This is a genomic window from Pseudoalteromonas sp. ND6B (assembly GCF_000764215.1).
GTDB classification, from domain to species: Bacteria; Pseudomonadota; Gammaproteobacteria; order Enterobacterales; family Alteromonadaceae; genus Pseudoalteromonas; species Pseudoalteromonas tetraodonis.
Map to the genome: position 1 here is coordinate 1 of NZ_JQFL01000038.1, position 57671 is coordinate 57671.

Annotated in this window: 44 protein-coding genes and 4 tRNA genes; 26 read left to right on the plus strand and 22 right to left on the minus strand. The window is 41.0% G+C overall.

What is annotated here, in order from left to right:
* Window positions 1-119: 119 nt before the first annotated feature.
* The 8 genes from tuf to murB form a co-directional block, all read right to left on the minus strand.
* Window positions 120-1304 carry an elongation factor Tu gene (gene tuf / locus ND6B_RS09355; RefSeq protein WP_013463851.1) on the minus strand — a complete coding sequence of 395 codons (1185 nt, stop codon included), beginning with the start codon at window positions 1302-1304 and terminating at the stop codon, window positions 120-122.
* Between the two features lie 135 nt (window positions 1305-1439).
* A tRNA-Thr gene (locus ND6B_RS09350) sits at window positions 1440-1515 on the minus strand.
* A gap of 10 nt (window positions 1516-1525) precedes the next feature.
* Window positions 1526-1600, minus strand: a tRNA-Gly gene (locus tag ND6B_RS09345).
* A 46-nt stretch (window positions 1601-1646) separates the two neighbouring features.
* Window positions 1647-1731, minus strand: a tRNA-Tyr gene (locus tag ND6B_RS09340).
* A 39-nt stretch (window positions 1732-1770) separates the two neighbouring features.
* Window positions 1771-1846, minus strand: a tRNA-Thr gene (locus ND6B_RS09335).
* A 126-nt stretch (window positions 1847-1972) separates the two neighbouring features.
* Window positions 1973-2671 (minus strand): type III pantothenate kinase, encoded by a 699-nt coding sequence (locus ND6B_RS09330; RefSeq protein WP_013466180.1) that lies wholly within the window; start codon window positions 2669-2671, stop codon window positions 1973-1975.
* Window positions 2668-3660: a bifunctional biotin--[acetyl-CoA-carboxylase] ligase/biotin operon repressor BirA gene (gene birA, locus ND6B_RS09325; RefSeq protein WP_033103519.1), complete on the minus strand. Its 993-nt coding sequence runs from the start codon at window positions 3658-3660 to the stop codon at window positions 2668-2670. Before birA ends, ND6B_RS09330 begins: the two co-directional genes overlap by 4 nt.
* Window positions 3657-4667 (minus strand): UDP-N-acetylmuramate dehydrogenase, encoded by a 1011-nt coding sequence (gene murB / locus ND6B_RS09320; RefSeq protein ID WP_033103520.1) that lies wholly within the window; start codon window positions 4665-4667, stop codon window positions 3657-3659. Before murB ends, birA begins: the two co-directional genes overlap by 4 nt.
* Window positions 4668-4809: 142 nt before the next feature.
* Between murB and ND6B_RS09315 the strand changes: the two genes are divergently transcribed.
* A complete protein-coding gene (locus ND6B_RS09315) occupies window positions 4810-6651 on the plus strand; it encodes a M1 family metallopeptidase (RefSeq protein WP_033103521.1) in 1842 nt (613 codons plus the stop codon).
* A 57-nt stretch (window positions 6652-6708) separates the two neighbouring features.
* On the opposite strand, the gene ND6B_RS09310 is transcribed toward ND6B_RS09315, so the two are convergent.
* The gene (locus ND6B_RS09310; RefSeq protein ID WP_013466184.1) at window positions 6709-7311 is read right to left on the minus strand and encodes a DUF2057 domain-containing protein; all 603 of its coding nucleotides are present in this window, start codon (window positions 7309-7311) and stop codon (window positions 6709-6711) included.
* A 92-nt stretch (window positions 7312-7403) separates the two neighbouring features.
* Here ND6B_RS09310 and ND6B_RS09305 point away from each other — a divergent pair, with 92 nt between their 5' ends.
* From ND6B_RS09305 to ND6B_RS09295, 3 genes are all read left to right on the plus strand, one after another.
* Complete coding sequence (locus ND6B_RS09305) at window positions 7404-7775, plus strand: histidine triad nucleotide-binding protein (protein WP_013466185.1); 372 nt, start codon at window positions 7404-7406, stop codon at window positions 7773-7775.
* A gap of 213 nt (window positions 7776-7988) precedes the next feature.
* Window positions 7989-8645, plus strand: a complete 657-nt coding sequence (locus ND6B_RS09300; RefSeq protein WP_008108518.1) for a helix-turn-helix transcriptional regulator — start codon at window positions 7989-7991, stop codon at window positions 8643-8645.
* 80 nt (window positions 8646-8725) lie between these two features.
* Window positions 8726-10882, plus strand: a complete 2157-nt coding sequence (locus tag ND6B_RS09295) for a response regulator (RefSeq protein ID WP_033103589.1) — start codon at window positions 8726-8728, stop codon at window positions 10880-10882.
* Window positions 10883-10957: 75 nt separating this feature from the next.
* On the opposite strand, the gene ND6B_RS09290 is transcribed toward ND6B_RS09295, so the two are convergent.
* From ND6B_RS09290 to ND6B_RS09280, 3 genes are read right to left on the minus strand one after another with little or no spacing between them, the layout of a single operon-like run.
* A complete protein-coding gene (locus ND6B_RS09290; RefSeq protein WP_033103522.1) occupies window positions 10958-12382 on the minus strand; it encodes a mannose-1-phosphate guanylyltransferase/mannose-6-phosphate isomerase in 1425 nt (474 codons plus the stop codon).
* Window positions 12383-12440: 58 nt separating this feature from the next.
* A complete protein-coding gene (locus tag ND6B_RS09285) occupies window positions 12441-13214 on the minus strand; it encodes an amidohydrolase (protein ID WP_013466188.1) in 774 nt (257 codons plus the stop codon).
* Window positions 13202-14344: a methionine aminotransferase gene (locus tag ND6B_RS09280; RefSeq protein ID WP_033103523.1), complete on the minus strand. Its 1143-nt coding sequence runs from the start codon at window positions 14342-14344 to the stop codon at window positions 13202-13204. The genes ND6B_RS09285 and ND6B_RS09280 overlap by 13 nt, the downstream gene beginning before the upstream one ends.
* Before the next feature lie 107 nt (window positions 14345-14451).
* Here ND6B_RS09280 and ND6B_RS09275 point away from each other — a divergent pair, with 107 nt between their 5' ends.
* Genes ND6B_RS09275 through ND6B_RS09265 form a run of 3 tightly spaced genes read left to right on the plus strand, consistent with a single transcriptional unit; the run spans window position 14452 to window position 16291 of the window.
* On the plus strand, window positions 14452-15069 hold the full coding sequence (locus tag ND6B_RS09275; RefSeq protein WP_033103524.1) for a methylthioribulose 1-phosphate dehydratase: 618 nt from the start codon (window positions 14452-14454) through the stop codon (window positions 15067-15069).
* Complete coding sequence (gene mtnC, locus ND6B_RS09270; protein ID WP_033103525.1) at window positions 15066-15752, plus strand: acireductone synthase; 687 nt, start codon at window positions 15066-15068, stop codon at window positions 15750-15752. Before ND6B_RS09275 ends, mtnC begins: the two co-directional genes overlap by 4 nt.
* Window positions 15749-16291, plus strand: a complete 543-nt coding sequence (locus tag ND6B_RS09265; protein ID WP_033103526.1) for a 1,2-dihydroxy-3-keto-5-methylthiopentene dioxygenase — start codon at window positions 15749-15751, stop codon at window positions 16289-16291. Before mtnC ends, ND6B_RS09265 begins: the two co-directional genes overlap by 4 nt.
* A gap of 64 nt (window positions 16292-16355) precedes the next feature.
* Here ND6B_RS09265 and mtnA read toward each other — a convergent pair whose 3' ends face one another.
* Complete coding sequence (gene mtnA / locus ND6B_RS09260; protein WP_033103527.1) at window positions 16356-17381, minus strand: S-methyl-5-thioribose-1-phosphate isomerase; 1026 nt, start codon at window positions 17379-17381, stop codon at window positions 16356-16358.
* A gap of 130 nt (window positions 17382-17511) precedes the next feature.
* On the opposite strand from mtnA, the gene mtnK reads away from it, so the two are divergent.
* On the plus strand, window positions 17512-18729 hold the full coding sequence (gene mtnK / locus ND6B_RS09255; protein ID WP_033103590.1) for an S-methyl-5-thioribose kinase: 1218 nt from the start codon (window positions 17512-17514) through the stop codon (window positions 18727-18729).
* A 70-nt stretch (window positions 18730-18799) separates the two neighbouring features.
* Here mtnK and ND6B_RS09250 read toward each other — a convergent pair whose 3' ends face one another.
* Both ND6B_RS09250 and ND6B_RS09245 read right to left on the minus strand, forming a co-directional pair.
* Window positions 18800-20281, minus strand: coding sequence for an FMN-binding glutamate synthase family protein (locus ND6B_RS09250; RefSeq protein ID WP_033103528.1), 1482 nt, complete (start codon window positions 20279-20281; stop codon window positions 18800-18802).
* A gap of 77 nt (window positions 20282-20358) precedes the next feature.
* The gene (locus ND6B_RS09245; protein ID WP_033103529.1) at window positions 20359-22137 is read right to left on the minus strand and encodes a DUF885 domain-containing protein; all 1779 of its coding nucleotides are present in this window, start codon (window positions 22135-22137) and stop codon (window positions 20359-20361) included.
* 342 nt (window positions 22138-22479) lie between these two features.
* On the opposite strand from ND6B_RS09245, the gene ND6B_RS09240 reads away from it, so the two are divergent.
* The 14 genes from ND6B_RS09240 to mdoH all read left to right on the plus strand — a co-directional run bounded on the left by ND6B_RS09240 (window position 22480) and on the right by mdoH (window position 39054).
* Window positions 22480-23439 (plus strand): GGDEF domain-containing protein, encoded by a 960-nt coding sequence (locus ND6B_RS09240; protein ID WP_033103530.1) that lies wholly within the window; start codon window positions 22480-22482, stop codon window positions 23437-23439.
* Between the two features lie 108 nt (window positions 23440-23547).
* A complete protein-coding gene (ubiE, locus tag ND6B_RS09235) occupies window positions 23548-24303 on the plus strand; it encodes a bifunctional demethylmenaquinone methyltransferase/2-methoxy-6-polyprenyl-1,4-benzoquinol methylase UbiE (protein WP_008108541.1) in 756 nt (251 codons plus the stop codon).
* 12 nt (window positions 24304-24315) lie between these two features.
* The gene (locus ND6B_RS09230) at window positions 24316-24975 is read left to right on the plus strand and encodes a ubiquinone biosynthesis accessory factor UbiJ (RefSeq protein WP_033103531.1); all 660 of its coding nucleotides are present in this window, start codon (window positions 24316-24318) and stop codon (window positions 24973-24975) included.
* A 17-nt stretch (window positions 24976-24992) separates the two neighbouring features.
* The gene (gene ubiB / locus ND6B_RS09225; RefSeq protein ID WP_033103532.1) at window positions 24993-26594 is read left to right on the plus strand and encodes a ubiquinone biosynthesis regulatory protein kinase UbiB; all 1602 of its coding nucleotides are present in this window, start codon (window positions 24993-24995) and stop codon (window positions 26592-26594) included.
* Between the two features lie 79 nt (window positions 26595-26673).
* Window positions 26674-26934, plus strand: a complete 261-nt coding sequence (gene tatA / locus ND6B_RS09220) for a Sec-independent protein translocase subunit TatA (protein ID WP_033103533.1) — start codon at window positions 26674-26676, stop codon at window positions 26932-26934.
* Between the two features lie 5 nt (window positions 26935-26939).
* Window positions 26940-27272 (plus strand): Sec-independent protein translocase protein TatB, encoded by a 333-nt coding sequence (gene tatB, locus ND6B_RS09215; protein ID WP_013466201.1) that lies wholly within the window; start codon window positions 26940-26942, stop codon window positions 27270-27272.
* Window positions 27273-27321: 49 nt separating this feature from the next.
* Window positions 27322-28062 (plus strand): twin-arginine translocase subunit TatC, encoded by a 741-nt coding sequence (gene tatC / locus ND6B_RS09210; protein ID WP_033103534.1) that lies wholly within the window; start codon window positions 27322-27324, stop codon window positions 28060-28062.
* 1 nt (window position 28063) lies between these two features.
* On the plus strand, window positions 28064-28573 hold the full coding sequence (locus ND6B_RS09205; protein WP_033103535.1) for a hypothetical protein: 510 nt from the start codon (window positions 28064-28066) through the stop codon (window positions 28571-28573).
* On the plus strand, window positions 28573-29358 hold the full coding sequence (locus ND6B_RS09200) for a TatD family hydrolase (RefSeq protein WP_033103536.1): 786 nt from the start codon (window positions 28573-28575) through the stop codon (window positions 29356-29358). Before ND6B_RS09205 ends, ND6B_RS09200 begins: the two co-directional genes overlap by 1 nt.
* Window positions 29358-31217 (plus strand): sensor domain-containing diguanylate cyclase, encoded by a 1860-nt coding sequence (locus ND6B_RS09195; protein ID WP_033103537.1) that lies wholly within the window; start codon window positions 29358-29360, stop codon window positions 31215-31217. Before ND6B_RS09200 ends, ND6B_RS09195 begins: the two co-directional genes overlap by 1 nt.
* 13 nt (window positions 31218-31230) lie before the next feature.
* Entirely contained in the window at window positions 31231-32238 is a 1008-nt protein-coding gene (hemB, locus tag ND6B_RS09190; RefSeq protein ID WP_008108557.1) for a porphobilinogen synthase, read from the plus strand.
* A 273-nt stretch (window positions 32239-32511) separates the two neighbouring features.
* A complete protein-coding gene (locus tag ND6B_RS09185) occupies window positions 32512-35175 on the plus strand; it encodes an ExeM/NucH family extracellular endonuclease (RefSeq protein ID WP_033103538.1) in 2664 nt (887 codons plus the stop codon).
* A gap of 323 nt (window positions 35176-35498) precedes the next feature.
* On the plus strand, window positions 35499-37118 hold the full coding sequence (locus ND6B_RS09180) for a glucan biosynthesis protein G (RefSeq protein WP_028834694.1): 1620 nt from the start codon (window positions 35499-35501) through the stop codon (window positions 37116-37118).
* Window positions 37090-39054, plus strand: coding sequence for a glucans biosynthesis glucosyltransferase MdoH (gene mdoH, locus ND6B_RS09175; RefSeq protein ID WP_033103539.1), 1965 nt, complete (start codon window positions 37090-37092; stop codon window positions 39052-39054). Before ND6B_RS09180 ends, mdoH begins: the two co-directional genes overlap by 29 nt.
* Window positions 39055-39237: 183 nt before the next feature.
* On the opposite strand, the gene fusA is transcribed toward mdoH, so the two are convergent.
* The 6 genes from fusA to ND6B_RS09145 all read right to left on the minus strand — a co-directional run bounded on the left by fusA (window position 39238) and on the right by ND6B_RS09145 (window position 46247).
* Window positions 39238-41322, minus strand: coding sequence for an elongation factor G (gene fusA, locus ND6B_RS09170; RefSeq protein ID WP_013466210.1), 2085 nt, complete (start codon window positions 41320-41322; stop codon window positions 39238-39240).
* A 278-nt stretch (window positions 41323-41600) separates the two neighbouring features.
* Window positions 41601-42260: a 3-oxoacid CoA-transferase subunit B gene (locus ND6B_RS09165; protein ID WP_033103540.1), complete on the minus strand. Its 660-nt coding sequence runs from the start codon at window positions 42258-42260 to the stop codon at window positions 41601-41603.
* 10 nt (window positions 42261-42270) lie between these two features.
* Window positions 42271-42978, minus strand: a complete 708-nt coding sequence (locus ND6B_RS09160) for a CoA transferase subunit A (protein ID WP_033103541.1) — start codon at window positions 42976-42978, stop codon at window positions 42271-42273.
* Between the two features lie 10 nt (window positions 42979-42988).
* Window positions 42989-43750 carry a 3-hydroxybutyrate dehydrogenase gene (locus tag ND6B_RS09155; RefSeq protein ID WP_033103542.1) on the minus strand — a complete coding sequence of 254 codons (762 nt, stop codon included), beginning with the start codon at window positions 43748-43750 and terminating at the stop codon, window positions 42989-42991.
* Between the two features lie 4 nt (window positions 43751-43754).
* A complete protein-coding gene (locus tag ND6B_RS09150; protein ID WP_033103543.1) occupies window positions 43755-44936 on the minus strand; it encodes an E22 family MetX-like putative esterase in 1182 nt (393 codons plus the stop codon).
* A gap of 9 nt (window positions 44937-44945) precedes the next feature.
* Window positions 44946-46247 (minus strand): GntP family permease, encoded by a 1302-nt coding sequence (locus ND6B_RS09145; RefSeq protein WP_024602249.1) that lies wholly within the window; start codon window positions 46245-46247, stop codon window positions 44946-44948.
* 256 nt (window positions 46248-46503) lie between these two features.
* On the opposite strand from ND6B_RS09145, the gene ND6B_RS09140 reads away from it, so the two are divergent.
* From ND6B_RS09140 to ND6B_RS09125, 4 genes are all read left to right on the plus strand, one after another.
* Window positions 46504-48792: a TonB-dependent receptor gene (locus ND6B_RS09140; RefSeq protein WP_033103544.1), complete on the plus strand. Its 2289-nt coding sequence runs from the start codon at window positions 46504-46506 to the stop codon at window positions 48790-48792.
* Between the two features lie 102 nt (window positions 48793-48894).
* Complete coding sequence (locus tag ND6B_RS09135; protein ID WP_010392247.1) at window positions 48895-49557, plus strand: response regulator transcription factor; 663 nt, start codon at window positions 48895-48897, stop codon at window positions 49555-49557.
* A gap of 370 nt (window positions 49558-49927) precedes the next feature.
* A complete protein-coding gene (locus ND6B_RS09130) occupies window positions 49928-52324 on the plus strand; it encodes a TonB-dependent receptor (RefSeq protein WP_033103545.1) in 2397 nt (798 codons plus the stop codon).
* Window positions 52325-52395: 71 nt separating this feature from the next.
* Window positions 52396-53940, plus strand: coding sequence for a tetratricopeptide repeat-containing sulfotransferase family protein (locus ND6B_RS09125; RefSeq protein WP_033103546.1), 1545 nt, complete (start codon window positions 52396-52398; stop codon window positions 53938-53940).
* 104 nt (window positions 53941-54044) lie between these two features.
* Here the strand turns inward: ND6B_RS09125 and ND6B_RS09120 are convergent, their stop codons facing one another.
* A complete protein-coding gene (locus ND6B_RS09120; RefSeq protein ID WP_033103547.1) occupies window positions 54045-57500 on the minus strand; it encodes a PAS domain-containing hybrid sensor histidine kinase/response regulator in 3456 nt (1151 codons plus the stop codon).
* Between the last annotated feature and the right edge of the window lie 171 nt (window positions 57501-57671).

Here is a 57671-nt window from a genome sequence, read left to right on the forward strand (position 1 = left end):
GTTGCTACAAAGCACCTACGCCTAAGGTAACTGCGCCACCTTCACATGATGTAAATCGCAGCCATTAAAAAAGGCCACCTAAGTGACCTTTTTCTAACAATTAACTTAAACGTTAATTATTACTCTACGATAGTTGCTACAACACCAGCACCTACAGTACGGCCACCTTCACGGATAGCGAAACGAAGACCTTCGTCCATCGCGATTGGCGCGATTAGCGTTACAGTCATCTTAACGTTATCACCAGGCATTACCATTTCTACGCCTTCTGGTAACTGTACGTCACCTGTTACGTCAGTTGTACGGAAGTAGAACTGTGGACGGTAACCTTTGAAGAATGGAGTATGACGACCACCTTCATCTTTCGAAAGTACGTATACTTCTGAAGTGAATGTAGTGTGTGGCTTGATTGAACCAGGCTTAGCTAGTACTTGACCACGTTCAACGTCTTCACGCTTAGTACCACGTAAAAGTGCACCAATGTTCTCACCAGCACGACCTTCGTCAAGAAGCTTACGGAACATCTCAACACCAGTACAAGTAGACTTAGTCGTCTCTTTGATACCAACGATTTCAACTTCGTCGTTCACGTTGATGATACCAGCTTCAACACGGCCAGTTACAACAGTACCACGACCTTGGATTGAGAAAACGTCTTCGATAGGCATGATGAATGGCTTATCGATGTCACGCTCTGGCTCTGGAATGTAAGTATCTAGTGCTTCTGCAAGCTCTACGATTTTAGCTTCCCATTGCTCTTCGCCTTCAAGTGCTTTAAGTGCAGAACCTTGAATTAGTGGTAAGTCATCACCTGGGAAGTCGTATTCAGAAAGAAGTTCACGAACTTCCATTTCTACTAGCTCAAGTAGCTCTTCATCATCAACCATGTCACATTTGTTCATGAATACAACGATGTAAGGAACGCCAACTTGGCGAGAAAGTAGGATGTGCTCACGAGTTTGTGGCATAGGACCGTCAGTCGCAGCAACTACTAAGATAGCGCCGTCCATTTGAGCAGCACCAGTGATCATGTTTTTAACATAATCGGCGTGACCAGGACAATCTACGTGTGCGTAGTGACGAGTAGGAGTATCGTACTCAACGTGTGAAGTTGAGATTGTGATACCACGCTCGCGCTCTTCTGGAGCGTTATCGATTGATGCGAAATCTTTAGCAACACCGCCGTATACTTTTGCAAGTACGTTAGTGATTGCTGCAGTTAGTGTAGTTTTACCGTGGTCAACGTGGCCGATTGTACCAACGTTTACGTGCGGTTTTACGCGTTCAAACTTTTCTTTTGCCATGACGGAACCTATCAGTTTTGTGTATCTAGATTACATATGAAAATAATCCACCATAGGTAGATTAAGTTAATTTTTTCAAATTTCAAATAGTTTTTTCTGACAGATAAAGGAAGTGTTTAAGGCGATTCGATTGACTGGTGCTGATAGGCAGATTTGAACTGCCGACCTCACCCTTACCAAGGGTGCGCTCTACCAACTGAGCTATATCAGCATCATCAAATTGGAGCGGGCAGCGGGAATCGAACCCGCATCATCAGCTTGGAAGGCTGAGGTAATAGCCATTATACGATGCCCGCTTTAAGGAACCTGTTCTTAAACTACCTCTAACCGTCTAGAATAAAGTGGTGGAGGGAGCTGGATTCGAACCAGCGAAGGCTGAGCCGTCAGATTTACAGTCTGATCCCTTTGGCCGCTCGGGAACCCCTCCACGATAATTCTTTACTAAGCACTTCCGGTAAAAGGAAAGTGGTGCCGACTAACCGAGTCGAACGGTTGACCTACTGATTACAAGTCAGTTGCTCTACCAGCTGAGCTAAGTCGGCACTGCTTTAGTACGGGGCGAGATTCTAGAGTAAGGTTTATTGGGATGCAACCAAAAAATTAAAAAAAATGTGATTTAATGCTTCAAATGCTCACTATTCGCGCAAAAAGCTGTTTTTTTGTTGTTTTTAACTCTTTTTAGCTAACTCATACCAGTAATTTAAGCCTTTCATTACTAGCATTGGGTCGAAAATACTCTGTGAAAAATGCCCTTGTAACAGCTGACCATAACCACCCGCAAAAATTAAGAGGCTATTTTTTGTCTTTAAATGCAACCTTGCTTGCTCAATGGCACCCATAGTTGCCACTAAGGCTCCGTTTTTTAACCCATTAGGGGTGTTTTTTCCAAGCTCATTAGCAAATGGCGTGTTTGCATCATCAAATACCCGCTGAGTATTTTGAGTGAGTGATGAGGTCATTAAATCAAGCCCAGGTAATATCCAGCCTCCTAGATGCTGCCCATCATTATTGAGAACGTCTATGGTGGTAGCCGTGCCAGCATCAACAACAATAGCAGCCATATTAGGGTAAAGCGTATAACCGCTAATAAGCGCCAACCATCTATCTATACCCAAATTACCTACTTGCTGATACGCGCAGCGTAACCCACCGAGCTCACTACTAACCGTAGCCTCAAAACAATCAATATTATGCGTTTTGGCTTGCGCTAATAATTGTTTAAGTAACTCGCTACGACCAACACAAGCGTAAATAACAACCGTAATTTGCTGCCATGAAATATTATTAATATCACATGGCTGTATTTGCCCGTTTTCCCACAATACGGCTTTGAGTGAAGTATTACCTACATCAATTAACAATCTCATGCTTGCGCCTTTCTTAATGAAATCTCGCCGCCATAATAACTTTTTACTTCGCCGTCTTGGCGAATACGTACACCACCGTGCGCATCTATACCTTCACAAATGCCACGCCAACTACGATGCCCGGTATTAAGCTCTACCTGCTCGCCTGCAAACGCATTTAATGCATTCCATTGTTGATACATAGTTTGTAAGCCGTTCTCGCGATATTGCGCTAAGCGCTGCTCTAACCAATAAGTTAATGAAGCTACTAATTGATTTTTATCTAGCTGCTGGGTGTGCTGACTTAAATCTGTCCATGCTTGGTCAATGTGCTGACTGGCACTTTGTGGCATATTTAAATTAATACCAATTCCTATCACCAACTGACACGGCCCTTGTGGTTGCCCGTCTAATTCAACTAATACGCCAGCGAGCTTTTGTTTGTTTATGTAAATGTCGTTTGGCCACTTTAACTCTACATCAATACCATAAAGTGCTTTTATCGCATCATACACCGCTAAACCAACAGCAATCGATACACCCATAGCGGCTTGTAAACCATCATCTAATCGCCAAAAATAGCTGTAGTATAAGTTGGCACCAAATGGCGATTGCCATACACGCCCTCGACGCCCCCGACCTGCTTGCTGCATTTCGGCAACGATTACCGTGCCCGACTGAAGTGGTGTTTTAGCCTGAATGCGGCGCATTAGTTCGCTGTTGGTTGAATCAATGAGCGGCTGCACTTCAATATTAGCGATATTTTGCCCTAACTCAGCATAAAGCTGTTGTATTTTTTCCTGATTAAGTAACCCTACTTGGTTATTTAAGCAATAGCCTTTACCTGTAACTTTAAATACATCTAAGCCCATAGCTTGTAGGCTTTGAATGTGTTTACTAACAGCGGCACGACTAATTCCTAATTCCTCTCCTAAAGCTTGCCCAGAGACAAACCCGCCTTTATTAAGCGCATTTAAAATAGCCAGCTTGTTTCCATCAGGTGCTTTCATGCTGATTGCTCCAAAGAGATATGGCATTCATTGTGTTGATCAATTAACCGCACTTCGTGTTCTAAGCTTATGTTATAGCGCGCTAAAACAGTGTTTTGAATATGGGTGATCATGCTGATCAAATCATCCCCTGTACTGTGACCATGGTTAACGAGCACCAAAGCTTGCTGCTGATGCACTTCAATACCGGCAATCTTATATCCCTTTAACCCCGCTTGTTCTATTAACCACCCCGCTGCGACTTTATGATGACCGGCTCCGTGTGGGTAATGAGGTAACTCAGGAAACTGCGCAAGTAACGGCACTAACGCAGCATTCGTAATAATTGGGTTTTTAAAAAAACTCCCAGCATTAGCTAGTTTATAAGGGTCTGGGAGTTTGCTATTGCGTGTTTGTATCACCTGCTCACATACTTGCTGTGGCGACGGATTTTTTAGTTGTTGAAGCGGCCCATAACTGAGTACTGGTTGCCATATTTTTGGCAGTTTAAAGTGCACTTGGGTGATCACCGCTTTATTTTTTAACGCGTGTTTAAAAACCGATTCACGATAAGCAAAGTGGCATTGCTGATTAGTTAAAGATTTGAAGCAGTTGCTATTAATATCAAAATAGTCAACAGCTTCTATAAATTGTGCTATTTCTACACCGTAGGCACCAATATTTTGCACTGGCGCAGCACCGACTGTGCCAGGTATGAGTGCTAAATTTTCAAACCCTGCTATGCTTTGCTCAAGCAAGTAAGTCACTAATTGATGCCAATTTTCACCGGCAGCCGCACTGACTAAAAAATCATTTTCCCGTTCAGCAATATTAATTCCTTGGGTCGCCATTTTAATAACCGTGCCAGCATAATCATTTAAAAAAATGGTATTACTGCCCTCCCCTAACAGACAAAAAGGCGCGTTAAAGCTCTGAGTTTGAAGCTGCGCTGAGTCGGTGATCTCAATAAAATTTTGGCATTGGCTACTTAATGCAAATGTATGTAGGGGTTGTAATGAGTGCGCCACAAGGGTCCTAAAGGTACCAGTAATTAATCGCTCTAGTTTAACTCATCGTCGCAAATTGCGCATCAGCTTGTAAAAATTGTTCAACCCACTGTGGCAATCATGTTATAAAACGGGTACTTTTTTATTTGTACTCAAGGTAATTATGAAAATCAAACCTCTTTTTTTAAGCCTCGCTATGGCCGGTATGTGCTCGCAAGCAATGGCTAGCGCTATTGATCAAAATTCCTACGCCAACCTTGATGATGTTATCACCACGCATTTAAACCTTGATTTAGACATCGACTTTGCCGACAAGCAATTAGAAGGTTTTGTTGAGCATACGCTACAATGGCAAAACGCGAAAAGCACAAAGCTAGTACTTGATACCCGCGATCTTGATATTGATAAAGTGATGTATCAAACAGCCAATGGCAATTGGCATAAAGCCAGTTTTAACCTTGCTAATCGCGACGATGTTAAAGGCTCAAAACTAACCATTACATTTAAAAGCCAAGCTGAAAAAGTTCGTATTTACTACAACAGTCGCCCAGAAGCGTCGGGCTTACAGTGGTTAACGCCAGAGCAAACAGCCAGTAAAACGCACCCGTTTATGTATAGTCAATCGCAAGCGATACATGCACGTAGTTGGATCCCTGTGCAAGATACACCGGCAATGCGTGTGACTTATTCTGCACGTATTCATACCCCTGAAGATGTGCGTGCGGTAATGAGTGCCGATAATAAAGATGCCCTTTATAAAGACGGTGATTACCACTTCAATATGCCACAAGCAATTTCGCCTTACTTAATTGCGATTGGTGCTGGTAACTTAGAATTTAAAGCGATGTCTAAACAAACCGGTATTTTTGCTGAACCGACTATTTTGGATGCCTCAGTTGCTGAATTTAATGACACCCAAGCGATGATCGACAAAACCAATGCGATGTATGGTGAATATGCTTGGGGTCGCTATGACTTACTTATGCTACCGCCTAGCTTCCCATTTGGTGGCATGGAAAACCCGCGTCTATCATTTATTACCCCAACCGTTGTTGCTGGCGATAAAAGCCTCGTTAACCTGATTGCACATGAGCTTGCTCACTCTTGGTCTGGTAACTTAGTAACCAATGCCACGTGGGAAGACTTATGGTTAAACGAAGGATTTACCTCTTACGTTGAAAACCGCATTATGGAAGAAGTATTTGGTCGCGACCGTGCAGTAATGGAGCAAGCGCTTGATACAGCTGGCCTGCGTGCGCAACTTAAAACCATTGATGCACCAGACACTCGCCTTAATTTAAAACTTAATGGCCGCGATCCGGATGATGCGTTTAGCTCAGTGCCTTACACAAAGGGTCAGCTATTTTTAATCTACCTAGAAGAAAAATATGGCCGTGATAAGTTTGATGACTTTGTTAAAACTTACTTTAATGAATTTGCGTTTAAGTCACTAACCACTGCGCAATTTGTGACTTACATCAAAGCTAACTTAATTGAAAAGTACCCTGGTGTAGTGAGCATGGATAAAGTGAACGAGTGGATTTTTGAGCCTGGTTTACCAAGTGATGCACCTAACCCTACCTCTGATGCGTTCGTTAAAGTAGATGCTGCAACACAAGCATGGTTAAAGGGGGATACAACTGCCGCACAATTACCTACTGCAAATTGGACAGTGCATGAGTGGCTGCACTTTTTAAATAACCTACCGCGCGATTTAAGCATTGAAAAAATGACTGAATTAGACGGCGAGTTTAACTTAACCCAATCAACTAACGCAGAACGCGCATTTGCATGGTACATGCTAGCAGTGGGTAACGGTTACCAACCGATTTACCCTGCGCTTGATAAACACTTATCGGGTATTGGTCGTCGTAAGCTAATAGTGCCACTTTACAAAGCACTTATTACACATGGTAAAAAAGACTGGGCACAAAGCGTGTACTTAAAAGCACGTCCGGGTTATCACCCACTTGCACAAGGTACCATTGACGCGTTATTTGAATAAATAATAGCGTTACCAATAAACTAAAAAGGGCCAATTTGGCCCTTTTTTAATGCTTAATTATTTTGTTACTTTATCTAAAAAAGCCTGCCTTTCAGCGAGCGTTGCTTGTTGCCACCAAAAGTCGAGCATATTTGCCGCACTTGGCATGCCTTTTCCATTAATTGGCGTAATCGGTTTAATGGGACGACTCGGTTTTTGCGGGCCCGCTGGGGTTGCTGTTGTTTGCTGGTTAAACTGTGCGCTTTGAACTTGTCGTTCGGCAATAATATTTAATGGCTTAGCTAAGGTGCTGCCTTTTGCTTTTAAACTCACTTGCGGTGCCTCAGCAAATACTTTTGCCGCTACCGCATTTTCAGCACGATTAAATACTAAGGTGTAATCTTTACCCGCTTCAATGGTTACATTCACCCAAAAAGGTTCTGACTCAATCACTTCATGATCGTCATAACCTAAGTCATATAAATCTGTGTATTTAAGTTTTAGCTGATAAGTACCCGGTGCTAATTCAACATCATCAACACGACTAAAAAGCGAACTTTCAATTATTCGTTCACCCACTTGCAAAGGAACAAATTCCTCAGGAAAGTGAATATTTTCTGCCAAACTCGATGCACTCACTAAGAGCGCCGCTACACTGCCTAATAATATTGATTTACGCATAATTACTCCTTTAGTTGATTTCAGTTTGACACTGCTAGCAAAATTTGTCATTAGTGACACATATATTAATCAAATAAATTAGAGTCATCATTATGAGCCAAGAGACTATTTTTACTAAAATTATTAATCGCGAAATTCCAGCCGACATTATTTACGAAGACGATGACACGCTGGCGTTTAAAGACATTAATCCTCAAGCGCCATTTCATGTATTAATTATTCCCAAGCAACCAATTGCCACTATAAATGATATAAATAATGAAAACTCACATTTAGTTGGTAATTTATACACGGTCGCCGCAAAACTGGCCAAGCAACACAACTTTAGCGATGACGGCTACCGCGTTGTGATGAACTGTAATGAACATGGTGGCCAAACTGTGTATCACATACATTTACATATGCTCGCAGGTAAAGAAATGGGCTGGCCTCCATACCAAGAAACTAAAAAAACGGCGCTATAGTGCTTAGTTAAATCTTAGATTAGTTTAAAAAAATCAAAAATACGGCGTTTTTCTTACTACACGAAAAAAAACAATTACTTATTTGCAACATTTTATGTTTAAATAATCGGAAATCGCACCTTTTCTCCAGTGAAATAATGATTCTCTAATACAAAAGGTGTGTAGGGATTGTGGTAAAATTAATTAGCCAGCTTTATAAAAGAGTAAAAAAACATGAGCAGTTCAGCCTTTTTGTTGTTAGATGAAGAACCAATTAACACTATTGGTATTAACGTTTTAGAGCCATTGTTAAAAACGCAAGGCCTTGACGTAACTACGGGTACAAATATTTTAGATGTTCCGGTAGGTACTCGCTTATTGTTCATTGAAACATCAAGTAAAGACGCATGGACAAAGCTAAAAGAGCAACTCGTTAATTTACGCATCAAGTGCGATATTGTGTTGTTCAATTTAGATGAAAACCCAGAGCTTGCTAATCGCGCATTACTTAGCGGTATTCGTGGTGTATTTTACACCACAGATAATGCCGATGTACTCATGAAAGGGATTCGTTTATTACTCGAAGATCAGCTTTGGTATCGTCGTGACATTATGTGTAATGCGCTTAACCGCATGCTGCAATTTAATAAAGATGCCCTGCATAAACTAACTGATGGTGATATTGAACCAATAAAGCTAACGAAGCGTGAAAAAGCAATTATCTCGTTAATGAGTAATGGTTCTAAAAATAAAGAAATTGCTGAAGAGTTAAGTATTAGCCCGCATACGGTTAAAACTCATTTATACAGTGCATTTAGAAAAACTAAATGTCGTAACCGTATTGAATTACTTTCTTGGGCACAACAAAACATTCCTGACGAAATTCGTTAACGTTTGTTTGAATAAATACCATACAGGCACTTTAAGTGCCTGTTTTTATATCTTCTTTAAAAAACGCTGTTGGGGTCTTAATGCTCGACTCATTTACGCTTTATTTTGCCAGTATCGCCGTTATGACAGTGATGACGCTACTGAACTTTTTAACCTGGCGTACCAATAAGCATGTTCCCGGCACGTTACTTTATATTTTTTATCCTTTACTGCTATTAGCTGCCATTGTTAGTTTTGCGCTAATAGGCAAAATTCCTGATCAGATTGCCATTACCCTTGCTAATAACATGATGTTTTTAGCCTCTATTGTGCATTGTTTGTCACTGAGTCAATTTTTAAATTATCATGGTCGTGGCCTTAAGTTTGTTTGCTTATTTACAGCGCTCAGCGCTTTGCTGCTTGTTTATTTCACATTTTTACAGCCCTCAATGCGCTCACGGGTATATATTTCTGATTTGCAGCATATTGTAGAGGCCACTTTTTTATTATTTATATTTATAAAATATGCGCGAAAACCCTACCCTAACGCCAGTATTGTTTACATAATTATTTTAACTTTAGTTGCAGCAAGTTTTATTACCCGAAGCCTATTTATGGATGACATTGCACAACAGGATGCCATTTTAAATTCATGGTTTAACTCACTGTTATTTTTAAATAGTGTTATTGCCCCCATGTTCTATGCTGCAGGCATGGCGTTGTTATGTAATGAGCGCAGGGAATTACGACTTAATAAACTCACTGAAAAAGCTCATAAAGATTTAGAAATTCGCGGACTGTTTTTATCCACCATCAGCCATGAAATACGCACACCACTAAACGGCATATTAGGCAGTGCACAACTAGTATTAAACCAAACCAGCGACAGCCGTAACAAAGCCTATTGTGAGGCAATTATCAACTCAGCAGAGTCACTCAACTTACTGGTAGATAAAGTGCTGGAATATGCAAGCTTAGATCAGCACGACGAAGCCCTGTACGAAGAAGACATAGAGTTTAAAACGTGGCTGCAAAACTTATGTTTGCTGTTAAGCCCTCTGGCCGAACAAAAACAACTTAAATTTGAGCTCGCCTGTAATATCCCCGACAAAGCCTGTTACTACTGCGACCAACAAAAACTCAGACAAATTATTATTAACCTTGTAGGTAATGCGATTAAATTTACCGATACGGGTATGGTAAAAGTACAAATAGACTTAATTAATGAAACCCAGCTAGATCATACCCTTAAAGTAAGCGTACTCGATTCAGGTCCCGGTATTGAAAAAGATGAAATTGATTATTTAACTGAGCCCTACATTCAAAGCAGTGCCGGTAAAGAAAAAGGCGGAACAGGCCTAGGACTAGCTATAACCAGTCGCCTTCTCGATAAAATTAATAGCCAGCTAGAAATTACCAGTGAGCTGGGAGTAGGCAGTGTCTTTAGCTTTAACATGACGTTAGCCATTGGTGAGCTTAGCCTTGTAGAGCAACGCCACCAAAGTAAGGATTATTTAACTGGGCTTGATGTGTTACTTGTTGAAGATTTAGATTTAAACCAAAAAATAGCTGTTGAATTTATGGCTGACGACGAGCATAAAATTAAGCTCGCTAAAGATGGCAAAAGTGCGATTGAGTTGATGAAAAAATACCACTTTGATGTGGTGCTACTTGATATGAACTTACCCGATTTAACAGGGCAACAGGTATTAAAAACTCTCAAACGGGTGGAGCATAAAAATCAGCGAACGCCGGTGCTGGCCTTTACTGCCAGTTTGAGCCCTGATGAAATAAAAGAATACTTAGCACTGGGTATTAAAGACATTGTTGGCAAGCCATTAAAGCAAGAGAAACTACGCCAAGCATTGAGTGATTCACAGTCAACACAAACAGCTAATATTGCTGTCGAGCTGATTGATACGTTATACGATGAAACCGCAACAGACACCCTGACAAGCTCTTTTAGTATTGATGAAGTATCTTCTATCTATAATGAATTTATTCTTTCTGCTCGTAATAAGCTGAGCCGTTGCCAAGCTTTATTAGAGCAAGACCCCGAGCAATGCATTAAGTTATTACATCGCCAAGCTAGCACCGCTATGCAACTTGGTTTTAATAGCTATGGACTAGCTCTAAAAAAAATTGAGCGACGCTTACTAGATAAAAAACCATTAAATAACTCGTTAAATGAAGCCAGCACACTGTGGCAACACAGTTTAGAGGCGTATTTAAAGTATGTACGGCAAGGACTAGGGTAAAAACGGGCTACGGGCTACGGGCTACCAAGTTTTACTGCAGTGACAAATAATCAAGCATTTTCACTATTTATACTGTTATTTTCTGCCGTATATATCGTCAAATCGCTCTATATCGCTTTCATCTAAAATGGCACCCGTTTGCACTTCAATAACAACTAAGGGCTCGGGCTGATTATTCGCTAAACTGTGCAGCTGTTTTGCAGCAATATAACAAGACTGGTCATGGGTCAGCGTTAAGCTTTGCTGATCAATACATATATCTGCAGTGCCTGATACTACCACCCAATGCTCAGCGCGATGCTGATGACGCTGCGTTGAGAGCCTAGCCCCACTATTAACGGTTATTTTTTTTACTTTAAAACCGATACTTTCTACCAGCGTACGATAATTTCCCCAAGGGCGGTAAACCACCTGATGGTGTGTCAGTTTGTTATTATGTGTTGTTGCCAATTGCTTGAGTAATAACGGGAGGGCATCAAGCGCATTTTGATCAGCAATTAAAGTGGCGTCGTGGGTATGAATAACCGCTAAATCGCTTACCCCTAACGTCGCTATTGTGTGTCCATCTTCGCTAATAACTAAGTTGTTACTACTGTTTTGGGCGATATGTTCCTGGTGTGGGCTATTACACTGTGGCTCTTTTTTACTCAACGCTGCGAGTGCAGAAAAACTACCCACATCGCTCCAATTTAATGCAACGGGCATTACCACCACATTATTACTGCGCTCTAAAATAGCGTAGTCAATCGAGTCACTTGGGCAAGATTCAAGTGCATGAGTATTTGCTCTAGTAAACGCTAAGTCTTGTTTAAAATCAGTGGCACTAGCAACACTTTTAGCTATTTTTGGCGCAAAGCGTTCCAGCTCTTTTAGATATGCAGCGGGAGTAAATAAAAACATGCCACTGTTCCAACTATAACCGCCCTCAGTTAAATAGCTTGATGCAGTTGCTAAATCAGGTTTTTCTTTAAACTGGTCTACCTCAAAGCAAGCAGTACCTGTAATTGCTGCGCCCTGTTTGATATAGCCATAACCGGTATGCGGCTCTGTTGGCGTAATTGAAAATGTAACTAATTTACCTTGCTCAGCCAGTGTCACCGCATCAGATAACTGAGCAGTTAATGGCGTAAAATCTTCAATATAATGATCGGCAGGCATCACCAACAAGGGACCAGTAATATTATTTTTTAATGCATAGTGCGCGGCAAGGGCAATGGCTGGTGCGGTATTTTTGCCTTCAGGCTCAAGTACTATGGCATGGGGCTTTGCAAATGCTGCCTGCTGCGCGGCAATAAATCGATGCTGCTCATTACAGACCAAAATAGCGGGATTAAAGTCCTCAGTTGCAACACGCACTAACGTGCTTTGTAATAACGACTGCTGGTTTTTATTATCAAGCAAAGATAAAAACTGCTTTGGCATTGCTTGGCGCGACAGCGGCCAAAGCCGTGTGCCAATCCCGCCAGCTAAAATTACCGGTGTAATAAGGGTTGTATTCATAAAGCCGCCAATAAAAATATCAGCGGCTATTTTAGCACTTTATCGGCTGGGCGCTAATTTATACCAATGTAAAAGCATCGGCATCTAAATGTGCCGGAAATTTAGCTCTAAACTCATCAAGCGGCGCTTTATTTAACGTGATTGTTAGTAGTGCTTGCTGGTCGTCATTCGCTTTAATCAGTGGCTCACCTTTAAAGTCATACACTGCAGTTCCACCACTGTGAGCAATACCATTGCCATCTTCACCAACCCGGTTTACGCCAACCACGTAGCATAGGTTTTCCATTGCTCGTGCCATTAATAAAGTGTCCCATACATTGCGCCTTGCTGCTGGCCAATTGGCAATATTTATCATCACGTCGTAGTCATTGTTATTGCGCTGAAACACCGGAAACCGTAAGTCGTAGCATACTTGTGGCAATATTTTAAACCCATTGAGTTCAAACACTTCACGCGTTTGTCCTGCCACTACAAACTCGCCTTCGTTACCTAAACAAAATAAGTGCCGTTTATCGTAATAGCTCACTTCTCCATTTGGTTGTACCCAGTAAAACCGATTCGCTTTTTTACTTCCTTGGGTTACCAATACCGAGCCTGCAATTACCGCATTATAGTGCTTCGCCTGTGCCTTGAGCCAACTCAGTACTGAGCCATTTTCAGCTTCGCCACAGTCAAGGTTAACCGCAAATCCAGTGGCAAAGGTTTCAGGAAGTACAATTAAATCAGGTTGATTGGTGATGTTAGCAAGCTGTTTTTCAAACATCGCTAAATTGGCTTTTTTATCGAGCCAATGCAGCGAGCTTTGTAATAATGCTAAGGTTAAAGTTGACATAAAATATGTGCCGCCTCTATTAAGGTTTGATCATTTTTAGCAAAACATAAACGAATAACTTTATCATTGCTTGGTTGCTGATAAAACACGCTCAGTGGAATGGCTGCAACGCCTGCTTGTTCTGCTAACCATTGGCAAAATTCTACGTCATTTAAATCCGATACATCACTGTAATCAAGCAGTAAAAAGTAGGTGCCTTCACTTGGTAAAATGCTAAAGCGGCTATCTTGTAGAGCATTACTGAGCACATCGCGTTTTTGTTGATAAAACTCACTTAGCGCATCCACATGCTCACCTTGCTGTTCTAACATATCGGCGAGTGCATGTTGCGCAGGCGTGAAGCTTGAAAAAGTCACATATTGGTGAATTTTACGAAACTCGACCGCAAGTGTAGCGGGTGCGATGCAGTAACCCATTTTCCAACCAGTGCTATGAAAAGTCTTGCCAAAGCTTGAGATCACAAAGCTGCGAGCAAACAATTCCTCATCTCGTAACACACTTAAATGTGGTTGCTTATCAAAAGTAATATGCTCGTATACTTCATCACTTATCAGGTATAAATCATGCTCGATGACTAAGGCTTTTAGGGCATTAATATCGCGCTGTTTTAACGTTTTACCACTTGGGTTATGTGGAGTGTTGATAATAATAGCCCGCGTTTTGCTATTAATAGCCGCAGCCACCGTTTGCCAGTCAATTACATAACTCGGAGCATGCAGACCAATATTAACTGACTTACCACCGGCCAATTCAATCGCAGGCTGGTAAGAGTCATAAGCAGGGTCAAATACAATGACTTCATCACCTTCGCGCACTAGCGCTTGAATGGCAACAAACAGCGCCTCGGTTGCCCCTGAGGTTACCGTTACTTGCTGCGCGGCATCTATTTCAATCGCATATTTTCGTTTTGCTAACTGGGCAATTTGTTGCTGCAGGCGCGGTACACCAGATGAAGGTGAATATTGATTAACTCCTTCAAGCACATAATGATTAAGCTGTTTTTTAAGTAGCTCAGGCGCATCAAACTCAGGAAAACCCTGCGATAAATTAATCGCTTCGAATTGATTTGCTAAAGCAGTCATTTGACTAAAAATACTGGTGCCTAAATTTGGCAATTTACTTTCAAACACTGGTTACCCTTAATGATGGTTTTACGCCCAAAGCGATGCTATCATTGCTTAAAACAGAAGTATAGCCGTCTAAAACAAATAGCTTTATGCTCATTAGTGAGGAATGTATGCAAAACAATACCGCTATTTCAGAACTTATTGAAGCCGGAAAATGGGTCAGTCAAAAAGGTTGGGTACCCGCAACAGGTGGAAACTTTTCAGCTCGCACCAGTACGGGCTTTGTAGTCACAGCCAGTGGCCAGGACAAAGGCGCGTTAATGCCTGAGCATTTTCTACAATTAAATCATTTAGGTGAACGTGTTGCAGGGGCAATAAAACCCTCAGCCGAAACACAACTGCATTTGAGCTTGTATCAACTTATTCCTGACGCGCAATATGTTTTGCATACTCACTCGGTAGCGGCAACTGTACTTTCAAATATTATTCAACGCCATCAGCTTGAACTAACCGGCTACGAGATGCAAAAAGCGCTCAGCGGTATTACATCGCACTTAGAATTACTGGCCATCCCTATTTTCGATAACGATCAAGATATAGACCGTTTAAGCCTACTTGTGAGCGACCATCACTTACACTCACCAATTAAGCATGCCGTATTGATCAGAGGTCATGGTTTATATGCTGTTGGCCGTAACATTGATGAAGTTCGCCGCCATTTAGAGGCATTAGAGTTTTTATTTAGTTGCGAGCTAGAACGCTTAAAAATAACAGGAACCGCACTATGATCAAAGCATTGCTAACTGATATTGAAGGCACTATTACGCGTATTTCGTTTGTAAAAGATGTGCTATTTCCTTATGCCGCACAACAACTGCCTGCATTTGTGCGCAGTCACACAGAACAGCCTGAAGTAGCAGAACAAATTAGCGCTGTAAAAGCTGAAATTAACGAGCCTAATGCCGATATCGACACCGTTATTAGCACTTTACTTACTTGGATTGAAGAAGATAAAAAAATAACGCCACTTAAGCAATTACAAGGTTTAATTTGGCAAACAGGCTATGAAAACGGTGATTTTACTGGTCACTTATACCCAGATGCTTATCAATTTTTACAACAACAAAAGCAAGCTGGCCAACAGTTATACGTTTATTCGTCGGGCTCTGTGAAAGCACAGCATTTAATTTTTCAGTATTCTGACTTTGGCGATATTCGCCCACTATTTAGTGATTACTTTGATACCAAAGTAGGCGCCAAACAAGCGCCAAGCGCCTATGAAAACATAATAACGCAATTGCCTTTTAACCCAGACGAAGTATTGTTTTTAAGTGATGTAGTTGCAGAGCTTGATGCTGCAAAAACCGCTGGGCTTAAAACCTTACATTTAATTCGCGATGGGCAAGAAAGCTCATCAAAGCACAGCTACATTAACGATTTTAGTCAATTTAAAGCGGAGCATTTAGCATGAGCCAACTCACTATTTTTGCAGATTCTGACGCCACTAATGCACTGCTGACCAGTAACGATGTTCAAAATATTGCCGCTGAACTTGCTAAGGTTAATGTGCGTTTTGAGCAATGGCAGGCAAATACCGAGATCACTGAAAGCACCAGCAATAATGATATTTTAACTGCCTACAGCGGCGATATTGAACGCTTAAAACAGCAAGGCGGCTATCAAACTGTTGACGTTATATCACTAGCTAAAAGCAACCCTGATGCTTCAGAATTGCGCAAAAAATTTTTATTTGAACACACTCACAGCGAAGACGAAGTACGCTTTTTTGTAAAAGGCCAAGGGTTATTTTGCTTGCACATTGGCAGTAAAGTGTACCAAGTACTTTGCCAACAAGGCGATTTGATCTCAGTACCTAAGCTGACCCCTCATTGGTTTGATATGGGTAGCGACCCAGAATTTACCGCTATTCGTCTATTTAACAATACAGAAGGTTGGGTAGCACAAAGCACGGAATCACCGATTGCAGAGCAATTTCCATTATTACCGTAAGTTAATCATTCAAAACCCTGGTCCACACTAAATAAACATAACGTGGACCAAACGCATCACAAAATTACTTCAGCTTTAAAAGCACGCCACTTTCTACCTGACTTTGGTTATAAACACCGGTATCTAACACCCACCCAGTAACCAACTTTGCGGGTGTTACGTCAAATGCGGGGTTATATACATTAGCATTAGTGGGAGCCCACAATGCCTCGCCAAAACTACCACTAACACCACGCACTTCTTGTGGATTACGTTGCTCTATTTCTATATCGCTACCTTGGGCAGTCTTTACATCAAGCGTAGTAACCGGTGCCACCACATAAAATGGAATATTATGAAAATGCGCAAGCACCGCTAAATTATAAGTACCGACTTTATTGGCAAAGTCGCCATTAGCAGCAATGCGATCAGCCCCTACAACAATTTTATCTACCTTACCTGCAGCCATTAAACTGGCCGCCATGTTATCGCAAATTAGCGTGTAAGGTATTTGCCAACGCTCCAATTCAAACGCGGTCAAACGCCCGCCTTGCAGTAAGGGGCGCGTTTCATCCACCCACACATGGACATTGCCATGGACTTGTTGTGCTTTATAAATAACACCCAATGCAGTACCTATGCCCGCAGTGGCTAAAGCGCCGGTATTACAGTGAGTTAATATATTGTCGCCGCTATTTATTAGCTCGGCACCACGTGTTGCCATACGCTCACATAGCTCAATGTCTTCAATAAATAACTGCTCAGCCGTTGCAACAATACTGGCAACATAATCAGTTTGTTTAAGCGCTTGGCGCAACGCCGCCATACAATGCATTAAGTTAACCGCTGTTGGGCGAGTGGCTTCTAGCTCATTTATGGCGGTTGCAAGCGCGTCTCTAGTCATACCTTGCTCAGCTAAATAAGCAATTAATAAACTGGCCCCTAAGCCTATAAGTGGCGCACCACGCACTTTTAAGCTGATGATCAGCTCTTTCATGGTCTCTACAGTGTGGCATTCATGCCACACTTGTTGATGAGGAAGCAAATATTGATCAAGTACGCTCAGCGTACTATTTTCATATTTTAAACTGCTTGCGATTAAATTTTGCATAAGGCTCAAAAGATTAGAAGTGCGTAGGGTTATTTTACACCACTTTGAAGAACTCTCAAGTTAGACTTATAGACATCTAAACATTTAAAGGTATAGAATGCTTAAATGCATCTTTATTGAGAATAAAACCATGACTAACTATGTTGCTTTTAATGCACAGCACGCTATTAATTACATCAATTCGTTAATTGAATCTAATCAATACGACTTTTTTAAGCCGGGGCAAGCGCTTACCGCTTATGAATTTGGTGACGGTAATCTCAACTTAGTATTTAGAATTACGGATGAGCAAAACAACAGTATTATATTAAAGCAAGCTTTACCGTATGCGCGTTGTGTAGGTGAGTCGTGGCCATTAACACTTGATAGAGCACGAATTGAGGCAGAAGTTTTACTTAATCATGGGGCTATTTGCCCTGCGCATACGGTTACTGTTTTACATTACAATAAAGACTTAGCTCTGACCATTTTAGAAGATTTAGGTGATTTGCAAATTTTGCGTACAGCGCAAAATAATGCTGAACAATTTCCAAATCTTTCTCACCACGTAGCTGAATATTTAAGCCAAACGGGCTTTTATAACTCTGACTTTTATTTATTAGCGCAAGATAAAAAAGCACGTATTAGCCAATTTACCAACCCTGAACTGTGCCAAATTACTGAAGATTTATTTTTTAGCGATCCGTACACAGAGCATGAACGCAACAACTATCCGGCACAATTACAAACTGAAGTTGAGGCTATTCGTAAAAATGGGGCATTAAAACTTGAAGTAGCAAAGCTAAAAGCTAACTTTTTATCGAACCCACAAACCTTGTTGCATGGCGATATGCACAGCGGAAGTATTTTTGTTAATCAAACTACCACTAAAATGATCGACCCTGAGTTTGGCTTTTTTGGCCCTATTGGCTTTGATATTGGATCTTTTATCGGTAACTTACTACTAAATTACTGTGCTCAGCACGGTCGCATTGACGACTTTGTAGCACGTCGTAATTATCAAACCCATTTATTAAGTACATTGGTTGAATGCTACGCCACATTTGAACAACAGTGGTTTGAGCTCATAAATAAGCAAACAACTGATGAGACACTTAAAGCTTCAGGCTACGCAGAGTATTTTATGAAACATGTTTTACAAGATGCTATTGGCTACTGTGGCATAGAGCTAATTAGACGCACTATAGGCCTTGCTAATGTAATTGATATAGAAGGCATTACCGATGAGGCCGCACGGTTAAACGTACAAAAACAAACATTAGCACTGGGTGAGCAATTGATTTTAAATGCCCACACTTGCGATACTAAAGACGCGTTTTTCAGCTTGCTAATAAGCCATTTAAATTAGGGTCTGTTTGACCCTAAACTAAGTCTTTATTTTATTAAAAAAGGCGCTTTAAGCGCCTTTTAAGCTATATTTAATGATAGTGCTCGTACATTTTATCTAGTGGCTCAGAAAGACCGCTCTCTTGCACTATACGCACATGTTTGCGTTTTAATTCGCGAGCACTGGTAACGCCACAAGAATGTGCAATAAGCCCCGCACCGTAATGAATGTATTTATTATAATTTGCGACCCGCTGCGCTTTATCCTCAACATTTAAACCACGCTGTAAACGTTCATTATGCGTAGTAATTCCTGTGGGGCAGGTATCTTTATTACATTGCATAGCCTGAATGCAGCCTAGTGCAAACATATGTCCACGTGCAGACACAACAAAGTCGGCACCTAGTGCTAATGCCCACGCAACTTTTGAGGGCACAATTAATTTGCCAGAGACAATAATTTTAACTCGCTCTCTAAGGCCATGCTTTTTTAGTAACTGAATAACTAAAGGAAGACTTTCTTTTAGCGGTAACCCCACCGAATCGAGTAAAGACTGAGGCGCAGCGCCGGTACCACCATCAGCACTATCTATGGTAATGAAGTCGGGTGCAGACTCAATACCACGATGATTTATCTCGGCAAATAAACTTTCTAACCAAGCATGTTCACCAATTACCGCTTTAAAGCCTGTCGGTTTACCGGTTGTACTTCTTATCGTGGTGAGCATGTCTAAAATATCGTTTGGATTTTTTATTTCTGGGTGCCCATTTGGGCTAATTGAATCCTGCCCCTCAGGTATGCCTCTTATTTTAGCAATTTCAGCATTCACTTTTCGCCCAGGTAACATACCGCCTTTACCTGGCTTGGCACCTTGGCTCATTTTCAGCTCAAACATTTTAACTGCTGGGTGTGCAGCAACGGCTTTTAGTTTTTCTGTGCTTAAATTTCCCTGATCGTCGCGCACACCATATTTAGCCGTACCAATTTGAAACACGATATCGGCACCACCTTCTAAGTGATACGGACTAAGTCCGCCTTCCCCCGTGTTCATCCAACAACCGGCTAATTTTGCCCCCTTTGAGAGTGCACGTACAGCAGGACTGGATAACGCGCCAAAGCTCATGCCCGATATATTAAATAACGAATTTGTGGTGTAAGGAAATTTACAATAAGGCCCAAGCGTTACGTTGCTAGGCGCTAGGGCTTCTTCATCTAAGGTAGGAAATGCGCAGTTCATAAACATTACGGTGCCTGTCGTTTCTAAGCTTTGGGTTGAACCAAAAGCAGCCGTATGATCAACATCTTTTGCAGCCCGATATACCCAACTGCGTTCGGCGCGATTAAAGGGCATTTCTTCACGGTCGAGAGCAAAAAAATACTGACGGAAAAACTCACCTTGGCGCTCAAAAAAGTAGCGAAAACGTCCAATTACCGGATAATTACGCCTAATAGCATGCTTTGTTTGGGTAACATCTCGAATATAAAAAATAGCAATTAATATAACCAGCAATCCAAATACAACAATAAATAAGCTGGCAAACACATCGATACTGAACATTATAAATTGACTCATTACTTATCCTTAAATGCTAAAAAAGCGTGATGTCATTAAATAACACCACGCTTTTATAGTTTCAAAATAATGCGCTATTAGCTATCTGTTTTTGCTAATTCTGCTTGTATATACAAACGTATTTGCTGCTCAAGCACCGACAAAGGCACTGAACCATGGCGCAATATTTGATGATGAAACTCACGAATATCAAACTGCTGACCTAATGCTTGCTCGGCCTCTGCACGCAGACGTTTAATTGTTAACTCACCAATCTTGTATGACAACGCTTGTGCAGGCCATGAAATATAACGATCGGTTTCTGTTTTTACATTGTGTAATGAAAGTGCCGTATTATCGGCCATAAAATTCATTGCACGCTCACGACTCCAGCCGTACATGTGCATACCCGTATCAACCACTAAACGTGCAGCACGCCACATTTCGTAGGTTAAACGACCAAAGTTGCTGTACGGGTCTTGATAAAAACCCGCTTCAACGCCTAAGTACTCTGAATACAGTCCCCAGCCCTCACCAAACGCTGATAAATACGCATCACGGCGATAGCTAGGTAAGCTTTCAAGTTCTGCATTGAGTGATATTTGTAAATGATGACCCGGAACAGCTTCGTGCAAAGTTAATGCTTCTAAAGCGTAGAGTGGTCGTTTATCTAAAACGTAGGTATTCACCCAATAAAAGCCGGCTTGATCATCACGGCTCGAACCCGAATAGCGCCCAGTAGTGTACTTAGGAGCAATATTGGCAGGCACCGGCGCTACGCCATAAGGTTTACGCGGTAAGGTATGAAATAATTTAGGCAACTGCGCATCCATTTTTTTTGCAATATACGCGGCCTCTTTTAATAATTGCTCAGGCGTTGTGGCGTAAAACTGCGGATCTGTTCGTAAAAAGTGGATAAATTCTGCAAACGTGCCTTTAAAACCTACTTCTTTAATAACCGCTTCCATTTCACTACGAATGCGCGCAACCTCCGCTAAACCCAGCTCATGTATTTCTTTTGGGGTCATTTGTGTGGTGGTGTAATATTTAGCACGATTTGCATAAAAGGCCTCACCATTTGGTGTTGACGAAATACCAATATCACTACGTGCGCCTGGTAAGTATTCGTTATTAAAAAAAGTTAAGTAATCTTTGTAGGCATTAATAACTTGGCTACTGATAATTGCTTTAGCTTGTTGTTGCAAATCTGCAAATTCACTATCACTTAAACCCGCGGTATTGTTTAAAAATGGCTTATAAAATTCAGATTGTGTGACGTCATCAACAATGTAAGCAGTAATCGAGTCTTGATAACCAATTAACACCGCTTTGGGTTGAGTTAAACCAACCTCTAATCCTTTGCGCATCCATGCCATATTTTGCTCAAAAAAGCGCGGAACTTGCTGTAATCGCTTTAAATAGTGTTGATAATCTTGTGCGGTTTTATAATCAGAGCTATTAACAATAAACGATAGGCTTGAATGGAATCCATATTCTGACGTTAAAGGCATGTAGTGCGTATTAAATACATATTCATCAACACTATTTTGCACTTGAGCTCGAATAATACTGTAGTTAATTTGGTTTTCATCACTGAGCTTACTTATATCTATGGCATCTAAATCTGCTAATAGCTGGGTGTTTTTTTGATATTGCTGCGCTAAAAATTCAGCTGACAAATTAGGTAATAAGTAGCCATCAACTCCTTCGGGGTTACTATACGGGCTAACATTTTGGCGATGCTGTACTATATTTTCAGCCGTTTGCGTAAATTGTTGATCCGCATTAATTGCGGTGAGCTGACACGCGCTTAGTGAGCACACTAAAGTGACACTTAATAAGGAAAGACGCATTTGTTTTGAAAGAGATAAATTCATAGTGATTGATCTTAGTAAGATTACAGATGTGATAAACCTATCGTAGCCTAGATAAATAGCAAATAGATATACGACCAACTGCGCAAAATATACGCCCGTGAGACATTGTATTAACTTAAGTTAATACAAAACTATAAATAACTTAGAGTAATTGCTCAGAAAAACAACGGTTATTGAAATTATAGTGCTATTTTAGCCAACTCCGACTCATTTTACTTTTAAATAACGGATATAATGATTATTGTATCGTTGCTTGGAAGCAAATTGCCTCATTGGACGAGTTTTATAAATCAGCATTTATGCGTATTTGGTTGGTAATTGCAAATGATGTTCCATGATTCCATGGCTATAGCACAAGAAAAAATGACAAAAGTATGTATGTTTTTAGAGCATCATGTTTTGCCTCCTACCCCCTTAAATTTTCAAGTTGTGTATACATACATTAGTAAAATCCATTTTGCGCTTAATAATGCCATTGATGATGCCATAGATGCCCATCAAAATATTGATGAGCTGTTTATTGAACAACTCTATTTTGAATATTTAAATCAAGGGCATAAAACCGAAGTAGCAATGATTGAAAACGTCAATGGCGTGATCAATTCACTATCGCAAAATGCTCAACAGACCGAAAAAAAGCTAAACGACTTTGCAGGTCATGTTAATGACTGTATGCACTCTCTAGATGAAAATAATATTGCCAACAGCCGTATTGCTTTAGAAAGGCTTAATGAACAAACTCAGCTTTTATTAACGCAACAAGCACAATTTAAACACCAACTAAGTCAGGCCAAAAAACTACACGAAGCAACTAAAAAACAACTTAATACCTTACGCAAACAACATGTGATTGACCCACAAACTGGCTTATATAAACGCCATTATTTAACCAAACAAACACAGTTATGGTTAAAACAAGACAAATCAATCTCAGCTATTGCCATTCAAATTGATAATTTAGAGCATTTTATTAATAATTTTGGCGATGCTATTGGCGAAGTGATTTTAAATAAAGTGGCTAAGCAAGTGCAAAAATATGTTTCGCAAAGTGGCTTAGCTGGGCGCTCTGCAAAAGATCAATTCATCGTTTTACTTGCTAACATAGAACCCGAAACCGCTAACCTTATTGCACAAAAAGTGATAAGCGGAGTTGAAAAGCTACGTTTTATTAGTTCAAAAAGCGACCTAAAATTACCCCCCATTTCTCTCTCTCTAGGGATCACTGAACAACAACAAGGCGACTTTAACCAGCTGGTTAAAAGTGCCTCAAACGCAGCTTTTAAGTCACGCTCTTCTCAATAACCCAGTACACTGTTCAAACAATAAAATTAACTGATAAATCATATTCAAATTGCACCCTTGGTGCACAATCAAGTACACTAGTCTTTATTACTACGATAGAGATTAATCATGAACGAGAACCCTGAAAAGACCACGCATTTTGGCTATAAAACTGTTGCCGAAACCGAAAAAGCTTCTATGGTTGCTGATGTATTTCATTCTGTTGCGACAAAGTACGATGTTATGAATGATCTCATGTCTTTTGGTATTCATCGTTTATGGAAACGTCAAACAATTGCCAGCTCAGGTATTCGTAAAGGTCATCATGTATTAGATTTAGCCGGTGGTACTGGCGATTTAACTGCAAAGTTTAGCCAGCTTGTTGGCGAAACCGGTCAGGTTGTTTTAGGTGATATAAACTCTTCAATGTTAAAAGTAGGCCGCGAAAAGCTGCATAACTTAGGCCTTGTAGGCAACATTGATTACGTACAAATGAATGCCGAAGCCTTGCCTTTCCCTGATAATAGCTTTGATTTAATTACGATTGCTTTTGGTTTACGTAATGTGACGGATCAAAATAAAGCGTTGCGCTCTATGTATCGTATTTTAAAGCCAGGTGGTCGTTTACTCATTCTTGAGTTTTCAAAACCAGAGCAAGAATTGTTGAGCAAAGCGTATGACTTTTACTCTTTCAACATTTTACCTACTATGGGTAAGTTGGTTGCTAACGACAGTGAATCATATCAATATTTAGCTGAGTCAATTCGTATGCATCCAGATCAAGAAACGCTAAAAGCGATGATGGTCGAAGCAGGATTTGAACAAGCAACTTATCAAAACCTTACAGGCGGCATTGTTGCACTTCACCGTGGGTTTAAATACTAAGGTTAGTAATTTATGGCGCTTGAAGAAAACAATAAAGAACAATCGGCTGAAAGCAGTTTTTTTATGCTACCGAGCTTTGTGCTTTCGCTTATTGAACAAGTATTAAATCAAGCGCTTAAACTCGACCCGAGCTTAGTCGATAAGCTAAAAGCGGTAGAACATCAGCGTTTATTAGTTGAAGTTAGAGATTGGCAGCAAAAAATAGCCATTACTTATGCCAATCAGCAGCTACATCTTTACACTGCATTAGCACATGCTGACGCTGACTGTATGATCAGTGCCAATATAAACACCTTGTTAGCTCTTAAAAATCCAGCCATGCTTACCCAGCTTATACGTCAAGACAAACTTGATTTGCAAGGGGATTTAAACATAGCTCAAAATTATAGCTCCGCCTTTTCAAGTTTAGACATTGATTGGCCAGAGCAACTAGCAAAGTATGTTGGGGATGCACCTGCACAGCAACTTTATTTGCACTTTCAGTCGTTTAAGCAGCAAGGTAAAAAAGCAAAATCACAGCTCGATCGCATCTTGATTAGCCTGTTCCAAGATGAATTGGCAATTACAATTCACCCATTAGAGCTTGCGCAATTTAAACAACAAAATAGAGCACTAAAAAGCCAAGTTGCTGCCATTGAGCAACGCATTAACGCCCTAATTAAAGCACTTTAACGCGCTAAGGATTTTTTGTGTCAACTGCCCGACTGTATTACATAACTAAAACCCTGCTTAGCTACGGACTCGATGAGCTTATTCCAAAACACAAAGTACCTTGGTTTGCTAAACTTGCACGAGGAAGTTTGTTTTGGTTGCGCAACCAACACAAAAATAAACCCCCGGGCTTAAGACTTCGTTTAGCGCTGCAACAACTTGGCCCGGTATGGATAAAATTTGGCCAAATGCTCTCAACCCGTCGTGACTTGTTACCCCACGATATCGCGCTAGAGTTAGCCTTTTTACAAGATCAGGTAGAACCTTTTGAAGGTGAATTAGCGCAAAAGATCATCGAAAAAGCATTAGAAATAGATGATATTAGCCAGCTATTTAGCGAGTTTTCAAAAACCCCCTTGGCATCGGCCTCAATTGCTCAAGTGCATACTGCCACCCTAGTTGATGCGCAGGGCGAATCGCAAGATGTTGTTATTAAAGTTATTCGCCCTAATATTGAGCAACAAATCAACGCCGACTTAGCCTTAATGGAAAAATTAGCTAAAGTTGTTGGTAAGTTAATTAATGAAGCGAAACGCTTACGCCCTGTAGAAGTGGTTAAAGAGTATAAAAAAACATTACTCGATGAACTCGACTTAATGCGTGAGGGTGCTAACGGCATTCAATTAAAGCGTAATTTTGAAGGCTCAGAATCGCTATATATTCCAACAGTATACAGTGACTACAGCCGCAATAATGTGCTGGTTATGGAGCGAATTTACGGTATTCCGGTGTCAGATACTGAAGCACTGATGGCACAAAATACCAATATGAAATTACTAGCTGAGCGCGGAGTGGAAGTGTTTTTTACCCAAGTATTCCGCGATAGTTTTTTTCATGCAGATATGCACCCTGGCAATATTTTTGTGTCGCGCGAAAACCCGCATAATCCTAAATATATTGGCATAGATTGCGGCATTGTGGGAACACTTAACAAAGAAGATAAACGCTATTTAGCTGAAAACTTTATTGCCTTTTTTAATCGTGACTACCGCCAAGTAGCTCAGCTGCATGTTGATTCAGGGTGGGTGCCGCCCGATACCAGCATTGAAGAGTTTGAATTTGCTATTCGTACCGTTTGCGAGCCCATTTTTAATAAACCACTTGCTGAAATATCATTTGGCCATGTACTGGTTAATTTATTTAATACTGCACGTCGTTTTAATATGCAGGTTCAACCACAACTCGTATTATTACAAAAAACCTTGTTGTATGTTGAAGGCTTAGGTCGCCAGCTTTATCCACAACTAGATTTGTGGAAAACCGCAAAACCGTTTTTAGAAGACTGGGTAAAACAACAGGTTGGCCCGCTTTCTGTACTAAAGCAAATGTATGCAAACTTACCGTTTTGGGCAGAAAAAATGCCTGAGTTGCCTGATTTAATTTATCAAAATTTAAAACGAGCACCGCACGCACAACCTCCAACATCAACGGTTTCACATAAGCCCTTGGTTTTAGGACTTTTTAGTAGTGCAGCGATGATTGTTTCAGCATTATTTTATTTACAACACAACTTAATGGCTGCTGGCGTTGTCTTAGGCTGTGCTGTAGTTGGCTTTATAGCGGCTTGGCGCCGCGCATAAACTAAGTGCTATTTACCGCTGTGGGCGTATAATCAGCATTTAATCTTAATATTAACGGCTTTAAAAGCAGGAGAAAACCATGGGGTTTGGTGGTATTAGTATTTGGCAGCTATTAATTGTACTTGCAATCATTGTACTTTTATTTGGTACCAAAAAGCTACGCGGTATCGGTGGTGATTTAGGCGGCGCAGTTAAAGGTTTTAAAAAAGCGATGTCGGATGAACAAAGCGCTGAAAAACAAGCCAGCGAAAATAAAACAGAACACATTGAAAAATCAGTAGAATCAACACCTATCGATTCAAGTACAACTAGCAAAACTAAAGACAACGACAAGGTTTAACCAGCATGGGAATGTGGGAGCTTGTTGTTGTATTTATTGTCGGTTTGGTGGTGCTTGGTCCTGAGCGTTTACCTGTCGCTATTAGAACTGTGAGCCGTTGGGTTAAAACAGCTAAAGCAATGGCCAATTCCGTAAAAGCGGAGGTGAGCGAGGAGCTTCGTGTGCATGAGCTACACGAAAATCTAAAAAAAGCAGAGCAACAAGGTCTTAAAGATTTAAGTCCTGACCTACAAAACTCTGTTTCTGAGCTACAACAAGCGGCGCAATCAGTCACCCATAGTTATAAAAAAAGTCAAACGCCAGCATCAAATAGCCAACAAACAGATGACTCAAAGTGAACATAGCACTCTCTTTTTTTCATGCACTTAATACACGGTATAAAAAACAATGACTGAGGAAGTAAAATCAGGGTTTGTCGCTCATTTAATTGAATTGCGTGACCGGCTAATTAAATCGTTATTAAGTATTTTAGTGATTTTTATTGGCTTAATTTACTTTGCAAACGATATTTATACGTTTGTAGCCGCTCCGTTAGTTGCTCATTTACCTAGTACAGCCACTATGATTGCAACGGATGTTACTGCACCGTTTTTTGCCCCTTTTAAGCTGACGTTGTTTGTTGCTTTATTTGCTGCCATTCCTTGGATTTTGCATCAAATTTGGGGGTTTATAGCTCCGGGTTTATATCAACATGAAAAGAAAATGCTGATGCCCATATTGGCTTCCAGTATTATCTTATTTTATAGTGGCATTGCTTTTTGTTACTTTGTGGTGCTACCTATAATTTTAGGGTTTTTCACCAGTGTAGGGCCGCAAATGATGACGCTTGCGCCCGATATAAGTAGTTATTTAGGCTTTGTGCTCAAGCTGTTTTTTGCTTTTGGGATCGCATTTGAAATCCCAGTTGCAATTATATTGCTCTGCTGGAGCGGTGCAACAACCACACAAAGTCTAAAAGAAAAGCGTCCCTATATAGTGGTTGGCGTATTTGTAGTGGCAATGTTTTTAACGCCTCCTGATGTGCTTTCACAAACCCTATTGGCACTACCTATGCTGCTTTTATTTGAGCTTGGTTTAATTTTAGCTAAATTTTATACCGCAAAACCACAACAAGAATCTAAGGAATAATATGAACAAGTATTTACTTTCTTTACTCGCTTTAGTCAGCGTACCGGTTTTAGCCGCTACTCCTATTAATGAGCAAGCTTTGCAAGCCTGTAGTTTTATTGAAAACGACTTTAATCGTTTACTCTGCTACGACAACACCATTGCCGGAAAGTCATTAACACAACCAGCACAAAGCCAGCTAAGCAAATCGGCACAAACAAATGTAAAAGCTGAGGCTCCCGCTGCAACAGCGCCTGTGGCCACTAAAGCAAAAGAGTTTGGTTTAGAGCATAAAGAAATTGCGGAAAATGGTGAAGAGTCTATTACGTCAATGATTTCATCTGTTAAAAAAGCACCTTATGGTGAGCTAATCATTACCTTAGAAAATAACCAGCAATGGCGTCAAATTGGTTCAGATAGCTTAAGATTAGACGAAGGCGATACTGTTATTATTAGCCGTGGCGTATTCAACTCTTTTTTACTTAAAAAAGCAGATCAAAACCGTTCAATTCGTGTAAAACGTACTCAGTAATGCAATACACGTTAATTGATGCTGGCGTAAATTTAACTAATCATCAATTTGATGGTCAGCATCAAGAGGTGCTCGCCAGAGCAAAAGATGCGGGCATAAACCAGATGCTGATTATTGGCTGTGATATCAGCTCCAGTGAAGAATCATTAGCACTTGCTGCGCACTATAATCAATATGCTACCGCTGGTATTCACCCTCATGACGCTAAAACAGCAACCCCTGAGCTTGAGCAACAACTCACTCAGCTTGCTCAAAATGAGCAGGTTATTGCCATAGGTGAATGCGGGCTAGATTACAATCGCGACTTTTCCCCTAGAGATATACAACGTGCTGTTTTGCGTCGTCAGCTCGCATTAGCTGAAAAAATAAACTTGCCTGTTTATTTGCATGAACGTGATGCCAGTGAGGATATGCTCACTATTTTAAAAGAATTTACTGTTCGCGGTGTACTGCACTGCTTTACAGGCAATGCGCAAGCACTCTCAGGTTACTTAAACTTAGGACTTTATATTGGTATTACCGGCTGGGTATGTGACGAACGACGTGGCGAGGAGTTACAGCAACTTATACCGAGTATTCCTATTGAACGTTTATTAATAGAAACCGATTCGCCATTTTTAATTCCTCGTACTGTTAAACCAAAGCCAAAATCAAGACGAAACGAGCCAGCATTGCTGCATTATGTGTGTGACACGCTTGCTCAACTTTATGGCATTCCGGCATCTGAAGTGGCAAAACATACTCGTGAAAACTTTAATCGCTTATTTGGATTAGAGAAAAAATAATGCGCATCTTTAGCACCTTGCTGGCATTCATCATGGTGTTTTTTACATCCTGTTTCCCTGCAAGTGCAATTGATATAAATAGCGAATTTAGCTCAAAAAAAATAGAGTCGATTCATTATTCGTTTACCCCCAACTCACTAGAAGATGCACAACAAAGCAACTTACAACAATGGCAGTCACTTAATAATAAACCGCTTAATTTAGGTCTTGAAACTCGCCCTGTGTGGATTCAATTTCAACTAAATAATTATCTTAATAAGCCAACAAAGCCAATTTTATCGTTAGATAACCCACTTCTAAACAATTTATACCTGTACCACTTTATGGGTGAGAAGCAACTAAAATCGGAACATATTGGTGATGCTCTTCCTTTATCTGATAGAGCGATTAAAAGTGAGTCTTTGCTGGTTAAATTAACACTTCCCGCTAACAGCGAAACCACCGTTTATCTTAACGTTAATAATAATGCGGGAATCGGGCTTCGCGTCCCCCTCACCTTATGGCAACAAGATGCATTATTAGCCCATAAAAGTATGCTTAACTTGCACTATGGATTACTGATTGGATTTATTTTTTCTTTGGCTATCAGTAGCTTGGTTTTATTTGCTTTTTCACGTAAACATTATTTTGCCTATGCCGGTGTGATTACACTGATGCTTAGCCTATTTTTAGCATATTTAGGCGGGTTTGGGTTTCGTTATGCCCCCCCAAGCATAGCAGCCTTGCAACAGTTAATGCTGCCTATTTTGCTAATGCTGATCACGGTATTGTTTCTTCCTTTACAGCGCCATGTTTGCATACCCATTAAATCCAACTTAGTTAAAGGGCAAACAATAATTACCACCTTATATGCATTGGTTATTGTACTTATAGGGTTGCTGCCTACTCCAAGCGTGGCTTTGTTTGCTATTTTAAGCATTCCTGTCATTTTAAGTTATCATGTTGTCACAACATTATTTTACCTACGAAAAAACCCCACGAGCCCCAATAAATCTCTATTTATGGCACTCGGGTTCTTTTTAATTGTAGTCATTCATTTTTCCGTTGCGTTAACAGGCCTGTATACCGTCACTAGATCCAGCTTAATACTCACCTTCGCGGCCTCTTTAAGCTGCTCATTTTGTTTAAGCTACACCGTCATAAAATTATTTATATTACAACGCGATGAGCAAGTCACAACACAACAGGCATTGATTGCAAAAAGTGCAGCGCAAGACGCGTTGTTAAATGAACGAATTGAATTACAAGAGCGCACTCGTCATGAACTTGAAAACCAAGTTGATGAGCGCACCTTTGAGTTACAAGTCACGCTTAGGGAACTTGAAGATAAAAACCGTGAGCTTGAACAACTCAATATGGAAGATGCTCTAACAGGGGTAAAAAACAGACGCTTCTTTGATAAAAAAATAATCATGGAAATTCGCCGTTCACGCCGTGAGCAAACACCCTTGAGCATCATTATGCTTGATATAGATAAGTTTAAAGCAATCAACGATACGTATGGCCACTTAACCGGCGATCAGGTAATTCGAGCAGTCTGTGATGTTATTAAACAACAATTAAAACGTCCTCTTGATGAAGTGGCGCGTTATGGTGGTGAAGAATTTGTCGTCCTGCTACCCAATACTAATAATCAAGGTGCGTTAGCTATTGCCGAGCAAATACGGTGCGCAATAGAAAAAAACACTGTCAGTGTTGCAGGTACTACGATTAAATACACCATTAGTGCCGGTGTTTATACTCATATTGCCGATGATGTTCATAACCCTGAAATATTTACTGAGCGTGCCGATAAGGCACTCTATCTAGCAAAACAACATGGCCGCAATCAAGTGGTTAATTTTCCAATCTCACAGTAGGAGCGTATAACTTATGGCCCAATCTGGACTAGACCTTTTCCCATATACTCGCATGCGTAGAATGCGCCGTAATGATTTCTCTCGTCGCCTTATGGCTGAAAACCAGCTGAGTGTTAATGATCTTATTTATCCTGTTTTTGTGCTTGAAGGTAAAAACCGTCGTGAAAGCATTGAATCGATGCCCGGCATTGAACGTTTATCAATTGATTTACTGCTAGAAGAAGCTAAAGAATTAGTTGATTTAGGCGTCCCTGCGCTCGCTATTTTCCCTGTTACCCCTGCAGATAAAAAATCTCTACTCGCTGAAGAAGCGTATAACGATGATGGCTTAGCACAAAGAACTGTTCGCGCATTAAAAGAAACCTTTCCAGAGCTTGGCGTGATCACCGATGTTGCACTTGACCCATTTACTGTGCATGGTCAAGACGGCATTATTGATGATGCAGGTTATGTAATTAATGACGTCACTACCGAAATTTTAGTTAAGCAGGCGCTATCACACGCACATGCAGGTGCTGATGTTGTTGCCCCATCAGACATGATGGATGGGCGTATTGGTGCAATTCGTGAAGCCCTTGAAGCCGATGGCTTTATTCACACTCGCATTATGGCCTATTCAGCAAAGTATGCATCAAGCTACTATGGCCCATTTAGAGATGCTGTCGGTTCAGCAGGAAACTTAAAAGGCGCTGATAAAAAAACTTACCAAATGGATCCTGCCAACTCTGATGAAGCTATTCGCGAAGTGGCTCTTGATTTGCAAGAAGGCGCCGATATGGTAATGGTTAAGCCAGGTATGCCTTATTTAGACATTGTACGCCGCGTTAAAGATGAATTTGGTGTACCAACATTTGCTTATCAGGTAAGTGGTGAGTACGCGATGCATAAAGCCGCTATTGATAACGGCTGGCTGAGTGAGGAAGCCACTATTATGGAATCTTTATTAGCATTTAAACGTGCAGGTGCTGATGGCATTCTGACTTACTTTGCAAAGCAGGCTGCCCGCTATTTAAATAAGTAATAAAAGCATATTGATATAAAAGGGCTTTATTGCCCTTTTTTATGTTTAAGAACAACACATAGTTGGCATTTATGCAGCGTTACCCCCTATTTTTATAGATAGTAATCACACTACACAGGCTCTGCCTTACCTAAAACCAAACTCACAACTGTACGTTCTACCTCAAAAAATAACAAAACTTAATATTGTTAACATTCTGTATTCTATTTGTAATCATTTTTCATTACACTAAGCGTCCCATTTGGGGAAACAAAAACACGGGAAAAAATAATAATGTTGAAAACAAAAATAACGCCATTGGCGCTTGTGTTAGCAAGCCTCAGTGCACCCGCTACCGCTAACCTCGTTATATCAGAATACGTAGAGGGCAGTAGCTATAATAAAGCAGTAGAACTATTTAATAATTCGACAACCCCACTGTCATTGGATGGCTACACCCTAAGTCTCTATTCAAATGGCAATACAGAGGCAAACAATACGCTCGATTTAACCGGTGAACTTGCTGCTAATAGCACGTATGTCATTGTTAATGGTAATGCTTCAGTTGAATTAAAAGAAAAAGCAGATCAACTCAGCGCCGTCACTAACTTTAATGGTGATGACGCACTGGTACTTACGCAAGGCTCAACCGTTATTGATAGCTTTGGTCAACGCGGCGTAGATCCAGGTTCATTTTGGTCTGAAGGTGGCGTACAAACACAAAATAAAACACTGCGCCGTAAAGAAACTCAATTAAACGGACGCACTGATGCCGATGGCGCTTTTAATCCAAGTGAGCTATGGCTGCAATTTGATCAAGATGATTTTAGTGATCTAGGTATCTTTGCAGGGAATTCTTCACCTAATCCAGATCCTGAGCCAGAACCTGAAGATCCTTTACTATGTGGCGCTGATAAAACATTAATTAGCAGTATTCAAGGTGAAGGCGCAAGCAGTCCACTGGTTAACACTGTGGTTGAATTTGAAGGCGTTGTGACAGCTGATTTCCAAGCAGATGATCAGCTCAAAGGCTTTTTTGTAAATTCACTTAATAGTGATGAAGATGCAAATCCCCTTACTTCTGAAGGTGTATTTGTTTACTTTACCAATACTGATGTTAATGTTGGCGACCATGTTCGCGTACAAGGTACTGTTGAAGAGTACTTTGATGCCACCCAAATTGGTAATGTTAGCCAAGTTGCTATTTGTGATACCGGCCTTTCAGCTTATCCGACTAAAATCACTTTACCCGTTATCGATCAAAGTGAGTTAGAAGCATTTGAAGGTATGTTGGTGACCCTAGAGCAGCCATTAGTTGTCACGAATAACTATGGTTTAGGTCGCTACGGTGAATTAGAGCTTGCCACCGAACGTTTATATCAAGGGACACAAGTTGCACTTCCTGGTGCGGCAGCAAATGCGGTTGAAGCGCAAAATCTAACTAAAAAAATACTCGTAGATGATGGCTCAACTCGTCAAAATCGCGACCCTATTGCTTACCCTGTACCTGGATTATCAGCAGAGAATACGCTGCGTACTGGCGATACAGTAAATACCGTTACTGGCGCCCTAGCGTACAGTTTTAGCACTTACCGTATTCACCCAACGGTCACACCTCAGTTTATAGCAACGAATCCGCGTACCGATGCACCAGAGTTAAACCCTGACGCTGATTTACGTGTTGCCAGCTTTAACGTACTTAACTACTTTAATGGCGACGGCCAAGGCAGCGGTTTCCCAACTAGCCGAGGTGCTGACTCAGAAGTAGAATTAATTCGTCAACAGGCCAAACTAGTTAGTGCTATCAGTGCTATGCAAGCTGATGTGATTGGCTTAATGGAAATTGAAAATGACGGCTTTGGCGAATTTAGCGCAGTTGCAAGCTTAGTAAATGCACTTAATGATGCCGACAGTCAAAATCAATATGCATTTGTGGACTTTGGCGTTGATAAAATCGGCACCGACGCTATTACTACCGCGCTTATTTATCGTGCTGATAAAGTACAGCAAGTAGGAACAGCAGCGATTACAACTGACGCGCCTTTTGACTACAGCAATCGCGCACCTATTGCGCAAAGCTTTAAGTCTTTAGAGACAGAAGAAGTCTTTACTGTTGCCGTTGCTCACTTAAAATCTAAAGGTGGTTGTGGAAGTGCAACTGGTGGAAACGCTGATCAAAATGACGGCCAAGCATGTTGGAACGAAATTCGAACTGCTGGCGCCAATGCATTTGCTGATTGGTTAAATAGCAAACCAACAGGGGTTGATGATGAAGATATCATTCTTGTTGGCGACATGAACGCCTATGCAATGGAAGATCCTATCCGTGCATTTGCTGATAAAGGCCTTAAAAATGTGGTTGCTGAGCTAGATGGCAACACTTTAGGTTACTCTTATAGCTTTTCTGGCCGAGCGGGTAGTTTAGATCACGCCCTAGTCAGTCCAAGCTTATTAAATAAAGTAGTCAGTGCAACCGATTGGCACATTAATGCCGATGAGCCTATCTCGCTTGATTATAACGTTGAGTTTAAATCTGACGCACAACAATCAACCTTATATGCTCAAGGTCCTTACAGAGCGTCAGATCATGACCCTGTTATTGTCGATATTCGCTCGACCATTATCGCGCCACCTGAGCCAGAACCTGAAGTAATTATTGGCGAAATTAATAATATTGGCGGGTGGTTTTGGTGGAAAAGCTACAGCTTTGAAATCCCACAAGGTTATGACGAGCTAACGGTTAGCCTTGACGGTGGCTGGGGTGATGCAAACTTATTTGTACGCCATAAAAGAAACCCGACTCTTTTCAAAAAAGATTGCGCCTCAATAAGCTTCGGTAATAGTGAAAGCTGTTCATTTACCAACCCTAAAGAAGGTAAGTGGCGAGTGCGTGTAAACGGCGCCATTCCTTTTGGTAATGTTAAATTAACGTACAAAGCAACAAAGTATGCTGATTAAGCTTAATTAGTCGGTTAACAATTAGGTATTGTGACCTAAAATATCTATATAGTTACTCAAAAGCCGCTTTCGCGGCTTTTTTATTTTTTATACAAATGTAATTCAGACAAGCTTCAGCAAACATTGCTTACTATCTATGCAAACCTTGATATGGCCTTTATCAAATTTCACACCTTTCATTTATTGTTTAATAAATACAAAGTGTGAAGCTGCGTTACTACACCTGCGCTAAAACGATAATTGCCCAGTCCTGCTAACCCATATAAAAACCATTGAGATAGACGTTACTCTCGCTGTAAATATATTTTTATAAAGGATTCAAAATGAAAGAACGCATTCACCTTATATCAACTTGTCAAAGGGCTTTTAAACCTTTGGTAGGGATGTTGATAGTTTTTTCACTGTGGGGAACGAACAACGCCATTGCAGCAACCTCATTAGAAGCGGCAATACCACAAGGCAGCTTATTTGATGTGATAAGTGCGCGTGCTAAAAAGCTTGCTGAGCAAGATTACATTGCACCTAAAAACATACAAATAGAAGCGCTCAATAGTATTGATTATCAAGACTACCGCTCAATCCGCTTCAAACACGATCAATCGGTATGGAAAGATGAAGGGCTTTATGAGCTGCAACTATTTCACCCAGGTTTTTTATATAAAACCCCAGTCAAAATCAATATCGTTGATCAAGATGCCAAGCTTAGCCGTCTCCCATTTAGCACAGACTTTTATCAATATGATGGAACAGCAGCACACCTAAAAGATGAAATAGCGAAAAGTGTTGAAGGTACACAGTTAGGGCATGCTGGTTTTAGATTGCACTACCCACTAAATAACGATGACTATAAAGATGAAATTATGGTGTTTCAGGGCGCTTCTTATTTTCGCCTAGTTGGACCTAATCAAGTTTATGGCTTATCAGCACGCGGATTGGCAATTGATACCGCACAAACATCTGGTGAAGAGTTTCCTTCATTCAAAGAGTTTTGGTTAGTAAAACCAACACCAGAGCAAACTAATATTACTATTTTTGCTTTACTCGATAGCCCATCGGTAGCGGGAGCCTACAAGTTTGAAATAGACCCAAACACACAGACACGAGTTAACGTCGACATGCAAATTTTTGCGCGTAAAGATGTTAAAAAGCTAGGTATAGCGCCATTAACGAGCATGTTTTATCACGGTGAAAATAGCACTAAGTTTTTTGATGATTACCGCCCTGAAGTACATGATTCAGATGGTTTGCTCACGCAGTCACAAGAGAGTAATTGGGTATGGCGTCCGCTTAATAATCCATCCCAACTCAGTGTAACCTCTTTTTCATATGAGAATCCAAAAGGCTTTGGCCTTGTGCAGCGTGACCGTGACTTCAATAACTACTTTGATATCGAAGCGCATTACCATGACCGCCCTAGCCTTTGGATAGAACCACAAGGTGAATGGGGTAATGGCCGTGTTGAGCTAGTAGAAATTCCAACAGATACTGAAACAAACGATAATATTGTAAGTTATTGGGTTCCTGAAAAGCCGTTCAAAGCAGGAGAGGCATTAAAGTTTAGCTATAAGATGACGACGTTTAATGATTATCTAAGCCAAAATAATTTGGCCAAAGTAGCTAGAACGCGTATTGGTAGTGCCGCATTACCTGGTGAAGATAATCCACCGCCAAAAAGCCATCGTCAATTTACTGTTGACTTTACCGGCCCTGATATCAATCAGTTATCAGCAAAATTAGCACTTAGCGCAGATCTTCAGCTGACTACCGGTGAAGCCCGCGATATTACAGTGCAAAAATTACCAAAATCATTAGGTTGGCGTGTTGCTTTTAAAGTCGCTCCCCAAGGTAGTGATCCTGTAGATATGCGTTTATCGCTAAAGCTACGTAATAAAGAAGTGAGCGAGGTATGGAGCTATGTTTGGTATCCAAATGACATCAAGTAAACAAAGCACAGGCACGCCGATGCCTTTTAAAACACTTCGTGTGTGGTTATTTGCTATCGCTGCTATTGGTCTTTCAGGCTATGGCATTTCAATTATGTTTGAAATTTTAAACTCAAATGGCATGACCTTGCTTGAGTATGCACTTCTTGCTTTATTTTCTATTACTTTTGCGTGGATAGTCACCGCATTTTGTAGTGGTTGTATTGGTTTTATACTGCAGCTATTTCGGATAGATCCACTCACACTTAAAAAAATAAAGCCGGTCTCTATTAATAGTGAAGCACTGTCACAGCAAAAAACGGCTGTGGTTATGCCTATATATAACGAAGATACGCACAGAGTGATTGCAGGCTTTGAAGTCAGTTTACAATCATTAAAAGCAACTGGGCAATTAAAACACTTTGATTTTTATTTACTAAGCGATACACAAGATACAGCTATTGCTAGTAATGAATTAAGTGCATGGCATGCGTTATGTGAGCGCTTAGGTGATACTGCAAAGCAGGTATTTTATCGTCGCCGTGAAGATAACAAACATCGTAAAGTGGGTAACTTAACCGACTTTTGTGAGCGCTGGGGTAGCCAATACGAGCATATGATTGTATTGGATGCCGATAGTGTAATGACTGGCCAATGCATGCTAGAGCTCACTACCAGTATGCTAAATAATCCACAAGCGGGATTGATTCAGACTATCCCTATTCCTGTGCGCCAAGATACCTTTTTTGGACGCTTTTTACAGTTCGCTTCAATTCTTTATAGTCCAATGTTAGCTACCGGCTCTGCTTTTTGGCAGACCGACAAAGCCAATTACTGGGGCCATAATGCCATTATTCGCGTCAAAGCATTTATTGATTGCTGTGGCTTGCCAACACTAAAAGGTAAAGCGCCTTTTGGTGGTGAAATTTTAAGTCATGATTTTGTGGAAGCCTCTTTATTACATAGCGCGAATTGGGACGTATTATTACTTGCCGATATTGAAGGCAGTTACGAGGAAGTTCCGAGCAACATATTAGATTATGCTGTACGCGATAGACGCTGGGTTCAAGGTAATATTCAACACCTTGGCTTATTATCATCAGCAAAATTAAAGCTAATGAGTAAGCTGCATTTTTTACTGGGTGCAACCGCGTATATATCATCACTCATTTGGTTATCTATGCTGGCGTTAAGTACCATAGATGCGGTAACACGCGCTTTAAATAGCGATGTCTATTTTAATCGCGCCTATCAACTATTTCCAACTTGGCAAATAGCCAAAACAGAACTCATTGACTCATTACTTTACCTAACTATCATTATTTTATTATTGCCTAAACTCATGGGCGTGATTGTTACCTTAGTACACCGTAAGCAGCGCTTTGGTGGTGCATTAAAACTTACTTTAGGGTCTATAATTGAAACCGTGTTTGCCATTATTGTGGCACCATTAATGATGGTTTTTCATGCATATTTTGTAGTCTGTGTATTTTTAGGTAAAAAAGTAAAATGGGACGCTCAACCGCGTGAAGGCAGAATGGTGCCATGGAAAGAAGCGTTTAGTTATACATTGCTTTCTTCGCTGATTGCCATTGTATGGGGTAGCGTTGCTTATTACTTTACGCCAGTCTTTTTTTGGTGGTTATCTCCTATTTTATTAGGGCTCATACTCGCTGCACCTATTGTGCGCTATTCAAGTAGTATCAAGCTAGGCGTTAAGCTCAGACAATGGGGGATTTTTCTCTGTCCGAGTGAAGTCGATAATGATGCAACATTAGCGGCACTTAAAGTACACCTCAAAGAGATAACCGTTCCACCTGCAGGGCGTTATTCAACAGCAATACCGCTGTTACCACAAGAACATAAAGTAACCATGCCTATTCAGAGCTTTAGTAGTGAATCACATCGTAAGAAGTTTAAAGCACTCATCACAAAAACAGCTAATAAGCTAAATTAATACCAATTCGCTTAATTAAGTCAGCTATTTTGAAGATTGGTATAGTCATAATAAATAAAAAAGGAGCAACTAACTGTTGCTCCTTTTTTATGACCGCACGTTTTAATTTTCGAGCTTAATAACCTTCAGACAATAAAAAACCCGCAACAAGTGCGGGTTTTTTTTAAAGAGTTAAAGTGCTAATTACTTAGCTGCTTTTTTCTCTTTTTCTGCAGCGATTACTGTGTCAGCTACGTTTTGTGGACATGGTGCGTAGTGTGAGAACTCCATAGAGAACTGACCACGACCTGATGTCATTGTACGTAGTGAACCGATGTAACCGAACATTTCTGATAACGGTACGTCTGCTTTAATGCGAACGCCAGTTAAACCAGCTTCTTGGTCGCTTAACATACCACGACGACGGTTAAGGTCACCGATTACGTCACCTACGTGATCTTCTGGCGTGAACACGTCAACTTTCATGATTGGCTCAAGAAGTTGTGCACCCGCTTTAGGGATAGACTGACGGAAAGCGCCTTTAGCTGCGATTTCGAATGCGATTGCTGATGAATCCACGGCGTGGAAGCCACCGTCGAAAAGTTCAACTTCAACGTCAAGTACTGGGAAGCCAGCTAGAACACCTTCGTTCATCATTGACTTAAAGCCTTTCTCAACTGCAGGCCAGAATTCTTTAGGTACGTTACCACCAACAACTGAAGATGTGAACGTGAAACCAGAACCCACTTCGCCAGGCTTGATACGGTAATCGATTTTACCGAATTGACCAGAACCACCAGATTGTTTCTTATGCGTGTAGCTATCTTCGATTTCACGAGTGATAGTTTCACGGTAAGCAACCTGTGGTTGACCAACGATAAGGTCTACACCGTAAGTACGCTTAAGGATATCTACTTTGATATCTAAGTGAAGCTCACCCATACCTTTAAGGATAGTTTCACCTGAATCTTCATCAGTTTCAACTTGGAAAGATGGATCTTCTGCAACCATTTTACCGATAGCAACACCCATTTTCTCATTACCGCCTTTATCTTTAGGCTGTACAGCAATCGAGATTACTGGAGTTGGGAATACCATTGGCTCAAGTGTTACTGGGTGCTTAGGATCACAAAGAGTGTGACCAGTTTGCACGTTCTTCATACCAACGATAGCGATGATATCGCCCGCTTGCGCTGAAGTAAGCTCTTTACGCTCATCTGCTTGCATCTCAACCATACGGCCAACACGCTCAGTTTTACCAGTAAATGCATTAAGGATAGTGTCACCCTTGTTAAGCACACCAGAGTAGATACGTACGAATGTTAATGCACCGAAACGGTCATCCATGATCTTAAATGCTAACGCTTTGAAAGGTTCGTCAGCAGATACGATTGCATGCTCGCCGTTTTCGTTACCTTCTTCATCCATAAGAGGTTGAGGATCAACTTCTGTAGGAGCAGGTAGGTAATCTACTACTGCGTCAAGTACAAGTTGCATACCTTTGTTTTTGAATGCAGAACCACAGAATGTAGGGAAGAACGCAAGGTCACGAGTACCTTTACGGATACAACGCTTGATGTCTTCGATTGAAGGGATTTCACCTTCCATGTACGCTTCCATTAGGTCATCGTCTTGCTCTACAGCAGTTTCGATAAGCATTTCATGGTATTCATCAGTTTTCTCTACCATGTCTGCAGGAACGTCTTCAATAGTGTAGTTTTCTGGAAGACCTGTCTCATCCCAGATGTATGCTTTTTTGTTTAAAACATCAACAACACCACAGAACTCATCTTCGATACCGATTGGTAAAGTCATGATAAGTGGAGTAGCACCAAGTACTTTTTGTACTTGCGCTGTTACACGGAAAAAATCAGCACCCATACGGTCTAATTTGTTTACGAAGATGATACGTGCAACACCTGACTCATTCGCGTAGCGCCAGTTAGTTTCTGATTGTGGCTCAACACCACCAGAACCACAGAATACACCCACACCGCCATCTAATACTTTAAGTGAACGGTAAACTTCAACGGTGAAGTCAACGTGTCCAGGAGTATCGATAACGTTAAAACGGTGATCTTTCCAGAAACAGCTTACTGCCGCAGACTGGATAGTAATACCGCGCTCAGCTTCTTGATCCATGAAATCGGTAGTCGATTCACCATCATGAACCTCACCTGTTTTGTGGATAGTACCTGTAAGCTTTAGGATACGCTCAGTAGTTGTGGTTTTACCCGCATCAACGTGCGCGAAAATACCAATGTTTCTGTACTTCGATAAATCTGCCATTAATTTTACTCTTAATAAAGTCGATAAATTATTCGGCGGGAGTATAGCATTACTTAAAGCGAACATCACCATAGAAGTCGCTTAAAATGCAATCAATTTATAAAAAACTTGCTTTAAAGATATTTTGAGGTATGAGATGGGCTTAAAAGAGGCATATTATAAACTGTATTTAAACGACTTAAGTCTTTATCAGCGTCATTGTTGAACATCAAAAGCGCAACTGAGTAATGGCATGAAGCAAATACAATTATTTTGCCCCATGCAAATCGTTAGTAAAATCACTCAAAACTCATAGTTTTGACTTTGTCGCTAATAACTAAATTACCCGCAGTTTTGGCTTTGATTTCATCAATAGTCACACCGGGTGCACATTCTAATAAATGAAAAGCGCCATCTTTTATTTCTAATAGAGCCAAATCAGTAATTACTTTATTGATACAACCAACACCGGTTAACGGTAGGTTGCATTCATTCAGTAGCTTTGATTCACCGTGTTTATTAGCATGGGTCATAGTGCAAATAATGTTTTTTGCCCCCGCCACTAAATCCATCGCCCCGCCCATACCTTTGACCAATTTATTAGGGATCATCCAACTGGCAATGTTGCCGCTTTGGTCCACTTCAAACGCACCCAGCACGGTTAAATCAACATGCCCACCGCGGATCATGGCAAAGCTTTCAGCAGAATTAAAAATAGCGGCACCCGTAGCTGCGGTTACTGTTTCTTTTCCTGCGTTGATCATATCGGCATCTACATTTTCAGCGGTAGGATAGGGCCCCATGCCCAGTAACCCATTTTCTGATTGCAGCATTACCTCAATGCCCTTAGGCACATAATTGGCCACCAATGTAGGTATCCCTATTCCTAAGTTAACGTAGTAGCCATCTTGTAATTCCATTGCCACGCGTTTTGCTATTTGCTCTCGTGTTAATGCCATTATGTGCTCCTTAGGACTTTGCCGCTCGAGTGGTGGTTTTTTCAATACGCTTTTCAAACTCACCTTTAATAACGCGATCGATATAAATACCTGGCGTATGAATTTGGCCTGGCTCAAGCTCTCCGGGCTCGACAATTTCTTCAACCTCTAATACGGTTATTTTACCTGCGGTTGCGGCCATTGGATTAAAGTTCATCGCTGTATGACGATAAATACAATTACCATAGCGATCTGCCTTCCACGCTTTAACAATGGCAAAGTCACCGATTATACTGGGCTCTAATAAATATTCGCGCCCCTTGATTGAACGGGTTTCTTTACCTTCAGCCACAGGCGTACCGACACCCGTTGCGGTATAAAATGCTGGAATTCCGGCGCCGCCTGCGCGCATTTTTTCGGCTAGCGTCCCTTGTGGCGTTAGTTCAACATCTAACTCGCCACTCAGTAACTGCTGCTCAAATAACGCATTTTCGCCCACATACGAGGCAATCATTTTGCTAATTTGCTTGTCTTCAAGTAACAATCCTAATCCAAAGCCGTCAACACCACAGTTATTCGATACTAAGGTTAAGTCTCGGGTGCCTTGGCGCTTAATCTGTGCAATTAATCCCTCAGGAATACCACATAAACCAAAACCACCAGCAATCACGGTCATGCCATCTTCAAGCCCTGTCATAGCGTCACTGTAGCTTTTTACTACTTTATCAAAACCTGCCATTAGCTCCCCCTTATTGTGCAGTCCAACCGCCATCAATGGCGATTGCTTGAGCGGTAATGTTGCGTGCAGCATCTGCCATTAAAAAACTCACGGTATGCAAGATTTCGTCTAAGCCGATAAATGCCTTTTTCGGCATGGGTGCCAGCATAATGGTGTCAATTACTTGCTGCTCAGAAATACCATGCTCTTTGGCTTGTGCGGCAATTTGCTGCTCCACTAATGGCGTTTTTACATACGCTGGGCACACTGTATTAATAGTAATATTGGCATCACCTGTTTCTAATGCTATGGTTTTAGCAAAGCCAATTAAGCCATGCTTCGCGGCGATATAAGCAGATTTATACTTAGAGGCCACCATGGCGTGAATAGAACCTATATTAATGATGCGGCCAAAATCTTGCTCACGCATGCGTGGCAGTACCGCTTTACTCATCATTGCGGGGCCTACCAACATCACTTGCTGTAAAAGCAGCCACTTATCTGCAGGAAAGTCTTCTAATTTAGCTACATGCTGTATTCCTGCATTATTAATTAATACATCCACAGGTTGCGTAAAAGTGCTAAAAAAATCTTCAATCGCTTGGCTATCTGCCACATTCAATGCATAGCCCTGAGCGTTACCGCCCTGATTAACTATTTTTTGCGCGGCTTGTTGAGCTACCTGTTCATTAAGGTCGGTCACAATAATGCTATGCCCAGCTCGGGCTAGCTGCTCAGCAATGTGTAGCCCTATACCACTAGCCGCGCCGGTGATTAATACGTTTTTACTCATACTGCTACTCCTCTAAAAATTCACTGATCAGCTGCGCTTTAGGCGAGATTGAAAAAATTCCATCGAGATGCCCCCAGCCGCCTTCAATTTCAGAAAGCTGAACCTCTTTCCCCAGCGACTTCATTGACTCATATACAGTGCGCATATTTTCAGGGCGTAGCAGTAAATCATTGGTTGCAGGCAATAACAGTGTTTTAGCGCTAATTTTTTTAAGTGCTGCGCTTAAGTTGCCTTCCATACCGGCAGTAAACAGTTGTGATGCCCGTACCAAATACAATACATGATTTGCATCTTGGGTTTTTGCACGCGCCATTGCACGCTGTGCTAGTACTTGGTTTAACTTAGGTAAGGTACGAATGTCTTTTAACGCGCCTTCATCAAGTACGTTAAAGTCAGGGAAGCTAGCGTTATAAATAATTGGATGCATCGCATCTTGGGTAATATTTAGCATGGTTGCGGCAAGTCCATCTAATGGGCGCTCCTTGTCGTAGTAATTACCTTGCTGCCAGTTTTTATCTAAACGAATGGGGAGTGCCCATTTTTCAAGCGCAGCGACAGTCCATGCATCCATGGTTGCTGCACCAATAACATGGATTAGGCGTTCAACCTGATCTGGATAACGCGTTGCCCACTCTAGCGCCTGAAAAGAGCCCATAGATGCGCCCATCACGGCATGTAATTTAGTAATACCCAAACTCTCTAATAAGCGTTTTTGTACGTTAACAAAATCAGTAATAGTAACCACTGGAAAATCCAAGCCATAAGGCTTACCTGTCGCAGGGTTAATTGATGCAGGACCCGTAGTGATTACGTGTGGGTCATGCCAATTAGCATTGACTAAGGTGTCAGAGCTGATCACAAAATACTTGTTAGTATCTATGGCTTTTCCTGGGCCAATTAACGCATCCCAGTACCCTGCTACGGCGTCGTCGGCTGAATATTTACCTGCTGCATGAGAGGTTCCTGAAAAATAATGAGTGATCAAGATTACATTATCTTTGGCTTTGTTAAGCTCACCATAACTTTCCCAACCAATATCAACCTGTGGCAATGTTGTACCCGAAACCGTTGTGAAGTTTTCTGTGCTGAAATGTTGTTTTTCTACTAGTAACGGCTCTGCTTTATCAGCGCCAAACACCTTACTACTAAATAAAAACAGCAACCCTATTATTAATATTGTTTTCATTGCAATTCCTTAAAAAGTGATGAATAAGCTCAGCGCAAGAGCCACCCCAACCAATGGGATAACCACCGTCAATGCGGCTAATGGCCAATAAGCGCGTTGATGTGTTTCTTTACAAATGGCACGTATAGTTGTGACCACGTAACCATTATGTGGCAGGCTGTCTAATGCACCAGAACTAATAGCAACCACTCTGTGTAATTGCTCTGGATTAACCCCCATATCCAAATATCCAGGAGCCACAAGCGGTAGTGCAATCGCTTGCCCGCCGGATGCTGAACCCGTTAATCCGGCTATGACGCTCACGGCAACAGCAGCCCCCACTAACTCATTACCTGGCATATGAGTCATAGCATCAACAGCAGCAATAAACGCCGGTGATACTTTAGCCACTGCGCCAAACCCTACTACAGCAGCAGTGTTACCTATAGCAACTAAGGCGCCAGTGGTACCCATATTGATGGCATTTGCCATGTTATGAAAATACTTGTAATTGATGACCACAATACTTAAAACACCACCGAGCAACGCCACAATTAGTGCGGTTTGTTGTAAAACATCATGCAACATAAATGATAAGAGTAGCACCACCAGCAAAGGAATTACGCCGGTGATTGGATGAGGGCGTTCACGCTCTAAAATAATTGGGTCATCGTCTCTTGCAGCAAAACGCTCACCTTTGGCAACCGCCTTTTTAATCATTTTATTTAGCCAAAAGTAACCGACTGTTGCCATAAAAATGGCCACTACTAAGCTTACTTCCCATGCCGCATAGGGTGAGGTACCTAAATGCTTTACGGGTATCCAATTTTGAATTTCAGGCGAGCCCGCAGAGGTCATAGTGAATGTCACTGAGCCAAACGCTAATGTTGCGGGTATAAAGCGCCGCGGCAAATCGGCATCTTTAAATAAACTGAGCGCCATCGGGTAAACCGAAAACGCCACAATAAATACACTGACTCCGCCATAAGTCAGCACGGCGCAAGCAATCACCACCGCCAGCACCGCATGCTTCATACCTAACTTGCCAACAATGTAACTGGCTACGCTGTCTGCTGCACCAGTATCTTCCATAAACTTACCGAACAACGAGCCCAGTAAAAACATAAAAAACCATGCACTTAAAAATCCAGCAAAGCCATCCATGTACGCGTTAATAAAATTACTGTCGGCAGTCACCGGGAATATAGCCATCCCGCTTGTTAGTGCCACCAACAATGCACATATTGGCGCGGCAATAAATAAATTGACCCCGCGCAAAGTTAAAATTATTAGCAGTATTAAACCGCCTAACAGCCCTATCATGCTCAGCATAGACATTCCTATAATTATTGTTATTACCCAGATGAGGTGACATCGCAGTAACTGTTGTTAGTTTTATCGCTCAGCGCAAATAAAGACATAGCACTAAGGTACTATACGTTATAAAACTTACACAAAAATCATATAAGTCAAGGTGTTAAGCTTTTATAGCACTATGGTACTAATTCATTTTTTAACACTATCTTCTACATTAAGTGCAGGTGACATGAGCAAACAAATAATCAACTAATAACAACAGGAACACACCATGATAAAGCTCAAACAAAATATCACACCCGTTACACTCGCTGTTTCACTCGCCTTATTAAGTGCAACAAGTGTGGCAGCTGAACAAGCGCCTAAAGTAAAAAAAGCAGAGTTAGAGCGAATAGAAGTAACCGCTCGCAAAACCGTTGAAAACTTACAAGAAGTTCCGGTTGCCGTAACCTCAATTGGCGCACAAGAATTAGCAGAAAACGGCATCAGCGTAATGACTGAAGTACAGCAGTTTTCACCCAACACTACGCTACAATCAAGCCGAGGCACTAACTCTACCATCACTGCGTTTATTCGCGGTGTAGGTCAGCAAGACCCGCTTTGGGGCTATGAACCTGGCGTAGGTATTTACATTGATGATGTATACATCGCCCGCCCGCAAGGTGCCGTGCTCGACTTACTTGATGTACAACAAATTGAGGTGTTACGTGGCCCACAAGGTACGCTATATGGCAAAAACACTATTGGTGGTGCAGTTAAGTATGTCACCAAAGAAATGAGCGGAGATGCAACGCTAAATATTCAAGGCACCGTAGGCAGCTACAGCCAAAAAGATTTAAAAGTCACTGGGCAGCTCCCGCTTATTGACGAAAAACTCTATGTTGGTTTTGGTTTTGCCACATTGAACCGTGATGGCTATGGTGAATTTTTAACGTCAGCGCTTGATAATCAAGACCGCGAAAACTATAACAAAGATGTTACCGCAGCACGGGTTACGTTAGAGTACACCCCTACGGATGACTTATTCTTTCGTTTTGCGTGGGATAAAACTGATGATGACTCCAACGCGAAAGGCGGGTATCGCTTACTTCCAAGCTTGTTAACGAATGCGCCTGTACCCGATAGCGTGTATGACTCTTATACTAGTTTACCTACATGGAACAAAGTAGAGCTTGAAGGTATGAGCTTAACTGCTCGTTGGGATATGAGTGCAAACACGAGTATTAAATACGTTGCAGCAACAAGAGAGAGCTATTCACCAACTAACATCGACTTTGATAATACCTCTTTACCTATTTTTGATGTTCCAGCCATTTATGACGATGAACAAACCACGCATGAGTTGCAGCTAAATCACAGTGGCGATAACTATAAAATGGTCTCAGGGCTTTATTACTATGATGGCGAATCGTGTGGCCAGTTTGAAGCAATATTAGGTGTGCTTGGTCAAAGTTTAGGTGCCCCAGGGCTTACGCGTGAAGTAAGCGGTTGCAGCAATTCCACCAGTAAAGCGGCTTATATACAAGGAAGCTACGACTTTGATGAAAAATGGTCAATGACACTTGGCGCTCGCTATACCAAAGACAGCAAAGAAGCGATTGTAAATAATGGTCTTATTTTTGACATTGTTTACCCTGAATCAGGTTGGATCCCGGGTTATGTTCGCCCAGAAGGACAACTCGTGCCTACGGTACTAGATGACAGCGAAGATTGGTCACGCTTTACGCCTCGTGCGGGTGTTGAATATCAATATAATAACGACATCATGTTTTTTGCTAGTTACTCGCAAGGGTTTAAGTCAGGGACATTTAATCCACGAGCTACAACAGCAGAACCTGCAGCAAGGCCCGAAGTGGTTGACTCTATTGAGTTAGGCATGAAAAGCGAATGGAATGATAATTTACGCGCAAATTTAACTGTATTCACACTTGATCATAAAGACCGTCAGTACATATCGGTATTACCCGGTGACAGCGCCGCCGATTTAAACCAGCGCTTAGGTAATATTGGCGAGTCTAAGTCTGATGGCGTTGAATTAGAACTTAGCTATGTTGCAAACGATGCACTAACTATTGACGCGTCAATAGGTTACATCGACAGTAGTTTTGAAAATGTAATTGATACCAATCCTGATACCGGTGAAACATTTGATAAGTCAGACCGTTTTAGTGTTTCAAACACCCCAGATCTAACTTTTAACTTGGGCGCTACCTATCGTTTATACACAGAAATGGGCGACTTCGTTATAAACGGTAATTATTATCACCGAGGTGATTACGCACTGTTCGAAGAAGATAGCCTCTTAACACAAGACGCCTACGGATTATTAAATATTGGTGTTACTTGGTATAGCGCAGATGGCCATTGGACTGCGGGTATTTATGGTAAAAACTTAACCGATGAAGAATACATGATTGGAGGTTACCAGTTTGTAGCACCCGACCCGTCAGATCCAACTGATACCAGCAAATACACACCCGGTCTTGGTGGCGATAATACCTTAATTGGTTATTACGGTGACCCCCGCACAATATCACTCACTGTGGGCTATCGTTTTTAAAATTTAATTTAAGCGTTAAGGTTTGTCTGTATATCCCCACAGACAAACCTTGTTTCACATCGCAAAATCACATATAACTTAATGCATTGGAGACTATTTGAAATGGCTTGTGCTGTGAATACCATAATTGCTGATGACCACCCTTTATTCAGAAGTGCGCTACGTCAAGCAGCAGCGACTTCAGTACCAGAACAATATATAAAAGAAACCAGCGATATCGACGGTTTGTTTAGCTTATTAAAATCACACCCCGAGATAGAGCTGATATTTTTAGATTTAACAATTCCTGGCGCCAATGGTTTACAAGCGCTCTCGCAACTAAGAAATCAATACCCTGATATATTAATTATTATGGTATCGGCTAACGAAACCCCCACTATCATAAAACAAGCCATGAGCTTAGGTGCTGCAGGCTATATTCCAAAGTCATCATCCCTTGATGTGATCAGTGAAGCCATTGAACATGTACTCAATGGAGACTCTTGGTTGCCAACAGATATTGACTTAACTGATGTGGTTGTTAATGACGAACAGAGCAATTTTGCCCGCAACCTAGAAAAACTCACTCCACAGCAATACCGTGTACTCGCGATGATAGCCGACGGGCTCTTGAACAAACAAATTGCCTTTGAAATGTCGATTCAAGAAACCACCATAAAACAACATGTATCGGCCATTTTGCGAAAGCTGAATGTGTATAACCGTACCCAAGCAGGCATTTTGTTTAATCAGCTATCTCAAGTTGGTAAGTTAGAGGCGAGCTAATATAAATTAATACACTTTAAGTATTTCTTTATAATCTTTTTTAAGGCTGTCTAGCTGAAATTATTAATACATACATTAACACTGGCAACTAGCTGGCTCATATGCGGACTGTACTGCCCACCAAACGCGCCAACCAAAAAGTTAACAAATGATGTAAAGTTGCAAAAAACAAACCAAATTTAAAAAATTTCATGTTGATATTTTTATGCAATAAAAAACTAAAAAACACCGAAAAAAACCTTTTTAATGAATAACCTCCCTAGATTAATGAATATTGATTTTAAAGCCGCACTCACCGCACTTGATTACACCTCATTAACATGCTTTCTTGGTATAAAACAATAATCAAACAAACATTCACAGGGTCAAAATGAAAAAGTTTAAAAGAAAAATTCTTGCTTGCGCAATTACAACTCAATTAATCACCTCTTATCATGCCTCAGCAGAAGAAAAGCCTAAAGTTGATAAAGAAATTGAACAGATTGAGGTTACTGCTACACGTCGCTCAGGTTCAATTCAAGAGGCTCCTTTAAATATTACAGCGCTTAATAGTGATGTCATAAAGGATCAAAACATTGGTGATTTAGAAGATGTAGCTCGTTGGGTCCCAGGCCTAACAGTTTCAGATCAAGGTGGTCGTGAAGGCTCTCCAATTATTGTTCGAGGTTTAAATACTAACTCGTCAGATCGCGGCTCTGATGGAGGCACTGTAGCTACTTATGTTGGTGAAATACCGCTTAATATTAATCTTCGCTTGACTGATATTGATCGAGTCGAAGTATTAATTGGCCCGCAAGGTACCTTATATGGTGCTGGTACTTTAGGTGGTGCTATACGCTATTTATTAAAGCAACCACAATTAGACATTACTGAAGGTAGCGTGAGTGGCGATTTATTCGCAATTAATGAAAGCGATGATACTGGGGGTGAGTTTGGTCTGGTATTTAATACCCCGCTTATCGATGACGTATTAGCCGTTCGTGCCAGCGTTAATCATTATGACAGACCTGGTTATATTGATTATAAATACGTAGTACGAAACCCAGGGGTCTCAAACCCTAATCCAGATTTTACAAACCAAGATGATATTAATGAAAACTTACAACGCGTTAATGACGTTAACGATGAGCAAATCACTACGGGACGCTTTTCTGTTCGTTGGCAGCCAAACTCATCAATTGATGCAACACTCAATTACTTTTATCAAAAACAAGAAAATGGCGGCAACTCAACGTCACAATATGGCGCATTAGCAAATAGCAGCGCACTTCAAGGTACTGTAGGTAAATATGAAAACGCAGCTCGCGTGCTTGAACCGGGCGAGCAAGAAAACGATTTACTTAGCTTAGAAATCAAAGCTGATTTGGGCTTTGCTGAACTTGTATCAGCCTCTGGTTGGTCAAGCTATGAGCAGTCTGGGCAGCGAGATCAAACCGACTTACTTTATGATATTTGGACTGGTTACGCTGATTTTCCTGCATTTGTTGGTCAAACTTTAGATACTTCAGATCAAGATAACTTCACTCAAGAATTGCGTTTAGTATCGGCTTCAGAGGGCCCATTAAGTTGGATTGTAGGCGGCTACTATAATAAACAAGAAAACTTATCAGATGACCGCGAATATACCCCAGGCTTAACTGACTTTTGGGGCGGTGGTATTGCGAACGTACAAAAAGATCTAGAATATATCGCCCTTAGTAATTCAGAAATAACAGAAAAAGCATTATTTGGTGAGGCTGGCTATAGCTTTACTGATCAGTTTGATATCACTTTGGGCGCGCGTTTATATGAATATGATATCTCCACCAATGCAGGGTCAGCTACACCACTTTATTCTGGCAATTTCTCGTCTCTTGACCAAATTGAGATGGAAAATGTTAGCGCCAATGATAACGGTAATCTATTTAAGTTTAATGCAAACTATACGTTTGATTCTGGTGTACTCGCTTACTTTACTGTCAGTGAAGGGTTTCGAATTGGTGGCGGTAATGGTATTGCGCCGTGTCCAGATGTGTTACCAGAACAGCAAATTGTTTGTGCTCTTCCAAGTGAAGAAGACTATAAGGCTGATACCACGGTAAACTATGAACTTGGCTTTAAATCAACCTGGCTCAGAAATCGATTGCACTTTAATGCTGCACTCTTTAATGTTGACTGGAATGACGCCCAAGTGGGTAGCTCTACTGTTAATGGCCAAGAGCTTATTACATCAAATGCAGGCTCAGCAAACTCAAAAGGCGTAGAAATTTCATCTCGTGCAATCATTGGCGATCACTGGACAGCTTATGCGACTTACGCTTATGCAAAAGCAGAACTAACTGAAGATGCACCAGATTTATTTGGTATTGGCATTGGCGCTATGAATGGGGATCGATTACCCGGCGCCCCTGAGCATCAGTTTTCATTCGGCCTTCGTTATGAGCAAGATGTGCTCGACGATAAACTACTGAGCGTTAACTACGGTATGACTGCACAAAGCGATATGATTACCAAAGTGGGCTTAAGAGACGATGGTGAGACATTAGCTGGCTATTCATTAAGCAACTTATCAGCTAAGTTAACAGGTGATATGTGGTCAGCTACATTATATATCGACAACTTGTTCGATAAGTATGCTTTTACTTCGGTACGCCGTGATAAGTCATGGGCTGGTATGTCGACCTCTGGCGCTAATAAAGCGTTACCTGAATTACAACGCGTATACGCTCACTATACAACAACTCCTCGCACTATTGGTATGAAGTTTACTTATAACTTTGAACTATAAAACTGAGCGATAGTTAAAAGCCTTGTTGATAATCAGCAAGGCTTTATTATTACCTCTCGTTAAGGTTATTTATGCTAACAGCACATCAACATCAGTTAAAAAAACAGGTATTTACAGCAATAAACAATAACCAGTTATCCGCCGCTCACCAACTGCTAGTTAAGCAATTACAGTACGATGCGACAGACCATTTTTGCTATTACCTACTAGCCGAAGTGAATATTGCTGCAGGCGACAGCTACAAAGCCATACAACTGATAGAAAAAGCCTTAACAATCAATAACCATCCTTTATATGTGCTGCATTTATCTAAGCTAATGATACTAAAGGGTGACGTAACAATGGCGACCAGTTACTATCAGGAAGCTATCAAGTATCAAGGTTATGGGCCTCTAGAGTGGGATACCTTAGCTAATATAGCGACTCGACTTGGTGACTATGAACATGCTTTAGCATGGCAAAAAATAGCTTATGAAGCCGCACCTACACACCCCAAAATTAATTACAACTTAGCCATTGCCTATAAAATAAATGGCCAATTAGATCACGCAAAAACGCTATTATTAGCGCTTATAAAACGCGAGCCAAGTTACTTACAAGCACATTACTCTCTTGCAGAACTAAATACCTCAACTGAAGCAAAAACACACATTACCGAGCTAAAAAAACGACTTAGTAGTAGCTTAACTGCAACAGAACAGCAAATGATTTATCACAGTTTGGCACTAAATCACGAACATATTGGTGATTATGAACAAGCTTTTAGTTACTTTCGTGATAGTAAATTGGCTATAAAAAATCAGGTAAACTATGAAGCCAGCAAACACCAAATATTTTGCCAACAATTAATAGCATTAAGTGAAAAGATTCAATTAACAGCAAAAAACGCTGACTTCTCACCCATATTTGTCATGGGTATGCCTCGCTCTGGTACCACATTAGTAGAAAAAATTATTAATCAAAGTACCGAGGTGACCGGCCTTGGGGAGCTAAATGACATTGCACAGCTACTACAAAGCACTGCGGCGTCAAAACATGTTTTAGATATCAGTATGATTGAGCAGGCATTTCAAAAGTTTAAGCTTGATAATCCCTTAAATGGCTACCAATCGCGCTGCGAAGGCATGATGACTTCATCTAGGAGCTGTGACAAGCAACCCTTTAATTTTTACTTTATTGATTTTATTTTAGCTGCGTTTCCAGAGGCAAAAATAGTCTGTATGCTGCGCGATCCTGTGGATAGCTGCATTGCAAATTACAGGCAGCTATATAGCCCGCACAGTGCATTTCATCATTACAGCTATGACTTACAAGATATTGCTCATTTTTATCAAGATTATAAGTTACTTATCAACCACTTTCAGAAAAAGTATCCTAATAATGTAATGATTCAACACTATGAAGAGCTAGTAACAGATGCCACCTTGCAAACTCAAACATTATTTAATTTTTGTAATTTACAATGGCAGCCCAGCTGCTTAGCGTTTTATAAAAGCAACAGCGCCTCGGCTACTGCTAGCAAAGTGCAAATTCGCCAACCACTCAATAGTAAGAGTATTGGCTACTGGCAACATTATCAGCAGGCCTGTGATATGTTATCGAATAAGTTTAATTAATCGATAATAATTAGCAAGTCATGCCTTTCACCCGCAATTAGTGATTTAAACATAGCTAAAAATCATGAAAAACAAGGCTCTGGTGTGTTATTAACCCACTTGCCTTAAAGTAAAGTTAGTCGTTTTATCATTCTTTTTAATGCCGGTGCTTTAAGTGGTTTGTACAATAAAGGATAACCTGCATCGAGTACGCGCTCGCGTATTTGCTCATCGTGGTTTGCAGTATTAACAATGGCAGGCAACGTCATTAATCCTGCTTGTTCAATCACCTCAAGCCCCGTTACACCATCATCCAATTGATAATCAACAATAAGTAGTTGTGGTAGTGTATTTTCTGCTTTGAGTTGCTCAAGTTCAATTAAGTTAGTGGCGGTGGCAATTTCACAGCCCCAGTTTTCTAGCAACTGTTTTAGCGCTTCAAGTACATTACGATCGTTATCCACAAGCCAAATACATAAACGACCCAATTCAGTTTCTGAATTGGCAGGTACATGCGCAGTGGCTGGTGTTTTTAAACTAGGTTTGCATGGCATGGTTAAAGTAAATTGAGTGCCTTTATTAAGCTGAGAGCCCATTACCAAAGGAATATTTAATAAATCACAAATACGTTTGGTGATAGAAAGCCCCAATCCTAATCCCTCGGCGTTAGGTTTATCGCCCAGCTGCTTAAATTCTTGATAAATACTCTGCTGATCACTGGTAGCAATGCCTATGCCTGTATCTTCAATCACAAACGATACATGATGTTCATCAAGTAAAACTTTTAAACGTACTTCACCATACTCTGTGTAGCGTATAGCATTACTAAGTAAGTTTCTTAGTACACGCTTAAGTAATGCTTTGTCGGTATAAATTCGCGCATCGCACGACTCAACGATAAAACCGAGGCCTTTTTCTTGAGCTAGTGCTAAATAATCATTACGCAGTGGCTCTATTAAACTACTCACATTAAATTCCGTTAACTGCACTTTAAACGAACCTGAATCGAGTTTAGTTAACTCTAAAATACTCGAAAGTAGCTCTTCTGCACTTGCTAAGGAATTTTTAATATTCATAGCTAGATCTTTAAGCTCAGTATCTTGGGCTTTTTCGTTCATTAGCGAACAAAATAAACTTGCAGCATTAAATGGCTGCAATAAATCGTGACTCGCTGCGGCAAAAAAACGTGTTTTACTTACTGTTGCCTGCTCTGCTACTTGCTTAGCTTTAGAAAGCGCTTGGTTAGCCTGTGTTAATGCGGCAGTGCGCGTAGCCACTTTTTCTTCAAGACTAACATTCGCTTCGGTGAGTGCTTTTTGTTGTTTTACAAACTCACTTATGTCGGTGTAGGTCGTTACAAACCCGCCACCAGGCAAGGGATTTCCTTGCATTTCAAATACTCGGCCATCACTATGTGCGCGTTGATATTTATACGCGCTGCCTTGTTTTAAATAGGCTAAACGCTTATCGACTTCTGTATTAATATCCTCACCACGAAATAAGCCTCGCTCAGCGTTAAAGCGAATAATATCGGCAACGGGTCGGCCTATATACAAAGCAATATCGGGGTAATTAAACATGTGCTTATAGCCCTGATTCCAAGCGACCAAACGCAACTCACTATCTACTACGCTAATCCCTTGTTGAATGTTTTCAATGGTAGATTGCAGTAAATCACGATTAAATTTAAGCACTTGGCTAGCTTCATCGACAAACTCAGCAACTTGCTCTAAAGGCTGACGCTGCTCATTTTTCGCTACATCTAAAATTAGCCGTGCTGATGCACCACCAATAACCGCTGACATTTCACGCTCAACTAATAACTCAAGCTCAACATTAGCAATCCGTTTCCATTGGCTTTTGTCATGCGGAAAATACTGCTGCACTAAAGAATGGCTCGCGTCTTTTTCAGCAAAACGCTGTAATAATGCCCCTAAATCTTCATAATTGAGTGGCTGCAATGTGGTGTTTAATCGCGAGTCGTTTAATTGAGATATGAACTTATTGCTTTGCAGGCGCTCAGCAAGCGTTGCACGACTAAATAGTGGTACAAGCAAATACACTAACGTATTTACCCCTAACGACAACAGTAATGATTGGCTAATACTTTCTAAATTCAATGAAAGTAAATTAGTGGGCGCTAACCAAGCAACTTGCCATGGCCCTTCTATTAACCAACTACTTTGACTGCCAAAACCACTGGCTAAATTAGGTAGCAGTAAAGTGTAACCCCAAATTACAAAGCCACTTAAAATACCGAGCTGTGCACCACGACACGATGCGTGGCGCCACCATAAACCAATAATCATCGCAGGAGCAAATTGCGCAACTAAGGTAAACGACATAAGCCCAACGGTTGCAAGTGTGGTGGTTTCTGCAAGCACTCTATGAGTGAAATAGCTGAGTAATAAAATAAGTACAATTACAATTTTACGCGCATGCAATAAGTTGTTTTTATCCAATCCTCGGCTGCTTGACGTTAACTGTGAGCGACGCAAAATAAACTGATTAATAAAATCATTAGTGATCATCACCGACAGCACAATTGCCGACACAATCACCATACTTGTGGCCGCTGAAAAGCCACCTAAAAAGGCCAGTAAGGTTACCCCGCTATTATCTGTCGCCATTGGCAACGCTAATACGAAGGTATCTTGACCAACGCTACTATCACTAAAATAAACCAGCCCAGCGTAAGCTATAGGTAAAATAAATAAGTTGATCAGTAATAAATACAACGGAAATAACCAGCGAGCGGTTGCCAGCTCATTATTGTTATTGTTTTCAATAAAGCTCATATGAAACTGACGCGGCAAACATAACGTTGCCAGTATCCCCAACAAGGTATGTGCAACATAGACATAAACGGGGCTTTGAGTCGCGGCAACGTGTGTTGGTATGTTTAGCGCTTGCGCCTGTTCATACAAAGCAATAGGGCTATCAAATATAGAAAAACACACATACAAGCCCACCGCAATAAAGGCAAGTAACTTAACAATTGATTCAAAGGCAATACTGGCAATTAACCCGGGGTTATGCTCACTAGGCTTAAGCCTGCGAGCGCCAAATAAAATAGCAAATAAAGCCAGCAATAACGTAATATAAAACGTACTATCTGCCCATACTTGGTTACTTTGAGTGGGGGCTCGGTCGGTGAGTAAATTAATACTTTGTGCGGTCGCACTAAGTTGTAAAGAAATATACGGTACAATTGCTATCACTGAAATAAGTGAAATAAGCCCTGACAAACTCGACGACTGCCCATAACGAGTGGCAATAAAGTCAGCCATAGAAGTAAGCTTTTGCTGTCGACAAATATGCGCAATACGACAATACAGCTGCCAGCCAAAAATAAATAATATAATCGTGCCCGCATAGGTAGGCGCCAACCACCAGCCATTACTAGCCGCTTGTGCTGTGGTGCCGTAAAAAGCCCATGAGGTACAATAAACACCCAATGACAGCCCGTAGGTTAAACCTTTGAAAGGAAGTACCTTACGCCTATCCGCCCAGCCCGCAACTGCAAATAATATCCCTAGATACACCACAGCAATAAGGCTAATAAACCAAATTGAAAACATATTTTTGTTCTTGTTATTATTTTTATAATACTTAACTTAGCATAAGGGGATGTGTAGCAAAAAGCAGCCCTTACTTTAGTGCTATAAATGAACAAAAAAGTAAAATAAGAATTATTTGCATTTAGGTGTTGACAGTTATTTAAATCTAATTGATAATCACTATCAACAAGA

What these genes read in the sequence shown, in the direction of transcription:
- mtnA (WP_033103527.1), bottom strand. Translation starts at nt 17,381, where the DNA reads ATGCAAAATTTAATCGCAAGCAGTTTAAAATATGAAAATAGTACGCTG.
- birA (WP_033103519.1), bottom strand. Translation starts at nt 3,660, where the DNA reads ATGAAAGCACCTGATGGAAACAAGCTGGCTATTTTAAATGCGCTTAAT.
- ND6B_RS09330 (WP_013466180.1), bottom strand. Translation starts at nt 2,671, where the DNA reads ATGAGATTGTTAATTGATGTAGGTAATACTTCACTCAAAGCCGTATTG.
- ubiE (WP_008108541.1), top strand. Translation starts at nt 23,548, where the DNA reads ATGAACGAGAACCCTGAAAAGACCACGCATTTTGGCTATAAAACTGTT.
- hemB (WP_008108557.1), top strand. Translation starts at nt 31,231, where the DNA reads ATGGCCCAATCTGGACTAGACCTTTTCCCATATACTCGCATGCGTAGA.
- ND6B_RS09130 (WP_033103545.1), top strand. Translation starts at nt 49,928, where the DNA reads ATGAAAAAGTTTAAAAGAAAAATTCTTGCTTGCGCAATTACAACTCAA.
- ND6B_RS09290 (WP_033103522.1), bottom strand. Translation starts at nt 12,382, where the DNA reads ATGAATACAACCCTTATTACACCGGTAATTTTAGCTGGCGGGATTGGC.
- ND6B_RS09305 (WP_013466185.1), top strand. Translation starts at nt 7,404, where the DNA reads ATGAGCCAAGAGACTATTTTTACTAAAATTATTAATCGCGAAATTCCA.
- tuf (WP_013463851.1), bottom strand. Translation starts at nt 1,304, where the DNA reads ATGGCAAAAGAAAAGTTTGAACGCGTAAAACCGCACGTAAACGTTGGT.
- tatB (WP_013466201.1), top strand. Translation starts at nt 26,940, where the DNA reads ATGGGAATGTGGGAGCTTGTTGTTGTATTTATTGTCGGTTTGGTGGTG.
- ND6B_RS09180 (WP_028834694.1), top strand. Translation starts at nt 35,499, where the DNA reads ATGAAAGAACGCATTCACCTTATATCAACTTGTCAAAGGGCTTTTAAA.
- ND6B_RS09205 (WP_033103535.1), top strand. Translation starts at nt 28,064, where the DNA reads ATGAACAAGTATTTACTTTCTTTACTCGCTTTAGTCAGCGTACCGGTT.
- ND6B_RS09125 (WP_033103546.1), top strand. Translation starts at nt 52,396, where the DNA reads ATGCTAACAGCACATCAACATCAGTTAAAAAAACAGGTATTTACAGCA.
- ND6B_RS09240 (WP_033103530.1), top strand. Translation starts at nt 22,480, where the DNA reads ATGGCTATAGCACAAGAAAAAATGACAAAAGTATGTATGTTTTTAGAG.
- ND6B_RS09165 (WP_033103540.1), bottom strand. Translation starts at nt 42,260, where the DNA reads ATGGCATTAACACGAGAGCAAATAGCAAAACGCGTGGCAATGGAATTA.
- ND6B_RS09155 (WP_033103542.1), bottom strand. Translation starts at nt 43,750, where the DNA reads ATGAGTAAAAACGTATTAATCACCGGCGCGGCTAGTGGTATAGGGCTA.
- tatA (WP_033103533.1), top strand. Translation starts at nt 26,674, where the DNA reads ATGGGGTTTGGTGGTATTAGTATTTGGCAGCTATTAATTGTACTTGCA.
- mtnC (WP_033103525.1), top strand. Translation starts at nt 15,066, where the DNA reads ATGATCAAAGCATTGCTAACTGATATTGAAGGCACTATTACGCGTATT.
- ND6B_RS09160 (WP_033103541.1), bottom strand. Translation starts at nt 42,978, where the DNA reads ATGGCAGGTTTTGATAAAGTAGTAAAAAGCTACAGTGACGCTATGACA.
- ND6B_RS09245 (WP_033103529.1), bottom strand. Translation starts at nt 22,137, where the DNA reads ATGAATTTATCTCTTTCAAAACAAATGCGTCTTTCCTTATTAAGTGTC.
- ND6B_RS09120 (WP_033103547.1), bottom strand. Translation starts at nt 57,500, where the DNA reads ATGTTTTCAATTTGGTTTATTAGCCTTATTGCTGTGGTGTATCTAGGG.
- ND6B_RS09200 (WP_033103536.1), top strand. Translation starts at nt 28,573, where the DNA reads ATGCAATACACGTTAATTGATGCTGGCGTAAATTTAACTAATCATCAA.
- ND6B_RS09150 (WP_033103543.1), bottom strand. Translation starts at nt 44,936, where the DNA reads ATGAAAACAATATTAATAATAGGGTTGCTGTTTTTATTTAGTAGTAAG.
- mdoH (WP_033103539.1), top strand. Translation starts at nt 37,090, where the DNA reads ATGTTTGGTATCCAAATGACATCAAGTAAACAAAGCACAGGCACGCCG.
- fusA (WP_013466210.1), bottom strand. Translation starts at nt 41,322, where the DNA reads ATGGCAGATTTATCGAAGTACAGAAACATTGGTATTTTCGCGCACGTT.
- ND6B_RS09185 (WP_033103538.1), top strand. Translation starts at nt 32,512, where the DNA reads ATGTTGAAAACAAAAATAACGCCATTGGCGCTTGTGTTAGCAAGCCTC.
- ND6B_RS09135 (WP_010392247.1), top strand. Translation starts at nt 48,895, where the DNA reads ATGGCTTGTGCTGTGAATACCATAATTGCTGATGACCACCCTTTATTC.
- ND6B_RS09300 (WP_008108518.1), top strand. Translation starts at nt 7,989, where the DNA reads ATGAGCAGTTCAGCCTTTTTGTTGTTAGATGAAGAACCAATTAACACT.
- ND6B_RS09275 (WP_033103524.1), top strand. Translation starts at nt 14,452, where the DNA reads ATGCAAAACAATACCGCTATTTCAGAACTTATTGAAGCCGGAAAATGG.
- ND6B_RS09195 (WP_033103537.1), top strand. Translation starts at nt 29,358, where the DNA reads ATGCGCATCTTTAGCACCTTGCTGGCATTCATCATGGTGTTTTTTACA.
- ND6B_RS09140 (WP_033103544.1), top strand. Translation starts at nt 46,504, where the DNA reads ATGATAAAGCTCAAACAAAATATCACACCCGTTACACTCGCTGTTTCA.
- ND6B_RS09285 (WP_013466188.1), bottom strand. Translation starts at nt 13,214, where the DNA reads ATGTCAACTTTAACCTTAGCATTATTACAAAGCTCGCTGCATTGGCTC.
- ND6B_RS09315 (WP_033103521.1), top strand. Translation starts at nt 4,810, where the DNA reads ATGAAAATCAAACCTCTTTTTTTAAGCCTCGCTATGGCCGGTATGTGC.
- ND6B_RS09265 (WP_033103526.1), top strand. Translation starts at nt 15,749, where the DNA reads ATGAGCCAACTCACTATTTTTGCAGATTCTGACGCCACTAATGCACTG.
- ND6B_RS09230 (WP_033103531.1), top strand. Translation starts at nt 24,316, where the DNA reads ATGGCGCTTGAAGAAAACAATAAAGAACAATCGGCTGAAAGCAGTTTT.
- ND6B_RS09145 (WP_024602249.1), bottom strand. Translation starts at nt 46,247, where the DNA reads ATGCTGAGCATGATAGGGCTGTTAGGCGGTTTAATACTGCTAATAATT.
- ND6B_RS09295 (WP_033103589.1), top strand. Translation starts at nt 8,726, where the DNA reads ATGCTCGACTCATTTACGCTTTATTTTGCCAGTATCGCCGTTATGACA.
- mtnK (WP_033103590.1), top strand. Translation starts at nt 17,512, where the DNA reads ATGACTAACTATGTTGCTTTTAATGCACAGCACGCTATTAATTACATC.
- ND6B_RS09250 (WP_033103528.1), bottom strand. Translation starts at nt 20,281, where the DNA reads ATGAGTCAATTTATAATGTTCAGTATCGATGTGTTTGCCAGCTTATTT.
- tatC (WP_033103534.1), top strand. Translation starts at nt 27,322, where the DNA reads ATGACTGAGGAAGTAAAATCAGGGTTTGTCGCTCATTTAATTGAATTG.
- ND6B_RS09310 (WP_013466184.1), bottom strand. Translation starts at nt 7,311, where the DNA reads ATGCGTAAATCAATATTATTAGGCAGTGTAGCGGCGCTCTTAGTGAGT.